Origin of the sequence: Halolamina pelagica (genome assembly GCF_900115675.1) — an archaeon.
Lineage (GTDB): Archaea > Halobacteriota > Halobacteria > Halobacteriales > Haloferacaceae > Halolamina > Halolamina pelagica.
This window is the reverse complement of the sequence record NZ_FOXI01000013.1, coordinates 1-57,671: the sequence shown is the minus strand read 5'-3', so window position 1 is coordinate 57,671 and position 57,671 is coordinate 1. Positions and strand designations below refer to the sequence as shown.

The following is a 57,671-nucleotide window of genomic DNA, read 5'->3' as shown; positions in this document are numbered from 1 at the left end:
AAGAAGAACGTCGCAAACATAGCAAAGCCGTAGGCGACACCGCTGATAGCCCCAAGGACATGCCATCCCCCCAGCCCAATGAAAATCCCCGCTGGAAGGGATCTCAGAATTCTCGACTGCCGAGAGGGTGCAACAATCCAGTTAAACAATTCTTCACTGTATGTTATAAAGGGGATAATCCCAACCAAAACAGCATACGAAGGCAGGAGACCCCATTGTCTTGAGGCATATACTAGTGACCCGCCAATCAATAGGGCTGGCAACAGAAGTTCGACCGTGGGGAATCGCGGCAATTCTGGCTCTGCAGTTGCTGTTGCAAGTACGCTCGAACCAAATAACCCGAATGCTGTAATCCAGGCTGCTATTTGGATACTTGGGGCATTCAATTCAGCAATTGGTAACCCGGGCAATTGCTGGTACAGTGGGTGTGAAAAAGTAACAAGAAGTAGCCCGGCCGCTGGTAGAAGCCATCCCCGAGGTCGGGCTACCGGTGGTGTGTCCACATCCTCATCGTACTCGAAAACTTCCGATTCTAGGGCTCGTTGCTGAATGATGCTGGGGGTTCGACGGGCCATCTGGTACCAGAACCAGAGGCCATAGATCGCAACAAGATACGGCGTGGACGCAAATACGACCCAGAAGACCGACCGCACGATCATCCCGATCGCCTGGGAAGTCGGAATCCCATTGGGGATTACAAAGGCACTGACCCCGGTTAGGAATGTATCAATCGGAAATGGGCCGACTCCAGGCTGTATGAGTATCGGCAGCGGCACCAGTATCGTACCCAAAAGCAGGGCTAACATGAATCCCCACCCTGCTCCAAGCGGGGTGTCGCTAATTACATCATAGAACGGAGAATCAAAAGCTGCAGCCTGTTCGAATCTGTCGGCAAGAGTGATTCGTTGCTTCCCCATTCGTGATGTCCGGAGTGCTTTTGACCCGATTACTGCAACTATTGCGAGGATCTCAAGTACTCCCGGGTAAATTCGCAAAGTTGCTGTGAAACTTCCCATGATAAGAAGTGCAGAGAAGTAGACCGCCGTCACAGCTATGACCATTACATAGGTGCCAAACCGACGGAAATCGCTCTGATTGTACACTTCTCGGCGCTCGTCCTCTGTTATCCCAAATTTCGATAGGACGTTGAGGTATGTGCTTCCAGGGTGGCTGAGGGGGCTATTTGACCTCAGTTTCGCAAATATAATCAAGGCGAAAAATGGCAGCACAACGGCGATATTATGCGTCGTGAGGGAGGATTGGAGGTACTTTGGAGCTGTCTGTCCAGGGATACTGCTGATAAGGACATACTGTGCAATGACTGTAGCGACGGCAGCGAATGCATGGTAGAAGCTCGGATATTGATCGAATAGCTCGAGATCAAATCGCTGGTAAACCTCTTTGATCGAGAAGAGATGGATGAAATACATCATAGCCACACCGCTCCAGTAGAAGACGTCGATTCCACTGAATATCGGGCCAAGGATACTGGAGATACCCGCGATGGGAGTTGCCTGAATGGCTTCGAGTATTTGCTTCCCGTATAGAGCGAAAAGGCTCAATATGACTACGACCCGCTCGGTGGAGGCAAGCTTGTATACCCATTCTGCAACCTGTTTGGCCTTCCAGAGCATCCTGGGCCAATTCATTCGTTCTCACCTGCGTCCGGCCGATTCATATCTCGGTACTGGAGCAGTTGAGGTTGATCACCAGACTCCGTGACAAATACACTGTTCTCCCCGAATTGCCCGCCAAAGACGGTCATCGGATACGATTGAAAACCCTGTACCTCTCCGCTCGAGTCAATAGCCATTTCGATCGAATAGTCAGGACCTTTCGACTCAGGTGTGGCGATGGTCTGGATTCGGTATCCCTCCTCAGACTCAATGATGGACATGAACGTTGTCGATTGGTCAGGCTCGGGGAGCGTACGCCACCACTGTGGGTCACCAGATTTGTCCAGCCGAGCGATGTACCCCTGTTCGGGATTCTGATCACTGATTTTCCCGACTACAACAACATCACCGTCGCTGTCGTCTACCAACCGAATATCGAAAATTTTCCTTCCAGGGATACGCCGATGATACAGGAGTTCATTTCCCCTTACGACCATTAACGCAGTCGGACTGCCAGAATCTGTGTGTCTCTGGACGTTAGCAGCTAGCGTTTGACCGCTATATCGGACGTTGAAGGGATTGACACCATTCCCATATGTGCGGCTCCATTGTGGTGTCCCATCTGCAGTGAGTTGAACTACAGCCAGCCCTTCGTTCCATTTTGAATCGGCCGGGACCCCTGCGAGTAGTAATTCATCATCTGCAGGACGAGTGAACAGTTGTTGATCCCAAAGTGGAGTTTCACGCCAATGGGTCTTCGTCATTGACTGAATCTGCGCATCTCGGGTCAAACGGATGAGTCGATGGCCCGTGTCTCCGATAGTCTGGAGTGCAATGACACTGTCCCCAACCAGGGTGAGGTCGGTAATAGACTCAATTCTCGACGATTCAGTGTTGAATTTGTGGACCACAGTATCTGCCTGTGTCCCCCGAAACGCAACGTAGCTGGTTCCGTTGGAGCCCTGTTCGATTTTCCCTCCGACAAAACAGCGTCCCTCATCGGTAGGGAGTACGCAGTGAGGGTCCCCCGGAAGGTTCCACTTGCCGAGTTCTGGCCATCTATCTGCGGTATCCGGAAGTTGTGGGTTATCGATGGGCGTCGGTGAGGGTTTGATATTCGAGTATTGCTTGTGAGCTCTGGGTCCCCACAATCCCATCGCAGCAACTCCCGTGCCGGCCACTCCGAGGAACTGTCGCCGGGTAACCATCTGAACATGCAATTAACACGGTATCAGTTATGTGTTTCTCTGGAATATTCCTATTCTGCTACTACTCCAGAGAGCTCCACCTCTCTGCTAATCGTGTCTCGAAACGTGTCGAGGAGTACACGCAGACTACAAGGAACGTCGCTGCACTCGAGCGAGCGTCCGACCTAGGAATGGGGAAACATCCCAGGCAGGATGTCGAGTATTCGTCGTCGATGACGAGAAGGATGGTCGAGCGCGCGTGTCGCTTCTGTATGAGCAGCCCGAGCAGTACGATGTCGAGTTCTATCGGGATCAATTGTGTCGAGCTGCTGAATCTGTGCTCGCACCGGCTGGGTTCCGCCGGGAGGACATAGAGGCCCAACTGGCCGAACGGGTGGATGGATCGATAACATCGTTTGACTCGAAGTAGTTGAATTTAGGCTCTACACATCAGTGCTGAGCTCGCCACCACAGTAAACGACTGGGAGGATATGGAGTGTCGGCTCTGTTTAGATTTTCAACTAGTGCTAGATTTGGAAGGGGAGCCGGAAGTACTGCGATCTATCATATGACCGCAAGTTGGGTCTCTAACATACTCTTATTGTTAACGACTGATAGTCCATCCTACGTGCAGGATATTGTCGGAGCAAATTGTGCGTGCGGGTCGAAAGCTACTGATAATCGAGTTACCGACAAAGCAAACGAGAGCTGTGACACCTGTGGAAACCAATTAGTGAACAAGACGTTCTATGGCGGCGTTACGATCTCGATCTGTCGGGTTTGTAACTGAGATAGTGTGAGCTACGATTTTATTTTTCGAACTTCGTACCGCAATTGGAACAGTACTCCTCCGATGAATGCCGGCGAGATCCGCACACATCACATTCCTCTCGAATCGATGTGCCACACTCTGGACAATACGGTTCGTCGGTGACACCACGCCCACAGACCGGACATTGCCTGAATAGTGCTGTCCCACAACTGTCGCAGAACTGTTCATCACTGGTGACGAACTTCCCGCAGACCGGACATTCATTGGTCTCATCAGAATCTGTTTCTCCAATCTCTTCCTGTTCAGGTTCGGGTTCGGGTTCAGATTCAGGTTCAGGTTCCGGGATAGTTTCCCCGGTGAACAATTGCTCATCCTGAGGGATATCAGGTGTCTGGATTCCGTTGACGTATTTAGCAAACCAGCCACTGAGACTCTGACCGACAACAGTCCGAACTATATTTTGGAGTTTTTGATCAGTAAGCGGGCCATCGATACGATTCATTCGCCGGAAAACGTCCTCAAACGTTCTCTCACCGTTCGTCTCACGTCGAATTTTCGAGTCGAGAGCAGCTGTGACCCGGCGTCCTTTACTGTAGTGTGCGTTCGGGGCAGACCATCGGCCTGGATCGCTCAGTACAGAGTCACTGTGGCGATCAATTGCCAGAAACCGACGAAAGGCAGAGAAAGAAATTCGGCCCTCCAGATACGTGACTAGTGCAGCGTAGTAATTCGCGGTTCCTTCGACGAGCCAGTCAGTCGAACTGTCTGGAGTCCACTCCTGTCGGGTGTGGATATACTCGTGTACCCACGTATTATTCGCATTTCCAACTCGACTTGAGTCAACAGCCCAGTAACCATTGACTCCACTCTGAAGCCCACCCCAGCCCCAGTTAATATTCGAGGGCGCTGCAATCACCACAACTGCATCGTTCTTTCCCCCGACGTCGAGGTTGTTTGCTGCATAGCTTAGTGACGCTTGCACTTCACTGAGCGATGGCCTGAGAGATGCCTGTCCTGGGATTGCAATTCGGAAGGTCTGCCCACCAGCTCGAAACTGCTCTTCAGTGTGCGGACCGAGATAGACAATACTTCCATCCGAACTCGCAACTCCTTCCTGACCAACGTCAAATTCCCGCTGCAGATCGATCTCCGGGCCTGTATATCGCCATGATGTGTTGATGGGTGGATATTTCAGTAGGGCCCATCCACCGGTGTCCACGAATTCGTAGCCACCCGAATTCGTTCTATCTACGTCGTATCGAAATTGAATCCATGGATCATTAGTTACGCCATCCCACTCACATTGGTGCCGTTGAGAGTGCGAAAACCCACTGGTTGTTTCTGGGGACAGATAATCCGGAAACGAGAGTGTGAGTGACTCTAGACTTCGGTGGAGATCATACTCGGCATATAGATGGACAGTTCCCTCGGAGTCATAGTCGAGTTCTGCAGAGAGTTTTTGAGTAAATGTTCGAGCCATTATATGCCGTGTCGTAGTTCGGGAGCACGTTTTGCCTAGGGTATAATAAACCTACAACCTCCCGGACCTTTGTGACTAGAACTCCTGATAATGGGACATCTCGATGAATTGGAAGGCCATTCTTTTTACAATTGCAGAATAGTCATCGTTTGATGACGTCGCACCCTGTGCTGGTAGTCGGGATTGGCAGAGCAGGGTGCGATATTCTCGCTGAGATGGATGAGTTCGTTTCTAGGGAGGGGGTAGCGGACCGTTTTCAGTTGTTTGCCATCGACTCTAGTAGTCGCGACCTGCAGACATTTGCCCCAGAGTCTGCGACTACGTATGAGCTGACGACCGACAGTGATGCACCCAATCGAGATTTTGGATCGGTTCATTATCTCCAAGGTGACCACAACTTCGTTCCTGATGCGGGTACTTCTCGTCAACGCCCACTCGGCCGTTATCTCGTTGACTCGGCAGCAGACTCTGCCCACCTCTCAGAAGCTCTAACAGAACAAATCACTACATTGGCCGAAAATTGTTCTGCAACTTCTGAGCCACTGCAGGTCTGGATAGTGAATAGTTTGGGGGGTGGGACCGGTTCTGGAGCGTTCCCTTTCATTTCCATGTTGCTCCAGCAGTGCCGCCAAGAGGTCGCAAAGACAGTCGAGATATTCGGAATCGGTTCATTACCGAGTTTAAATCGGATTGAGGAGCGGATAGAGGCCCCTGAAGGGGAACCTGCCCACTATGCAAACGCCTACACAGCGCTTGCAGAACTCCGGAGACTAATGGACCTTGACGGCGACACGACATATCCGATCGAAATTGGTATCGACGCTTCGCCGGCTACCATCCGATCTGAATCGCTTTCGGTCCAGGAAAATCCGTTTGATGGCTATTGGCTACTCGGGTTCAACGAAACAGATCAATTTGATGCCACTGACGTTTCTCGAACTAACTCTCTAGGGGCGCAATTGGTCTATTATCTTGGGTCAACGGACTCCGATGAATGGTTTCGGCAAGGGCATTTGTATTCCATAGCAGGAGTCTCTGTTGAAGCCCCTACTGAACAACTCAAGCAGTATCACACTCTCAATCAGGAACTTGCGGACCTCGACGATGAGCTGGGTACGCTTCGGAAGCAGCGTGAATCCCTAACTAAGTCGGTTGAGTACATCGATTTCCTCTTGCATGCAGGTACTCACGGTCCAGTTAATGGAGATGAACCAAACCAGTCCAGCCCCGCGGAAACTCTAGGAGGGCCTAGGGAAGAAATCAAGTCACAATGTGAGGACATCGTTTCAGGTATTTCCACCACTTCCAACCCCAACACCTCGAGAATGGAAATATTTGAAAAGCAGGTTCAGGATTTGATGGAACAGCATGAGGGCCAAATCCCCGAAAATGTACCCACCGAACTTGCCATCCGACTTCTCTGTGCATCCTCATTACGGGACCAAATTCGAGAGAAGATTGTAACCCACCCCCTCCGCGGCTATCTCCAGAAGCTTCAGAGGAAGTGGTCTATAGAGGATATCAGTGAACCACCGGAGCCAGAGCTCACGGTGGATGAAGAATCTGAAATGGGATCATTTGAGGAATGGCGAGCGAGGCTACTCGATGAGCTTCAGGGTCGAGTCGAGGACTTACATGTGAGGATGGATGATTCCCTTCTTCCTGGTTTTATCTCAGGGCCACGCCAGCAGCTTTCCAAGCTCGAAACTGACCTCGAACGGGCAGACCGCTTTCGTAGGGAATATGAGAACCTCCGTGATTTTGAATCCGTTCTAACAAACGAAATAAAGAACTCGCGGTACCAACTCAAAGAAGAGCGAAGCCGGCTTGAAGAGAAAGCTGAAGACAAGCAGGAGGAGTGGGAAACAACCCAACAGCGTTGGTCGAGTCTCTCACAACAACAGTCGCAGTTAGCGGCGTCGATGAGGGAAGAATTGACCCAAGAGGGACGCCTCTCTGTACCACTCCAGTTTGAAGAGAGGCCGATCGACAGCGAACTCCATAGTTCGAATTTCACTACGTTATGCTCAAAGGAGGTGCTCAGTGAACAGGATCTGCGACAATCTATCGAAACGGCGATGACGCTACTGGAGGAACCGGTGGAAGATCTTGCAGAGTCACATTTCGGGAAAACCTCCGGAAAATTGGGTGTTATCGCCTCAGATAGTGACCATAGCCTTATCGAGGAAATCCTGCTAGAGGCCGATGATAGCGTCGACTCGCTTCAGCGGGAGCTCTACTACCAATTCACAGGTGTTGATGATTTAGTCAATGGGAAGCAGCATTGTTCACTCTCGCTTTTAGGATTTTACTCACCGATTTCTCTGGACTATACGAGTGAGTTCGAAACAATCCACGACTGCTATACTGACCCAGAAGCAGATGTTTCGTCGCTCCTGGGATCAATTTCGGATTCGGATTTAGAGAAGCGGTTTGCGTATCCTGACTTGCTGCAGTAAGTAGTTACCGTGACATCCTCCTCGCCGTAAACGGCGAGGCTTCCCCTACAGGGGGAATACCAGTCAATCGTCGCTGGAAGAGGGTTCCGACTCTTGAAACGCCGTGAGCGTCATCTGCGAGGGTGTCTCGCTCTGTTCACGGTGAGTCGTGGCGGTGTCACTACCGCTCCCATCCCGAGGCGAGTCATCGCGTTCCACCTTGTCAAGCGGGACGCTCTCTCCCCACGGGTCAACCCGGCGTGCGATATTCGCGGAAGCGTTGATGTCGGCCTGAAACGTCGAAACGTGACAGTCGTCATGCGGACACCGGAACTCGGCCTGCGAGTCCCGCCGACCGATACGGTGACACGAATGGCACGTCTGACTCGTGTACGCCGGATTCACATACTCGACCGAGATGCCAACCTCCGTCGCCTTGTCCTCGATGCGCCCTTGAAGTCGGGCGAACGCCCACGAATGAAGCCGGCGGTTCATGTACTTCCCGTAGTCGAGACGCTCACGGATGTACGTCAAGTCCTCCATCACCAACACCGGGTTCTCAAACTGTTTGGCGTACTTAACGGCTTCCCGAGACGCCTTCTCCACGATATCGGCGAGCGCATTCTGGTAATGATCGAACCGTTCGCCAGTACGCCACTCCGATGCGTCACGTTCTTGGAGTCGTTTCAGGGTCGTGTGCATCTCCTTTCGAAGATGCTTTGCTCTGCTTCCGCTACACACAAACGGGTCAGTCGGAGAACCGTCCTTGAGGGCACAGCCCGTGATGAGGGCGGTTTCTCCGATGTCTAAGCCGATGTATGTGATGTCACCGTCCGTTGCTGGTTCTTCGACTGGGTACTCGACGGTGACGTGCAGTACCCAGTTCTTCCGGTGTTTCTGAAGTCGTATCTCGCCTGCCTTGGCGTCCTCCGATACGAGATCGTGCCAGAGGTCCTCCTGTTCGGGATTGATACGGAGCGGTATCCAGAAGTTCGTTCCCCGACCGGGACGTGGAACCCACCACGTAAACTCGTGCTCACGCTCGTCGGAGTGGTCGAACTTCGCAGCCTGATTCGTGAACCGTAACGGGTGTTCGTTGTCCAACTCCTGCGCGTTGTACGTCTTGCGGAGTTTCGGGACGTAGTTGCAGAGGGCAGCCTTCGCCTGATACGGAAGGTCGTAGGGCGTCACGATGTCGCTCACTGCGGACATGGTACTTGCCCCGGAGTCGAACGCCTCTTGCAGACCGTTACGGTAGGTTTCGAGCAAGTCGTTGAGTTTCGTCTGCTTGTGCGCAGTGGGTGGCACGAACGTCGCCTGCAACGTCTTTGTGACGGTTGTGGACATCACTACTGGTCCTCCACGTACTCCATCAGCACGTCGATGCTCACCTGTCCAGTGGTGGCGAGGAAGTACCCCGGTTGCCAGAACGCGCTGTCGAGTGCCTGCCGAGTCTCGGGGTACTCGTCCCGGATCTTACGGGACGAGACGCCTTTGAGCGAGTTGATGAATTTGGTGAGATTCGTGGTGGGCTTCGCTGTAAACAGGAGGTGAACGTGGTCGGAACCGCCGTTGACGTTTTGGATGCTTACGCCGAAGTCCTCGGAAATGTCGCTGGCAATCTCACCTATACGTTCGGCTATCTCGTCGGTGAGGATGTCTGTGCGGTACTTTGTGACGGTCACAAAGTGATATTGAAGCGCATAGACGGTGTGCGACCCTTTTTCCAGGTTGTACTTCATTTGGCCATATTAATTTCGATACACCCAATTCTACTAAAGGTTTGTCGTCGTAGGATATTCGGCCTGCAACCGACGGTACAACGTGCGGCAGGTGTCGGCTTCACGCCCGCCCTAAAGGGCAGGATTCTCGCCTTGGAGAAAGATAGTCAGCGGCGCTCTCAAAGCCAGGGGATTGCTAGTCACACCTCTTGACAGGGGAAGTGAAAGAAATATATTTAAAACTCATGTCCGACAGGTTGGCATATGCGTGACAATCCGTTTTCGGGGCGGCGATACACTATCTTGGCTATCGTGATTACTCTAACCGTCTTCACAGCGAGCGCCGGCATTGCCAGTGCAGCTGTGAGCGGCTCGTTTTCGAGTACTTACGACGGATGGGAGGCCAGCTCAGACTCCAACCCTAGTAGCCATGAAATCGAGGTCACAGGGTCAGTCGAGGTAACTGGAGACAGTGCAGTCAGCCCGCAAATCGTCATCAGCGGCGCTGATAATACAATCCTTGACCAGAGCTCCGTTCAGGTGTTTGTCGAGGGAGATCGGTCCATCAACTTTGATCGATCAACTCGAGAGTCCTCGGTGATCTATCAAACCGACGAAATACCTGCAGATACGACTCTCCGAGTCGAATTCGTGGCTTACTACGTTGGTTGATCTGACGCAGGTGACGTTACTGTTGGAGGGGTCGATGTCAATTACGAAACGCCGGGGGGGAGTTCTCAAGAAGCGTCATTCACCGCAGAGAACGCACTGGAAAACCGTCCGGAGAATGTAATCAACAACTTGGCTGGGCAAGTTGACCAAGGAAACACACTCTCAACTTCACAGGAGATTCTCTCCTATGTCGGTATTATAGCCGTCATCTTCGTTGTGCTGAAAATTACTATGTCGATTATTGGCGGTGACGATGATGACGATATCGACATCTGATTGTTGATATCAACGCTGAGGAATCATAAAATACCCACCAACACTTAAGTCGCATTCGGGCTACGATGTCGGTACATGACGGATCCGTTACCGACGTTTACTATTGGCGTCGGCCAGGCCGGAATCACGATGATGAACACCCTCGCCGAGACTGTCGAGCGGAATGGCAGCGAGGAGTTCTTCGATTACTTTGCCATCGATACTGATGGCGATACGCTTGGAAGCGTTCCGTCGGGAACAACCCGTGTGCGACTCAACGTTTCTGATGCCCACCTTGACGAGGATATGGCTACCTACCCGTACCTGACTGAGGGTACGGAAGTGGGTGGGAAGGGGGCAGAACGACAGCGTCCTGTCGGCCGATACAAACTGGACAGCCGGGGTCATGAGACGTTTGATGACTACTTCGAATCCCTCTGGTACGATATTCTCGAACACTACCAGGAAGTGGACTACTCGTTCACGCAGGATCGGGACTCGTACAACATCTTCTTGCTCCACTCCCTCGGGGGCGGCACTGGAAGCGGGACCTTCCCGCTTCTTTCGGCAATGCTGAATCGGATCGCCCAGCGCATTGAAGATCAGAACGACAACGTTGACGTGTATGTCGGTGGGGTTGGTGTTGCTCCGCAGGTCGATTTCGACCCCGAGGTGACGAATCCACCGGGCGAGGAGATGTACTATCCCAACACGTACTCCGCGCTGAGTGACCTGAGTAACTTGCTTGGTGCTGACGCTGAGGCACTCGATATTCCGATTTACTCGAAGAGTTTCAGCCAAGGTGGAAGCCTATCCAACGTCGACGAGCGTGTCGAAGAATCGTTCACGGGTAACTCAATCCCGATCGAACGGGTTCCCTACAACGATTACTGGCTGGTTGGTGTCGACGAGAATCTGATTACCAGCGGGACTGGGACTGACTTCGTTGAGGGCTACCGAGATCAGATCAACAGCCGAGTCGCAGAGAGTATCTACGCGCTTTCCGAGATGGAGCAGTCTGTCGAGAATTGGTCCAGTCGGGCCAAAGGCACGGCCCCGCTCGGGACTGTTGGACATGCGCAGCTGCAGGTCCCGCACCAGCAGGTACGCGATTTCTGTGAAATGAAAGACGAGCGTGATGAGAAACAAACGCTTGTTACTGAGACGATACCTGACCAACTGGAAGACCTGCGTACAGAGAAGGACGAACTCGAGGAAATCAAACAGGACCCGGCTGCGATTAACGAGCTTCTCGAGAACGTTTCCGATTGGGAGGAGAATTACCGGGGTCGATTTGAATCCCAGCTCGGTGCTGGGAACGCGCTTGTTCGAAACAGCTCTACTGATGACGTCACCCGTGTCCTTGACGCCATCGAGGCAGAAGCAACTCCGGAAGCACCTGAAGGAGAGGACGCCGAGGAATCGGACGAGCCGGAGGATCTCGAAGATATCCGTGCAGACCAGCGGGCAGAACGGTTGCTGGTCGCAACGGATATTCTGGAAGAGATGTTCCAGGTCCCCAATGCGGCGCCCGCTGTCGAAAACCACTGGGAGGAGACCGTTTCGAAGCAGTGGCGTACATATGATATGGCAGGCCGGACGAAGTACGGGGGTAGCGCCACATCAACCCTTGAAGGGAAGGTAGAGGCCCTCAAGACTTTCTATAGCGAGAAAATCGACGAGTTCCAGGAGGAACTCGAAAATGTGGATCTCGGAACTGTTGGACAACTTCAGGAGGCCTTCCCACCATGGCACCCGCTGACCGAAAGTGACCGAGAAGCAGCAGAAAAGAAACTCGAGCAGCTGCGTGACTCTCGGGATGATCTGCTTGAAGCAGATGGTCGGTACCAGCGGGTGCAGGCGATGAAGGAGGCTGTTCGGAGCCGTCGGGGGCGGGCGAAGAACCTGCTTGATGATAAAATCAGTTCAGTGAATTCGCTGATCACTGCACGCGAAAACGAAAAGGAAGAAGCGAAGAACCGAATTGAGGCACTCAACCGGTCGATTGAGCAAGAGAAGGATGAACTCTCTAGTGAAGGTACCGGAAAACGGCTTGGAATCTTCCCGATCCGCCGCGATAAGCTGGATGATGAAGATCTCACTCTTCAGCGGGTCGATGACGAACTCAACAGCCTCGATGACTATGTAACCCAGAAATTCATCGACGAACGGAAGGTTAGGAACGGGATTAACCAGTGGCTCAATAATGCCACGAGCTGGGAGGAACCGGTCTTTAATATGAACTACTCGGGGACTGACCGGGATGAAGCGAAGAATACCCGGCAGGAGATGTGGTTGCTGTACCATGAGGACAACGAGGAGTATGCAGTCGAGAGCGTCGACACGATGATCGGGGGTACTACCCGCCGGTCGGGACCTGACAATCTGATCGACTATAGCAACGACCCCTACTCCATCTCGTTTGTCTCCTTCCATAACCGTGGGCCGGTCGAAGCACTCACGCTCTACCAGCGGCTTCGTAATATGGCCGATAACGGCCAACTCGACCCCATGACGGGGAAATACCGGGACTATCGCCAGGCGTTTGGCTATCCTGAGTGGTACGACCGGGATATTCGACTCGCATTCCAGATCAAGTCCCGAATGGAAATTCCGGAACCGCCGGAACTCGATATCGATCGAGTCGAGAAGGCCGATCTGAGCGAGGGCGAGAAGAAGAATTTCATCAAGCAAACTGGACTGGACACATACATGTGGCGGGGAACGATGTGGGAAGACTACGAGTTCGGTGATGATGATATGGTCTTCGACGGATGGGACCGGACACTGGAGGGGATTACCTTCACCAGTCTGCAACAGGCAACTCCCGATCCAGAGTTGAAGAGTCGCTGGCTAGCGGGCCAGGCAGACTGGAGTGACATCCTGCAGAGCTACAAGGAGAATCTAGAGGAGCGAGAGCAGCTCCAGATCACGTTCGAATAGCGCATCTTCGGTTCGAGTATTTTATGCTGTTAATCTTCACTTCGCTCACGGTCCTCCTTCGTTCGATCACTAACTAAACGACGCGGGTCTAATTCCTCCAGCTGCCCCCACAACTCCACTAATCTCTCGCTCCGATTCATCAACGAGATCTACAAGAGCAACACGAATCCCCGTTTCAACCAGCTGCATACATTCTTAGCAGTGAAACTTGCCGTCCCAATAGGATATTATCCTTAATCCCTGCGCTGTTGCTGAATGCGTCGTACATCGTTTCGACAACCCTGAGCGTTTTTCCCTTCCCGCCTCAGGACACTGCACAGTACGCGATTCCAGACCTCAGTCATACCGTCTCTACCTCTTCGAACTGGCTGTACCACTCATCCAGGCTGTCGACGCCAGAGGGGAACAGTTTCGCATACTGGTCATCCTGCTGTTCGTATTTTTCGACCTCGTTCTCAGTTAGATCCTCAACAAACCGTTTCGAAACAGCCTTCTCCCTCATCTCCAACACGTATTCTCTGATTTCAGAACTGTCTGCATTGATTCGGTCAAGAAGAGCAACGACTGACTCACCGCGCACAGTCTTCATACAAGTCTTGCACTTGAACTCGATCTCAGATTTGAACACATTCTCCTTGACCCCGTTTCCTGTATCATACATTTCGTACATCTTTTCGTGGACTGGAGCGGTTTCACTTCTCCAGCACTCCGGACACTCAATGATGTGTCTCTCCAACTCATCGCGCATCTCTTCAAACAGTTCCACCTTCTGCTTATTCAACACTCCCTTAAGCAGAATCGCCTCGTCTTCATTTCGTACCTCCAGCTCAAACGGTTCATGACGCCGCTTCCGAAGCACCCGGGACTCCAAGTCTTTGACCAACTCCAATTCCTCTTCCAGGCTCATACCTGGCAGAAAGGTTTCTCCATATTTACAACTGCTGCGGCTGCAGCTTCTCCACGCTTTCACTTCCCCGGTATTCCTCCTCGAATATACTCCTGCTACGAATATACTCCTGCTAGGAATACTCGTTGGAACTATCCAGCTTGACGGCTTTGAACTAGTTCAAATCGATCTTCATCTTGCAACTGCTGTACTTACCGCTGTCCGATTCTCCAGCACTTCTCAGCCACTTCATTCTCGAAAGAACGGATAAATAGAATTGCGAGTGTAGAATTATTAAGTTTACCTCGGTATAGATGTGTGAGTAGTTCCGCTGCTCTATTGAAATCCTATTGAGAGATACCGTGGTACAGTACCCGTCCGCCGACGTAGACGATTACTATCGTAATACCGATTGATAGCAGAAAGATGCCTCCCCTAATCGCCTCCCGGCGGGACATTGCCACATCCACGTACGGGAATTGTCCAGACCACCTACCACATACCTGTGCGACTTGGATGATAGCAACGAATAGGATTCCACCCACAGCGACGAAGCCAGCAAGAAACGCTCCGAACCAGAGGGTAGTGAACGGATCACGATAATCTAACGCCAATCCTGCGACGATTGTCGTAAGCCACGGTGACATGAGCAATAGAGCACAACCAAGCGCGACAAGGCGTTGCGTCCGTGGTAGACGAAGTATTCGAGTCCGGTGAAGCACTGAATGATTCGAAAGGGCAAGTCCGAGGACCACCAATGCGAGTCCAAATTGGACGGTAGACCAGTCGTACAATCCCGCCGAGACGGCATTAACTGGGACCGACTCTATCTCCGGTGCTAACGGAGGGAGCCGCTGAGCGTAAACTAAGAAAAGATGATAGCCAACGAAAACAAGCGGCAGTTGAATTTCGTCCGGGTACCGTTCCACGAACGACTGGGTCATGTCTGTTCGTTAATGAGCAGCTCGAAAATAACTACTGGTCCTCCGGTAGGCGACTGGTCATCCTCCAAATCCTGAACTTCAGTTTTGTCACAATACAACGCCACAATAGCAACAACAGGACATAATTTTGGATTGTATTCCTGTCGAGCTTGACAATTACGTCATCTGTACTTACCGAAGGTACTCACCACATCGGGGGAGTTCTCATCATCCAACCGGGAGTGAAATAGCCGGAAAGTGGGGTGCCTACCGAACGACTGCTTCACGCCAGGTTGTACCTGACAAATTGGATTTCACCAGAGCCACCACTGCCCATCCGCCGTCGATGTGCAGGCTCTCCACAGTCAGCGAAAAGTTTTCCGTCCATGTGCAAAACTTGCACACAAGATGGGCGCAAGCGACGATCCGCGACGGGTTCACTTCCAGTCGCCGGAGTTTCTCGTCGACCGCCTGGACGCGTTCGCGGAACTCTTCGACACAGACCGGACGGATCTGCTTGTCGAGGCGATGCGCGAGTATATCGAGGATACTGCGGAGAGTGAGACGTTCCAAGAACTCGTCGCAACGAAGTACTACGACGACCTGCTCGAGTTCAAGACAGTGAAGCGGTTGGTCGGCGCCGAGACAGGCCAGCGACTCCGCCTCCTCAAAGCGGATCTGGAGGATGAGCCACTCGATCTTGATGCCCCCGACGATGTCGACGTCTACGATGGCGACGCGACAGCGGTCGAGCCCGCTGCCGACGAATAATGAGTGGCCGGCGACTGCGAACCGTCGTCGCCGACACCAGCGCCCTCGTCAGTCTCGCCGTGGCCAGTGCGGACGCAGCCGCCGACTCCGACATTCCGGGCCCGTTCCAGTATCTCCTCACCTCGTGTGACGTGTTCGTGCCGACAAAAGTGGTCACTGAACTCCGTGACATCACGCAGTATCAGGATAATCACGGCGTGGCTGCGAACAACGGCCTCGCAGCCCGTGGCCACTACACAGCCGAGCAGTGTTCAGAGAGCGTCGCCGGCGGCAAGGCCGAAAGAATCCAGCGTGACCGCTACGGGAGCGGCACAGTCACAACGTGTCTGTTGCCGGACCCCATGTCGACGGCCGCACCCGCGACGTCGTCGACGACAGCCCGGACCGAAATATCGCTCTCAAGGAGGTTCCATCAAGCCAAATCTCCGTCGCAGCACTCGCAACGTCCTGCCCGCGAAACCACGAGGACCATCTCGTCACGACGCCAGCGCCGTGTCCCCATTCTCCACTCCCTCAATACGGAAACTCGCCAACCCAAGTAACAAATGCACCAAACAGCTATGTTCCAACAGTTCCAACACTAGTCTATGTCGAGCGGCACCATCGATATCGACGAGTTCGAGGATGCCGACGCCGACGAATTCGAGGAGCGAAATGATACCGAGCGGATCGTGCTGTTCCTCGACGAGCACGATGATCGTGCGTGGAAGGCGGCGACAATCGCCGAGCGACTCAGCCTAGAGACGGACGCTGTTAGTGCGATTCTCTCGCGCCTGAAGGAACGCGGACTCGTGCGGCACAAGCGACCGTACTGGGCGATCACGGACGACGAGGAGCGACTCCAGTCTGCCTATCGACTCCACCGACACCACGAGGCGGCAGCCGACCAGTACGGTGAAGAACGCCTTGAGGAGCTCCAGACCGAGGAGATGGAGGACGTGCAGTGACGGACTTCGAGGACTGGAACGCGGCGATATCGTTTGGGCGAGTGATCCACTTTCGGAGAACGGTCGTCCGATACTCGTGCTTGAGGACCCGCAACTCTCGACCCACGGGACGCAACTCATCACGATCCTGCTCTCCTCGAAGACCTATCACGAAGACTCACTCACGCTCCGGGACGACGACTATGAGGGCGAGCCACTCGGGGAGCGAAGTCATGCGCTCCCGTGGTCGCTCGGGACCCGCAACAGTGCGGCTGACGTCGAACACTACTTGACCGCACTCGTCGACGACCGCACCAAGGATGTGGCGGGTCAGGTGACCGACTACATTTCGTCGTAAACAGTGTGATCGAACGGTTCGGAGGGTATCAACTACGTGAGCCTGGTCGCGACGAAGTACTACGACGACCACCTCGAGTTCGACCCGCTCAAGCAGTTGGTCAGTGCCGAAACGGCCCAGCGGCGCCATCTCCTCAAGCGGAGCTCGAAGAGGAGCCAATCATCACCAACTGAAGCGACGATGGAGACACCGATTACTGACGGTGGCGTCGATTCGTCAGTTCCAGGTTCGACACCAACAGGGTGTATGATGAAACTCCTCGGTGAGAACTGGTAGTCACAGCAGGCTGCGACTAGTTACTTGCCTGATAGAGCACCGACTGCTGCGGCGGTAGATACAACCGATCACACAGGGCGTGACTGCGTTATACCAGCGAGGATGACGCCGGGCGGGCCAGCCAGCGGTGCCAATCACAGCGGGTCTGATGGGTGACTACCCGTCGTAGGCTTGGAGCTTCGTGAGGACAACACGCAGCGTCTCTTGGCAGAACTCCTCGAAAGCCGACTTCGGGCTTTCGGCGTGGATGATTACGACGGCATTTCCAATACGGCTCAGGACAACTGTCTCCATCGAGTCGCCCGTCATCCCGGTTGCCATCGTTACTGACTCACCAGAAATCGAATGGCGAGTGATCTTCGACCCATTCGAGCGAAGTGCGTCAGTGCGATCTGTAACCCAAGCCGAAGCGGTGTCGGTGGACTCGTGGATAGTGATTGCGGCCCGAAGCGCAGTCGGCCCTGGTTCTGTTGCGCTATCAGTCCGTTCGAACGTCCGACTGCTCGTCTTTGGGAGGCCGGAGCCTTGTGTTTCGTCGATGCGGAGATAGCCATCGACCGGCAAGTCCGAGGAATACGGAAGAGACGACGACGGGCTGAACGACTCTGGGAATCTAGCTGACTCGGAGACACTCCCGCTGTTGTTGTCGGCCGTTTCACTTTGGGTCTGGCTGGGTTCCGATGCAGTGGGGTTCACACCGTCTGTCGCAGTTTCGACAGGGGGCTGGTCAGTGGGTGTCTGACCGCCCAAGACGGAGCTACAGCCGGCCAGCGACACCAGGAGGGCGAGTGCCAAGACGGCGAGAAGCTGCCTACGGGTCATCCTTTACCAGCCCCAGATCATCGCTCATGCGCGCGAACTCGGCATCGTCGTACAACTGTGCGCCTGCCGTCGGTGTCCGGCTGTCGGCAATGTTGATGTCGACGTCGTCAGCAAACCCGACGTACCCACCATCCTGTTGGGCCGTTGCCTGGCGAGCAAAGGCATCACTGTCCAGGTAATGGTGGCTATCACTGCCCGCATCGGCACCGCGCCCGAGGTTCCGAACGAGCTGGTTGGTCGGCTTGTTGCTGACCGACCCACGAGTCACCTCATAAGCTTTCGTCACTGTGGGGTTGCCAGCTTCGTCAACGGTGAAGACAACCACGTCGAGTTCACCGCCAGCCCGAAGCTCGACACCGGTAGCCACGTAGGTTTTGCCCGCTGTGAGTTGCCCGCCCTGGGTGGTTTTCCGGGCGATGTCTGCCCCCTCTGCCTTCCGAACCCGGTTGAACCAGATCGCTTCGAGCATCTCTCCATGCGTTTTCGGGACGGTATCGGTCGCCTTCTCATACTGATAGACAGCATGGGAGAACTCGTCAACCTTCTGGAGATTGCCACTCTCCCCATTGCGCCGGATGAACCGCGCGACATCCTCGCTGTCGTAGCCGGCGGCTTTCATCCGCCCGGCTGCAAAACGGAGCTTCCTGGCTCTGCTGTCACTCAGCCGCTTGGTGAAGTCACCGCTGAGCCCGAAGCTCTCTTTGAGCGTATTCTTAGCAGAGGTGTGCTGGTTGAGATAGTCCAGCAGTTCGTCCTTCTTGTTAATCGAGGACTTGCGGACCATCTCCTTGAGCCGGAACGCCTGACTGGACGGCAAGTCGGGAATGACACGCGCAAGCCGGCCGCCAATTGAGGAGATGTCCCCGGCGTACGGTGCCAGGCCAATGATCGAGAGGCCAACACCGACGGCATCCCCCTTCCCAGCAGAGGCCAGGCCATCACGGACGTCGAAGGCCGGGTTCACCGCGCCGAGCATCCAGCCAAGCATGTATTCGGCGTTCGTATGGCCGGAATCACCACTCGCATAGCAGAGTTCGCCACACCAAAAGCCCAGCATCAGTTCCTCCCCGTCGAATTCGTCATCGGGATGGGGATCGACATAGTCGATGGTGACGTCGATCCGGTTTTGGCCAGGTTCGATCTCGACGCCCTCCCGGTAAATCGTACGGCCGTCGTACTTGACCAACAAGGTATGGTAGCCTGGGGAGAGGGATGGCCCGGTCTGGAAGTTCCCATTGCTATCAGTGTCGGCAGGCTCGCCGCTGATAACGACGGTACCGTAATTCAGCCGTGTCCCGTCGATCTCAACGAAGCCGGACGCCGAGGCCTTCTCAGGATCCAGTTCAAGGACCCTGGCCTGGCCATCCGAAAGCTGGATGGAGCGACGAACCGTGTCTTTTCCGCCAGGGAAGTACATCGCATACTCGACGGTGTAACTGCCGGCAGCAAGCCCATCGAACGTGATCGAATCGCCATCGGTGATGTAATCCAGACCGATGCGGTCACCGTCTCTGAAGAGTGTGACTTCGGCAGAGAACTCACCCTGGGGGGCCAGTGAAATTGAGGCGTCACTGTTGCCGTCAACCTCGATTCCGCTCTCTTTCACCTGGCGGGCCAACACCTGGCTGCTGTCCTCGCTGGCTTTCACTGTGACTATGAGATCGTACTGGCCATCCGGATACTGATCGGTAATGCGGATCTCCGGCCGCAACTGCTCGTGGCCGAACTCACCGAGCTCGATGCTCCGAGTGTTCTCGCGGGGAGTGTATATCTCCCCATCCGGCCCCCGAAGCGTGTACTCGACTACAAGCTCTCGTCCGAGTTCTCCAGTCGAGACACCAATCACGGGGGAAACGTGGTCCTCTGGGCTCACTAGAGCCCCACCCAGATAGACGTAGTCAATCGTTACGTCGGCGGCATCACCACCAACCAGGTCGAAGGCTTTACGGTCGGTCATACTGGTGATCTCGTCACCGGCTTCAGATACCTCCACGACGATATCGTATTCACCGGCAAGCCCGTTGTCTCCGAACTGATGCTGGAAGTCCAGCTCACGATCTCGGCCAGGAGTGATTGTCACACCCCGCTTTTCGCCGACGTCCAGACGCGTCCCGTCCGGGCGTCTGAGGAACAGTGACACATCGAACGTCCGTTCGGAATTCCCTGTGTTCTCGACGGTCGCGGTCATGTCCACGGTTTCGTCAAAGAGGTACCTGTCCCGATCGAGGTCACCAATCGAGACGGCCGCTCGCTCGGATTTGGGCGGAACGACGTCAAAGGCCGCCTCTCGAGTGGTCCGCAGGAGTCGTGTCTCCGCGGTCTGCGGACTGTCAGCTGGCCAGACCGTGATACGAAGATCGTACTCCCCCGTCGGATAGCCGTCCCTGACCGGCAACATGACGTCGACAATGGTCGGGCCCTCACCGGGCACCAACACATCTGGCCCATCGCGGAGGTCGACCGCATATGTATCGCCGTTGGGACCGACGGCCTGAACTCCAAGCGCGACCTCGCGGGACTGCTCACCAGCCGTCTCCAGGGTCACCGAACCCGTTGCCTGCTGCCCTGCGACGAACGAGTCGCCATTCAAATCTACTGTAGCTACCTCGAGTGGGGGCCCTGTATTGTCCCCAGGCGTGCCGATGATGAACTCCCAGGAGTGACTTGTCAAATGCTCCCCGTCGCTGACGACGACTTGGATCCTGTATTCGCCCTCTTCATCCCACTTGAAATCCATCGTTGCGTCGTCATCCCAGGATGCGATGAGTTCGTCGCCGTCCCACCACTTCCAGGTGTACGTCAAGTCGCTATCGTCACCATCGGGATCGGTCGCGTGTACTTCGAAAGGCTCGGACCAGACACCTAGCTCGGTCCGCATAGTCCCCTCTGGGTCGATGGCCTCGATTACAGGTGCCTGGTTGGTGGCCTGCTCGAAGGTCGCGGTGAGGTCCCTGGCCTGATCCATCGTGACCTCGATGGACCGTTCGTCCCGCTTGTAGCTCGCCAGGTCACCGTCCCAGCCAGTGAACTTCGATTCCTCACCAGACCTGGCCGTCAGCTCGATTACGGTTCCGCTTTCGAATGCCGACTCGTAGTTCTCGACAGTCGTCCCGGGCGGGGCCAGTGCCACCTCGCCATCGCCACTGCCGTCGGTGTCGACTTCGAGGTCGTATGTCGTGGTGTCGGCCTCGATGATGAACTCCCAGGAGTGACTCACCGAGTCCTCACCATCACTAACGACAACCTCAATTCGGTAGTCGCCCTCTTCATCCCACTTAAAATCGTTATCGGCGCCGCTGTCCTTGAACGTCGCGACGAGTTCATCATCATCCCACCACTTCCAGGTGTAGGTGAGGTCGGAATCGTCCCCGTCAGGGTCCGTTACATCCACTTCGAACACTTCGGACCACTCACCAGCGGCCGTTGTGACGGTTCCACGGGGACTAACATCGATGATCTCTGGGGCCTCGTTTGCAGCCCGCTCGAAGGTTGCAGTGAGGTCCCTGGCCCGGTCCATCGTGACCTCGATGGACCGTTCGTTGCGTTTGTCACTCGCGAGATCACCCTCCCACCCGGCGAATTCGTAGCCAGTATCAGCGTCTGCCGTGAGTTCTATCTCTGTGCCTTCCTCGTAGTCCGCCTGGAAAGCATCGTCAGTGCGGCCTGGCGGGTCGATATCGACGTCACCGCCACCATCGCTCTCAACGTCAAGCTCGTAGGTGGTCGTGCCCGATTCGATGATGAACTCCCAGGAATAGCTGGTCGTATCCTCACCATCACTGACGATGACCTCGATCGTGTACTCGCCCGGCTCGTCCCATTTGAAGTCGTTACGTTCGTCATCCTCCCACGAGCCAAGGAGCTCGTCATCATCCCACCACTTCCAGGTGTAGGTGAGGTCGCTATCGTCTCCATCGGGGTCGTTCGCCTGCACTTCGAAGTACTCTGACCACTCGCCGACATCGGTCCTGACCGTGTGGTCCGGACTGGCCCATTCGATGATTGGGGCTTCGTTATCGGCTTGTTCGAACGTCGCGGTGATGTCCTTGGCCTGATCCATCGTGACTTCGATAGACTTGTCGTCACGTTGGTGGCTCTCGACGTCACCCTCCCAGCCAGTGAATTCGTAGTTCGCATCGGCGTCGGCGGTCAACTGGACGGTGTCACCTGACTCGTAGGTTTCACTGAACGAATCACCAATGGTGCCTGGCGGGTTCGCTTCGACGATTCCCTCACCGTCCGTGTTGAGGTCAAGTTCGAAGGAGTCCGTGGTGTCGGCCTCTTCGATGATGAACATCCACTGGTAGCTCGTACTCGCCTGGCCGTCACTTACGACAACTTCGATCGTATACGTGCCCGGCTGATCCCATTTGAAGTCGTTACGCTCGTCGTTTTCCCAGCTTCCGAGCAGTTCGTCGCCATCCCACCAATTCCAGGTGTAGGTCAGCTCGTCGCCGTCTGGATCAGTGGCATCGACATAGAATTCATCCGACCAGACACCTGATTCGGTTCGCATCGTGTCCTCCGGGTCCGTATCTTCGATTACGGGGGCTTCGTTGGCCTGCATCGAAGCCGCTGCATCAACCGTGTCTACGACAGCACCGAGGATGTCCGACCCTCCACTCTGGTCTTGGACAGCATCGCTGTCGGAAGCCACGTAGAGCGACGGTGCTGTATCGGTCGCTGGGGCCGCGCTGCCTGGCGTGACAAACGCGGTCATCGGCGCCAGGACCAACAAGACTGAGAGCACCACCGGTAACGCGATGTTTCCAAATGACCCGGGTCTACCCATGACGATTTATTATCAAATGTAACTATAATAGTCTTTGCCAGGTGTGCGACAGGATGATCGCTGGCTTCTCGTTCTAACTGAGAGCGTGCCATATTTTGGCTGATAGATGTATTCCCCATCGGAGGCGCCCGGGTGATCAAGTGGATGAACGACGACGAAAATGAGTGGGTCGGGACCGGAGAATCGCCTCGGGAGGCAGTCGTGGATCTTACTCCTGACAAAGATCAGCCCGGAATCGCCTGGGTCGAAGGGATCTATTCGGTACCTGATCGATCGACCTCTCCGGACGAGACCGTCAATGCCGACATAACGATCATCTACGAGTCGAGGTCGGCAAAGCAGTGGAACGTGAAGGTTACATTCGAAGATTCCCGATGGCGTGCCTACTTCGTCGGCGGGAAACGTATCTAGCTTTGAACCATCACCCTGTGGAATTATTTACGTGAAAATAGCCGTCGGAATAGCACGTGAATGCTGACGAGTCGAAGCTTTTGCGAGAAGGGGGAGTCGACGAGATCGACGACGTCGAGACGAGAGAGGAGAAAAACCGAGGGTAAAGGAAACACTCGCAGCGATTAGGGAGAGTAGTCCCCAAATCGCGTAGGCCGTTCTCACTTGACGAGGGGTCACTCCGGCTCATACGGGTCCGTCGCCGTGTCGAGCCGATACACGTCCCCGATGGTGTCGAAGTCGTCGTCGAACGCGTAGAGATACCCTAGTCCCTCACTCTGCATGTACGCAACGAGACAGGCATCGACAAAGGATAGCGACGCGTGCTGCCTGAACAGCGCCTTCCCTGTGACCATCGCATCGGACCGAAGGGAATCGATGTGGAATCGGGCATTTTCCTCGATCCTGTCGAGAAGATCGACGGCTGCATCGTGACCTGCATGCGTCGTCAGCCCGTTCAGCGTTTCTGCAAGCACGTAATCCAACACGACGGCCTCTGGAAGCGACCCGTCGTCGACGCCTCGTAGAATCGGCATTGCGTCTGCATGAGCGCTGTCACGTTGATACGCCGCCGCGAACAGCACACTGGTATCGAGAAGCGCTCGCGGCATCTACTCGGCGTCGACGCCCCAGTCGTCGTGGTCCGTCGTTACGTCAGTATCTTCCTCTCCACCATAGCCGTCGAACTCCGCGAATGTACCAGTCTCTTGCTGGACAACTTCCACCCGGACTGTCCCGTTCTCCAAGTGCCACCGTAAGTGGTCGCCGTCGTCGATATCGAGCTCCCGCCGTATCTGGGCCGGGATGTTCGCCTGATTTCCCGAAACCTTGCTTTCGGCGTCAATCCGCTTACTGCTCATACCTGAACCTGGGGCTCCCGCGTCAAAAGTCTAGTGTGCCAGCACACTACCTGGAGAGTGTCTACTCCCACCGAATCGCTGACGACGAGTGATTCTCACAGGCCAACGAGGTGGCGGGCAAAGTATCCAGATTATCGAACTCACCGAGCCCGTGGTTAAAGGGTAAATCTGCCGCCAGTTTCACCACACCCTAAACCGACACATGGAGCTCCCTAGACTAGGAAACTATTCCTTGACACAAGAACTATATCCGTAGCTTGCCAAATATGCGTATGTCCAAACCAGACGCCGCGGACGGCCCGCCGCCGTTTGAGGATGCGTTTGCCGGCGACGATGTCGAACAACGCATCTACGGCACCATCCTTCAGACGCGGGAGCCGACAACGGCCAGTTCGATCGCCGGCGCTGTCGAGTGTGACCCAAAGACCGCCCGAAAGTACCTCGACTGGTTTGAGCAGTTGGGGATCGTCACCCAGTACGATGGGCACCCGGCCACCTACGAACGGAACGACGCCTACTTCGAGTGGCGACGTATCAACCAACTCGCTGCCGAGCAGTCCGTTGCGGAACTGCAGGACCGCGTTCGTGAGCTGACATCACGAATCAGCGAGTACCAGGACCGGTACGACGCTACGTCACCGGCCGCAGTCGACGCCGTCGCCGCCGCGGAGGAGAGCGACGAGCGGACCATCGACGACGTATACAGCGACCTCTCGGACTGGGCGACTGCCCGTGAAGAGCGTGAGCGCTACGAACGTGCTCGTCAACAACGGATGGGTGCCGACAACGAACAGGCCTCCGGGTAGCTCGCTCGATGGTGCCACCGACAGGCGATGGCGGGAGCCCTGCCCCAATCGACCGCCCGATCCTCGAGTTCCACCAGACGCGTCTCCGAGCGACACAGCAAGTCGAACAGGCGACCATCACGGACGCCAGCGGCCATCTCGAACTCCATATCGTCCTTGATCTGGCGTACTACCCAGCGAGCGTTGACGACGCACAGCTGACCATCCGGTGGTACACGAACGATGACTTCAAGATCCACTATCGAGAGGTCCACCCAGACCACACATGGGGGTGCCGATGGGACCGGCACCCGAACCCGCACAACAACCGCGACCACTTCCATCCCCCGCCTGCCGCCCCGACGCCCGGCGACGACGCCTCCTGGCCGACCGACCATCGCGACGTGCTGACGCTCGTCCTCGATGAGATCGAAGATCGGATCGCAACCCTGTGGGGCGAGTAGACACAGCGTTTCAAGAAGGTATTTATTGGCATCCTCCAGAACGCTTTGCGTTCCGGTGTGGGAACGAGACGCTCTGCGTCTCGTGGCATGCAGCGCGCGACAGCGTGCACCGTGTCAGTCATTATTGAACTCATTACGGTTCGCGCCAGTAGTCCGTTTTCAAAATTAACCAACTCAATCACCGTATAGGGGATGTAATAGCCGTTACTGTTGGTTAACTTTTGCCAAATTCGCTTACTAGATCCGTCGACACTCAGTAGAAGTCAGACCGCCGGCGCGAGGAAAGGAGGCACTTCGTTGATTACCACTCATGGAGATACCCGACACAGTCGAAGTCGCCGCATCAATTCCGGACACACCCGGGGGTGGGGTAGATGCAACGGCCAACTCCAACAGCGTCAACCAAGCTTCTGCTGTTCATTCAGCCAGTTCTTCGTGAGGTCATCGAAGTCGACAGAATCGAACCGGGAGACGGCTTCGAGCACGTCGATGGCCGTTGACGGCTCGACCCGGAGTTCAAACGTGTACGCCTCGCCGCCGACGGAGCCGGAAGCAGATTTGCGCGCCCGGATGATGCTCAGCATATCGAGTTCGATCAAGTGATCACGCATTCGCCGCTGAGCCAGTTGATCGGCATCGATGTGGTCTGAGAGCGACTTGTAGACGTCGTAGACATCCCGAGTCCGGATCCCGGAGTGGCCTCCAAGCTCGAGGATCGTCACCGCAGCCAGCGCGAGATGCCCCTGCGTCGTGAGTTGTTCCATCCCCTCGATGATGAGTTCTCGTTCGGCCTCACCTTGGGCAGTTCGAACATGCTCTTCTTCGACACGGGCGTCACCTTCGGACTCAGCGATAGCAGCAGCTTTTCGGAGATACTTGATGGCCTGCCGAGCGCTCCCTTTGTCTTGTGCGGCATAGGCAGCACAAAGGGGGATCACGTCGTCAGACAGCACCGCTGAGTCGATACGTACGAGGGTACAGTCTGTCCGATCGACGTCGATGGCGTCGAAGCTTTCAGCGATCGAGCCGTCATCGTCGTCGAGGTTGACAACTATCTCGAACTCTTCACCGTCAGGTGTCTCGTACACGAGTGACGTATCACGGAATGCCTTGCTGGCACGCCGGGAAAGGATATCGCGAAGCTCATTGGCGTCATAGGGAGCGAAGAAGATCGAGTCGTCGTAGAGACTGTCCTTTGCGGCGGGGTCAAGGTTGTCACGCCACTGGAGATCGTTACTAATCCCGATGATCGACGGGTAGACGTCGTCGTTGACGTAGTCCTTGTCCCGAGCTCGGGGGAGGGAATAGAGGATTTTGTCGTCGGTTCCAAGATTGTCAATTTCGTCGAGGACGATGATGATCGTCCCCCCGATGTCGTTCATTGCATCCCAGAGGTGATCGAGCACCTTCTGCATCGGATGGCCGTTGGGGTTCTCGCCACCGAGTTCCTCACAAAGTCCACATGCGAGTGTGTAGCTCGAGGAGATCCCCTCACACGAGAAAAATACTGTCGTCAGATCCAAATCTTGAGCCGCAGCAAACGCCTCCAACTCTGCGAGTTCTGCCTTTGCGGCGGCGGTCTTCCCTTGTCCAGCCTTACCCGAGAGGAACGTGTTCTCGGCGCCAGCGCCACGAGCCGCAGGCTTCAACGAGCGTCGAAGCTTCAAGATCTCGTCTTCTCGTTCCGGAAGCGTTGTTGGTGTGTGGCCCTCTTTGAGGTAGTCCTCGCCGCCGACCGCAAAGATCTCGGAGGTTGTCGAGTACGGAGACGAGCTCATTGGGTATACCCCGTGGGCCCCTTCCACATAAACCCCCGTGTCCGTAATGTCCGTCTTGTCCGAATAACCCCCCATATTGTCCGGAATTGCAGTTACTTCCACGACGCACTAGAGGTCCACTGTCGGATTCCATCGTTGAAGCCGACCCACCCGGGCCCCCGGGGTTGTCCGCAATTATTCGAGAAACGGTAGGGTGGGGTTAACTCGTTCAGCTAGGGTCGATTCTGCCGTACTCGTTGATTCAGCTTTGATGGGTCGTCGATTGGATCGGTTGCCCGGTAACGTATATAATAACTTTTTCTATTAATAGTAGTAAGTAGTAAGTAGAGACTCTCAACATGCATTTCACACCTCAATACTTCCTGGTTTATATACCACCATCTGAAAACACGATCTCCTTTGACGTAGCTTCCCCGACAAATTGCGGACGTCCCCGGAGGTGGGGGTTGGATAGTTGCCTACTCGCCGATTGGGAAGTGAGCGTGATTCGGCCAAGCGATATTATGGGATATCTCGCTATTAGAGACTCTAAAGAGAGCAAAATCAGCATTTATTGGTTGGTTCTTCCCCGAGTACTACAAGCCAACATCGAGAATTCAGGTTCTCCCTGACACAGTCATTCTCGCAGAATTGCGGACAACCCCGGGGGCGGGGGCATTGATACTATTTGCTGTTGTCTTAACCAATGATCTGGTCAAGAAGCGGGTCCTCTATTGGTTAACTACAAATCACTCATTTCTAAATCGTTATTCTATGACACCTTAGTTTCGATATTGGGTCCTCAAGGCGATCGCATGGCTAAGTCTGGCTCCACGAATTACGGACACTCCCGGGGGTACCTTGTCACCTACCGAGTAGCTCTCGACAGAATGTATTCATTTCCAGATTCGTGTGTTATGGCATGTGATGGGCCTCCATACCGTGAAATTGCGGACATACCCGGGGGTGGGGAGTTCCTCTAACCGTTGTTAGTAAGCCCATCTTCTACTCGATATTCCGATCATCTGTGCCGGTGACATTGTTGGCTACCGATCCGGCGGCTTGCGTCTCGCTTATTCGCGGAGAGGCTGATGTGGCTCCGTTGAAATTCTATTAGTTCGATACTATCGGAGGTGAAACAGCCGCTAAGTGGGATTGCGTATTAGTCACATCTTTCGCTTCAACTTTCGCGTTGCGTATTTGACCACCACAATAGATATAACCGAATGGTGAAAGTTCAAGGTATGCAACGTACCACTCTCTATCATCTCTCAATGGGGACAGCAGGTCTATCTCTTGGACTAGTTGGAGCCAGATCGGTTTTTGTAGAAGGAATTACCCCCGGTGCGGGGTTAATGGTTCTCGGTGGCGGTGGAATACTTCTTTCAAGCCTCTTCGCGTTGTCAGGGCAAGGTTCGTCTGAGTTTGAACCGGGAAATTTTGTTTGGATTGCAGTCATCGCAGCGATTCTCAGTCTCTTGGGAATGATACTCCTATTCGTCCAATAGCTTTCTAAAGAATGGATATTTCCTACCATTCCGTATGATTCGTAGACGATCTGTATGATACTCGACGTATCCATCCCGGAACCACCCGATCTCTCGAACCGGGGCCGACCGAGCAGTTTCGACTGGGAAGAATCGGAAATCATCGGATCCGAGGACTTCTACCGCGAGGACCTCGAGAACCTCCTCCAGGAAGGCGCGTGGCGTGAGGGGTTCGAGGAGTGGGCGGAGTACACGGACCTCGACGAGGAGGAGGTCCGAGTCGTCGACGACCTCGACCTATTCCAAGCCTTCGACTTCTATCGTGATCCAACGGACGACCACCTCCGCTACGACGCTCCGACAGTGCCTGAGGACTGGCGCGAGCGCGAAGTGACCGAATCGCTCGATTCAAGTCGGTCTCGGCCATCAACCGCGAGTTACATGACCTCGGCCGGGTGGTCCACGAGACGCTCCAGAACTACCTCCAGCGGACCCGCGACGCCTCCAACCGGAATGAGGAACCCTTCGGCGATCGCGAAGAGTAGAGCGAGGTAACGGAGGAACGTGAGCGATAGTAGGGGTGGGGGGCGGAGGGAGGAGTGGCGGACGGTGGTGGATTGGCGGGCGTTGGTGGGAGTCAAGAAGCACCAGAAGGAGTTCCGTGATGAAATCCTACCGTAGCCTAAATCCACCGAATACCGCGAGCGAACTACATGTGTCGTGCTCCCGAGCATTGGCAACTCAGGAGACCTCTCGATCCAAGCGGTCTACACCCAGTGGTAGGAACCGAAGACCAGCAACAGCGCCAGGGCCGCGGGGATCGCGTTCGTCGGCGACGAGGTCGTTTTCCTAATCCTGAACGTCTTGGGGAGTGGCTTCGAGATCTGAGTCAGTCTGCATGGGAAGTTCGATACGCATCTCCGATAGGCAGCCCTACTGTTATCCGCCTGGGTCCCCTATCGTAGGATATGACAGATGATGAACAGAGCCGAGATGAGCAAGCCGATGACGAAAAACGTCGCCAGCGAGAGCGGATGCAAGAGGAGGCACGTACCCGCACCGATGAAGAAGAACCGATGCGCGTCGACTCTGGTGAGCGGCTTGGCGATCTTGATGAAGCGCTCGAATCGCACGAGTATCCTGCCACGACAACCGAATTAGTTGAGGCCTATGGCGATTATGAAGTTGAAACGCAGGGCGGCAAGAAACCCATGGAGGACGTACTCTCAGCAACTGATGACGAAATATATGACTCAGCTGAGGACGTTCACAGACGGATACTGACACTCATAGAGTGATAGCACAACGGCCCAACAACTCGTCTGCAAAATTGGTCCGTCTGTGGTGAAATAAACTTCTTCTGTGGTTTCCTCTCTGCTGAATCCACTCTTTGTCTCTCGTCCCGGATTTCTGATACCATATCGGTATGTTAGCGCTCTGGATCGGTAAACGAGCCATCTGCACTTATCGAACATCCCTATACCTGCTATCGGGTGAGGATTTCAACAGAGCCCTGAAAGTGTATTCAGTATTGGCAGATCGCGAAGAACTACACCGCCAGCAGATTCTGAATCGTCCGATACGTCGCCAGGAGGTCCGTGATCGTCCGTCCGGTTTCGCCGAGACCCCGATTCGTGTTCTCGATGATTGGCGTCGAGTGAGCGACATCGTTTCGCAGCGCAACGATATCGTCGAGTTCGCTGCCGGCTTTGTGGTCTGCGTCGAAGCCGTAGTGCTGCCAACATGCCTGCTTCGAGGTAATTACCGTCACCAATGTGGAGAACTGGGCGTAGTGAACGGGGTCCAATGCTACGTCGGCCTTCTTCGCCTCGGCTTCCCGATCTCGGATGTCGTCGACGACTTCCGGATCGATGGGTGCCGTTTCCAGCCAGTCAGAAGCGTGTGTGGTGATACAGTCACGGAACGAGTGCTCGAGCCGCGAGAGTTTCGAATAGAGGTGGCGATAGACCGGGTCCGTATTGAGGTCTGCACGGGTTACTACTCCCGTGACTTCGTTCCGGTCAGCGAGGTAGTAGAACCGCTGCTCGTAGAGTGCCGAGAGAAGGTTCTCGAAGGATGTGTCCCTGCTAATAATCTGATCAATACCGAGCGAGTGGGACACCTCTCCGAGTGTTTGATCCGGGGCACAGTCAGCCAGCAACTCATCGGTCACATAGCCGATTGGATTCCCACCATCGTCATAGACCGGCGCTGTATCGAAGTCCCGTTCTTCAAGCCATGCCGCTACAGTCTCAACAGTTTCGTCGGTCTCTCGCCCGTATGGATTCGGGGTGGCAATCGCACCGGCAGTACATGTAGACGAATCGTCCACATCCTCACTTCTCGCCGATTCGCCAATAACAGTGACCGTACATTTATTACTTTGGAGTATTTATTATCAGCTAATGATGCCCAGTAGAAATACTCATATCCGATACGATGCGGTTCCGTATGGGGAAGTGTCGGATCTCCGTACGTCGGGTCCGACTCCCGCATCTGCGATCGTTCGGCACGAAGCTGCGTTCGACGCCCTCCAGCGTGCGGACAGTGACGAGATCGTGGCCGCAGCTCCAACCGGAATGGCGACCGGCGTCCACTTGGCGTCGATGCCACTGACCGTCATCCGACTCGAAGCAGTACCGAATGCCGTGTTGTCGGGGATCGATCGGGAAGGCCGACCAATTAGTGAGTACAAACTACTCGTGTTCGGCCAGGTCCCGGACCGAGAGAGTTACTCGTTGCGGCAGTTCGCTTGACTCGGCACGTTCACGACGCGGACCGATTACCGACTACAGATCACCGGAATCAACGATCGAATTCGTGACCGTAATTTGCCAGCGTAAATGTGGACTACTCTGGCTTCGATAGAGGATATTCAAAGTCTTGTGGGGGTATCCAGATATTGTCACGGTCAGCTAAGACATTCTAGATAGCCATTGAAGAACGAACTTGTGAACTTTCTCACTATTCGGACGATCTAGTCTATCTGACTACTTAGATTGGTTAGGCTCTTTATTCTGTTTACTCAGTATTACTGGTCAGTAACACTGGCCAGTATAACTAGCCAGTGTGTCTATTACATCTGCGCAGTCTTTATTTCCCGTCCCACTGATTAGCTGGTATGCTCACGTATACCAGCTACTCTGAGGCTGGTGGTGTGGGGAAAACCACACTAACTGCTAACCTTGCGAAGGCTCACGTTGAACGGGGTCATGATGTTCTCGTCATCGACCTGGACCAACAGCGCGGTTGCCTGTCGCATCTCCTTGGCGTCGACGATAATCGGAGTGATCCAGACGCCGACACGATCGTCCACCACATGGTCGATCGCCCGCAGGGGGAGTTCGAGGACCTGATCCGGACAACCGAGGGTATCGATGTCATCCCGAGTCACGATTCGCTGGAACAGCTTGATGACTGGCTAACCAAGGCCGGCGATTACCAGGCGACCACTGAGGACGAGGACTGGGAGTACCCACGAAACGAACAACTGCGCCGGGTCCTGCGCGAGAACGATGTCCCCAGCCAATACGACGTCATCATCGTCGACCCGCCGGCGACTGCTGGGCCACATCTCTACAACGGCATCGACGCGACACGATCGCTGGTGATCCCGCTTGAGCTCACGGGGAAAGGAGACCAGTCCGTCGAAGGGCTAGAGGAACTCGTGGCAGGCCTCGAAGCTCAACTCGAGCTCGAGGTCGGCGTGCTTGCAGTCGTCCCGAACGGATTCAAGGGCACTAGTGACCAGGATACGTACCTCGATACCGTCGACGAACTCACCTACGACGTGCCGGTCGTGCTTCGGGAGCGTGGTTCTCTGTTCGAGGGCTGCTGGCGACAACAGTGTACGGCATTCACGTACGTCGACGAACACCGCTCACGAAAGCGTGATCACGAGATGGAGACATTAGAGAAGATCCGATCGCTCGCTGCACATCTCGAAGCTGAAGCTGGCCTCAAAGGAGGTGATGACAAATGAAGAAAGGCACCGGTGACGACCCGTTTGCCGACGAGGAACCTGAGGAATCCGAAGACGAGCAGTCTGCTGAAGAGCCTTCGGCAGTCTCTGAGCCCAGCATGTCTGACTCCGAACCTGCCTCTCCAACGCGTGAGACGGCCACCCTCCCTTACTACCAGCGCCGAAGTTCAGTCAAAGAGGACCGGGACGACGTACTGCAGTTTTTCGTCCGTGAAGACACAGCTCAGGGTGAGGACGATCTCGAACGGGCCGTCGCCGATGAACTCGATATCCGTCCCAAGGAACTTTACAAACTTGACCTCCGTGAGGCGGCTCTCTTAGTGGCAATGGAGCACCCTGATGAGGTTGCAGACAAACTCCGAGAGTGGGGTTACGAACACGTCTGACTGCGCTTGATCAGCGCCCGCTCGGGCGTGGATTACGGCGTCGTCGGTCGGTAGCTCTACCGATCGCTACAAGATGGAAGTAAGAAACGCTGACAATCCGCTTCCAGTGGGCGCTGATGGTGCCTCAATCGTCCGAAGAACCCTCCCTGATTATGTCCGACGGGTCAAGGTGATGGTCGTCGGACAGGAGATTGCCTTCGAGCGGTCTTTGAACGGCTAGCACCAGACGCCCTCAAAATGTATCACTCAGCGTCCGATTTGTAGAAATCCAGACTGCGAAGGTCTGCCCCCCGTTTGCACTGTAGTTGCGAACGACCCGAAACGTTCAAGGGTTGAGTTCTATCCTCTTCTTCTAGGAATATACTTCGTGGTCCTGTAATGATCACGAGGTTTCGAATCCGTGTTTGTCTGGGTGAATCTGAGGAAATGTGGATGTAGCTGCCGGACTTCAGTCACTCATTGTTGCCCGATAAAAGAGAATGATCCCGATCGAAAGGAGTACTAAGACGTACCCACTTGCAGCGAGAAAGTCGTTGAAGTTGCCCCCGGATGTGAACGCAGCATCCATGAGTGCGTTCGTCGCAAAGTGACCGGGGAGAACCGTCGTCCACGTCGGTGATTCTGTTGCGAGCGGGTTCTGGAACATGAGGATATCGACCATCGGTGCAAAGAGCATAACGTAGACTCCCGAGAGACGGTTAAGAACGATCCCAACGATGACGCCCAAGATACCGTAGGTCACTCCCACGAGGACCGCAGCAATTGAGAATGCAACGACGTTCTCAGGAGTGAATGCAAAGAGGGCGACGGCGAGGGAGGCACCGGTGACGATGACGCTTCCAGCAGTAAGCAATCCAACCCGTGCCGTAACGAGTTCTCTGGCTTGATACCCTGCGAGTCGTAACCGACGATCAGCCATTTGCGAAGTCTGCATAAGGAATAGACCGACAATTCCGGAGAGGATGGCCACCGTGACTGGCGTCATGAACGCTGCCGCGAACGCTCCCATCTCAACAGTCACCGTCGTCCCATCAATCGTGAGAGGGACGGTTGCATCTGGGACGAGCCAGACGAACACGCCAATAATGTATACGGGGAGGAACGCCAGTAGTGCAATCAAGACGGGTGTTCTGGCGAATTCACGCACACTCATCTCGACCGCAGTCGTGATACGTCGCTGCATCAGGCGTCACCTCCACTGACAGTGTACGCGTATGCGCTGACACTCAGCATCCCGAATATGGCGATGAACGCGAGTGCTGGAAGTACATGGTCTGTTGCGAGTGACCCCTCAACGACAGCGCGTGAGACGAGCTCGTGCGGGTGAGAAAGTGGTGCGAACTGAGTAATGTCGTCATCGATGTTGAACAGGCCGCTTGCGAACACGTTGTCCATGTCTGCGAGAATCACGAGGACGAGTGATCCTTCGAGTTCTCGCGGGAGGATTGTTCCGACGAGCATTCCTAAGAGTCCGTAAGTGATGCCCGCGAGAGCGAGACTGCTGAATACGATGAAAGGCGCGCCAATGGTACCTGGAAGTAACCAGGTGAGGGTGACTGTTGAGACCGCACTGATCGCAAGGCTGACGACGAGGATGGTTGTGAACCGTGAGACGACCAGCTCGCTCGGAGAAAACCCGGCAATGACGAGCCGGCGGTCGGCGTTCCGTGCACTAATCATTTGAAAGAGTCCGAGAACGCCGGCAAGAGCACCGGTAGCGAAGACAGCCCCAGTGATCCGCCCGACCGTCGTGAGTGACCCCGTGACGGCGAACATGCCGATTTCCGGGAACTGGCTGAGACTCACACCGTAAATCTGGATGGACAGCGTAGGCAGTATCAACAACAACGCGATGTTGAGCGGTTCTCGGAAGAATGACAGAGTGCTGGCGCGAATGCCCGCGGGGATTCGTCGGGTTGCATTCATCTATGTTCCCTCGGTGTTAGCGGCGCGTTGGCCGGTACCGGTTGCGTTGTCCCGGTCGAAGAACGCTGCCGTGCGCTCACAGGAGACGCCATCAGCTGTCGGTTCCGGGTTTACAGTGTCGTCTTCGCCGATCTCCTGTCGGTGGAGGTGGCCGTCGTGAAGTTCGTAAATGACGTCGAATCGATCGCGTTCGTTGATGATGTGCGAGATGATTGCGACCCCGACGCCACGCTCGCGTAGTTCTTCAGTCAGGTCCCAGAAGGCGAGGAACGTCTCCCAATCGAACCCGGTGTACGGCTCGTCGAGCAAGAGGAGGTCGGGCTGATGCATGAGTGCGACTGAGAGGTTCACTTTCTGCCGGTTCCCGCCGCTCAAGTTCCGGATTTGCCGGTCGTGGAACTTCTTGAAGTCAAGCACGTCGGTCAGCCAGTTACGTGCATCTTCAATCTCGGTGTCTGTCATTCCGTAGGCGCGACCGAATAGCTCGAATGTTTCGTCAACGGTCAGTCGGTCGTAGAGGCGTGGTTCTTGCGGGCACCACCCGACTGTGCCGCTACGGGTTACATCGCCAGCATCGTGCTCAAGAACGCCAGCGAGGATCTGCATGAGCGTTGACTTCCCGCTTCCGTTTTCTCCCATGATGCCGACGACCTCTGCACGATTCACTTCGAGCGTTGCGTTCTCTAGAACGTTGACGGAGTTTGTGAACGGAATTCGTGAGTCGTAGGTTTTCCCGACACCACTTGCACGTACCACTAGATCAGTGTCTTGCCGTTTCCCCTTTGATGGAGAGATATCGTTGTCCGGTACTGCCATCTTGACAAATAATTGGGCGGCATCCTTCATTGCGGTTTTCATACAAAAAACCCGTCATACTCATGCCGTAGAATTTGGATTCCGATGTATGTGGGTAGGTTCATTTTGATTATCGGGGTGGTTCGGCCATTCTTCCTATCGGCAGTAGCGGTCTTTTTCGCGGTTTCTCGCGGCGATTCGCGTTGAATTTCGATTTCTGATACGTTTCTCGGCTTGTTCCGGTAGTGATCGGGTGGTTTCCACCGCCAAAACTGGGCAGACCCTTGAACGCTTTCGGGGGCATTCGCAACCTAACCGCCGACAAATTCCATATAGCGCTATCTGATTTATTGGATCCCCACGTCGATTCGTTCGATTCTTACTAGTTGCAGTTGTGTCCACCGCACAGTTGCACAAGCGGAATTATCAAGTAGTTAGCTGGTAAACGCTACTGTAGAGAAATGGCCTCCTTAGATTACCCAAACCCCAGAGGAAACAGGCTGTACTCGGGTGGAAACAGTGCCTGAACAAATCCACTGGTCGCGGAAGTCACTCGAGGAACTGGAGCAGTTCTACTGGGACAAAATTGCGCGCGACCGGGAAGCGGATGGGTATGACTCGACGGCCGACAGGCCTAGCCACGAGTGGCTCGTTGAGAACGGCTACAGCGGGCTGGGGTACGCGCTTCGAGAGCACCACGACACGACACCGATGCAGTTTTTCGAGGACTACGTCGGCCTGGGCACGGACGAACCCCAAGGGTTCGAGTGGGAGATCGACCACTCCAGAACGGTCGAACTCCTCGAGAGTTATCTACAGAGCATCGAGACCCGCGGTGATACTGTGGCACCGTCGACGGCCGACACGCGTCGCTCACGGCTCGCGACGTGGGCGCGCACCTACGCCGAGGTGAACGACCGGGAGGACCTCGTTGGTGCCCTTACGGACGCTGATAGCCGAGCACTGGAGATCGACCGCTGCTGGGCCACGCTCGATATGCTTGACGGGGAACTCTCGTCGCCAGGCTCAAAGCTGGAGTACCTCCGCGTCGCCCGGGACTGGTACGGCTACCTTCTCGACAGAGGGCGTGCGGAGTTCAACCCTCTCGGGACGGCTGCTCGACGATTCAACTGGGAGCGTGACGAACCCGATAATCCAGCCCTTGACGCCTCACAGGTGCGGGCACTCCACCGAACGGCCGACTCGCTGGAAGATCGCCTCCTCATCGTCGGCCTTGCGGGCTGGGGGCTTCGACCGTCGGAACTTGCTGCACTCCACGTCTCCCAGCTCGACCTCGACGGCGACGACCCCTACATCGAGTTCAGCGACGGTGAGCGGAAAAACGGACCCGGATCGGTGGCGCTGTTGTTCGGCTTAGATACGCTTTCTAAGCGGATCGATTCCTTCGACGATGAATGGAACGGCCACCTATTCCCCTCGAATGCCGCGAAATCGGGGCATATCGCCACCTCGACTGTCTCCCGACGGTTTGATTCGCTTTGCCAGGAAGCCGGCGTAACGGTCCGGGGCGAGACGCCGACGCCGAAGTACGGGCGCCGATTCTGGTACTCGACGTACTCCGAGGTCGTCGCTGAACTGGCCGAGCGAACGGCAGCGATCGCTGCTGATCAGGGGAGTGATGACCCGGAGACAGTGCTTCGGAACTACACGAGCGAGGCGAAGCGTCGCGAACTCCGGCGCGAGGGAATGCGTGAACGGCTTGCTGCGGCATTCGAGGTAGAATGATAATACGACATCGAACGCGAATACCAAGAGGAAATGGCTGAGCGGTTCGACATGTCGATCGACACGTTCGGGACAGTCACGTTCCCCCTCGTCGGGGTCGCACTCGCGCTGTTTCTCCGCTACTACCTTCTCAAGGACGGGGACGACCTGCTGAACTGGCTTACTGATTCTTCGGCCCTGTCGTTCTTGACGCACTCAAAGCTACTCTCCGTGTTAGTTCTGAAAACTGGTCTCGCCTCGACGAGAAAGAAGCCGGTCGACCATTTTCCCATTCGCCTCCGGCGGCGACACGTCTGTCGAGGGACTGGGCATCTGCAAGGGGCGAAAATCTCGCTGTTTCCGGGCGGCACTAGACCCAGTCCAGCTTTTCACTGCTGTTCCAACTGGCTAGCGAGACGTTTTGAAACTGTAGTGAGATACACTGTGCCCCACATTGCGACGAGGATCGCACCGATCCCATTAAAAATCAAGTCGACAATCCTGTCGTCGAACCCGTGCTGAGCGAGACCTGGATCGATCTCAAGTCGTAGCGGGCTTTAGTACAGCCGCCAGAGTAGCGATCGGATTTTGTACCCCAGTGTCCCACTCTGGTAGCCACGCCAGCCGCTCATACCACCGGCGAGGGTGGTCGCCTCGTACCCCTCGTCGACGAGAATTCGGGTCGCCCGCTTCGCGACAACGCCCATCTTGCAGACGGTCACGATCTCCTGGTCTCTTGGGACTTCGTCGAGACGCTGTCGGAGCGCGTCCTCGTCGCCAGAGCGCAGGTCGTCGTACACCGGGAGGTTATGACTCCCGTCGATGTGCTGGGCCTGGTAGGCTTCACGTGGCCGAATATCGAGGACGAAGGGCTGCTCGCCCTCGGGCCGGGTGTCCAGGTCGTCCGGGCGGATTTTGCTCATTACGTCTGCTTGTGGATGGCGTCGGTAAAGCGTGCCGACAGATGGTTACAACAACCCTCGATTCAAGCGGGCTCGTACAGCCATCAGACACAGGATCTCCTAACCTCAACGGTGATCGGCGCCGGACGGGGCGCGGCGTGGCGTCGGGAAGCTTCTCGTGAAGCAACGAGGGTATCGGGGCCGCCGAGCAACTCGACAACACACCCAGCGTCGCCTAAGGGCACTACTCCCACATCAAAGCTCCCGAGCGGTCAGCCGACGTCGGTGTCGCGTTCGATGAAGAAGACGATCGATGAACCGCTCCACCGCCGTTTATGCTCTGCCTCTGTGTAGGCCATGTATGCACAACAGCCCGGTCGGGCGGGACCGACTCGAATCACTCCGTGACGCCCTCGTCGTGACCGGTGAGCGGGAGCGGTTGGACGTGATCGCGCCGGTTAGCGGCGCCCCTTTCACATCGATTCCCGCAGGGACAGAGGCAGATGTCGAGGTTGCCGTCGAGCGGGCCGAGGCGGCACAAGCGTCGTGGGCCGGCCGCCCGCTGACCGAGCGGGCGGCCGTTCTGGAGCGATATGCCGACCGGGTGCTCGATGCACAGGACGAGCTACTCGATGTCGCGCAGTTGGAAACGGGGAAGACCCGGCGGGACGCCTTCGAGGAAGTGCTTGACGTCGTCCAGACAGCCACCCATTACGCCGATGCTGGCCCGGAACTGCTCGAGAGCGAGCGTCGTAGTGGGGCCATCCCGGGGCTGACGAAGACCACGGTTCACCGTCGGCCGAAGGGAGTCGCCGGGTTCATCTCGCCATGGAACTATCCTGTCACGCTGTCGGTTTCTGACGCACTGCCGGCGCTGCTCGCGGGCAACGCCGTGGTGTTGAAACCCGCCCAGGAGACCACCCATACGGCGCTCCTGGCTCGCCAGTTGCTCGTCGACGCCGGCCTCCCGCCGGCGGCGTTTCAGGTCGTGTCCGGGACCGGTGAACGGGTGGGGGCCGAGCTCGTCGACCGCGTCGACTACGTCTGTTTCACCGGCTCGACCGAGGCGGGGCGGAGTGTCGCCAAACGCGCGGGGCGTGCGCTCATCGACTGCTCGCTCGAGCTCGGGGGGAAGAACCCGCTGCTGGTCCTTGATGACGCTAACCCGCGGAAGGCAGCCCGTGGAGCGATCCGTGCCTGCTTCCCGAACGCGGGCCAACTCTGTATCAGCACCGAGCGACTCTATATCCACGAGTCGGTCTACGAAGCGTTCCGAGACGCCTTCGTCACTGAGGCACGGGCTCTCGACCTTGGTACCGGGTTCGCGTACGGGCCAGATGTGGGATCGCTGCAGTCTGCCGCACAACTGGACAAGACCGAACGCCACGTGGCCGACGCCATCGAGAAGGGTGCCGACGTGCTCGTCGGGGGGCGGCCACGACCGGACGTGGGGCCCTACTTCTACGAACCGACGGTGTTGACGGACGTGACGCATGAGATGACCCTCTTCGATGAGGAAACGTTCGGACCAGTGGTGAGCCTCTACCCGGTCGGGAGCGTCGACGACGCCGTCGAACGGGCGAACGATTCCCGATACGGGCTGAACGCCTCCGTCTGGACGGGCGATCACGACCGCGGTGAGCGCGTCGCGGAACGAATCGACTGCGGCACGGTGAACGTCAACGAGGCCTACGCGGCTGCATGGGCGTCGGTAGATGCGCCGATGGGCGGGATGGGTGATTCGGGTATCGGTCGGCGACACGGCGAGGAGGGGCTGTTGAAGTACACGGAGGCCCAAACGGTGGCGGTCCAACGGGGGCTTCAAATCGGGCCGGGACCACTTCCGGACGGGGTCTGGGCACGGTTGATGACCGGTTTCTCGAAACTTCTCAAGCGGCTGCCGGGGTGGCTGCGGTGACCGCACCGGAGGTGTTCGTAACGGGGTTCCCCGGCTTCCTCGGTGCGTCCCTACTTGAGCGGCTCGTGACTCGAACTGAGACGGTCCACTGTCTCGTCCAACCGAAGTACCGGGCGGCCGCCGAGGCCCGCGCGGCGGAGCTTGCCGGCGACGACTGGCGAGCGGACGTCCGCCTCTACGACGGTGACATCACCGAGCAGGGGCTCGGACTCGACGCCGAGGACACAAGCGCACTTCACGCCGCTGTCGGGGAGGTGTTCCATCTCGCTGCTGTGTACGACCTGGGCGTGAGTCGAGCGGTCGGCGAAGCGGTCAACGTCGACGGGACCCGACACGTCCTCGATTTCGCCACCGCTTGTGACGTCGAGGGGTTCCAATACGTGAGCACCTGCTACGTGAGCGGCCGCTACGACGGCGTGTTTACCGAATCGGACCTTGACGTTGGCCAATCGTTCAACAACCACTACGAGGCGACGAAGTTCGAAGCCGAGCGCCTGGTGCAAGAGCGCATGGATGAGGGATTCCCGGCGACTGTGTACCGGCCGGCCATCGTCGTCGGGCACAGCGAAACCGGGGAAACCGAGAAATACGACGGGCCGTACTACGTGTTGCGCTGGCTGCAGCGCTGTCCGGGCGTCGCTCCGCTCCCGTGGTTCCCTGGAGCGGGCTCGACAGAGTTGAACGTCGTCCCATGGGACTTCGTGGTCGATGCGATCGACTACCTGAGCCAGCATGGCGAGCCCGGTGCAGTCTACCAGCTCTGTGACCCCAACCCGCCGACGATTGCCGAGCTCACGCGGCTGTTCGCCGACGCCACGAACACCCAGGTTCTCCCCGTCCCGGCCACCCCGGGCGTTGGGAAGCGCCTGCTCGGGACGCGAGCGGTCCGCTCAGTGACGGGCATCCCGCCGGAGACGCTCGACTACTTCACGCTCCCGACGCGGTACGTCAACCCTGCGACTCGCCGCGCACTCGCGGGGAGCGGCATCCGGTGTCCACCCTTCGCATCGTACGTGGACGTGCTCGTCGAGTACGCGCGAACACACGATGCGCGGTCCGACGCGATGACTTGACGAGAGTGGTCGGTGTCTTGCTGGCCGTGACGGGCTGGAGCACCATCCACTTCCCGGAGCGCGATCGCTGGTGGGAAGCATAGCCAGTCGGAGCAGCCTCCTTGTTCGCTGTGTGCCGGACCGACCCAGACCCCACTCTCTCCTTCGTGCTCGCTTCGCTGCGCGCACACCCACAACCTCGGAAACCAGTCTGAGATTCATGCCAGAAACCGGGGGAAGGGTGCGCGTCGAGCGAGTTTGTCCCACGAGGGTGCGGGCGTGTCCACCCTCGGAGTTACGCATGAAAGTCGATGGAGACTACACGTACGATATCTGCGGAAAATCGTTCGAAACGAACGTCGATATTGCGGGCCACATGGCTGGCCACAAGCGGTCAATCACACCAAACCACCTCATCGAGGAGCTCAGACGCATCGCGGGGCAGAAAGGCCGAAGAGCGCGGCGTCACGACAGGCGTCCATCCGACCGGGTTCGCAGCGGTCTGTCTCTACAAAGCGGGGAGTGGGTAACGCAAAGCGACGTCGCGGAGACAGGGAACGTCACGCCAATGACGGTCCGGACACACTACGAGACGTTAGAGGAGCAGGTAGCCTGACAAGGCTGCTGCACAAGCATTGTCGGTGTATAGTTTCCTCAGGAAATTATTTCTTCATAGCGCGCATAGCACCCAGTATGACCGAGACATGGGAGGACGTCAACGAGCAGGTCAAAGCGGACTGGAAAGAGGAGACCACGCCGTTCGAGCGAGTGTACGAGATGGTCGAACAAACCCACGACGGGCAGTCGGCAGCCGAGATCGCCGACCGCGCCCTCGTAAGCGAGCCGACGGCACGTCGACACTGCAGGGCGCTCGTGAACACGGGCTTTGCCGAGACGGAACAGGACGGCCAAACAACGCTGTACAAGCGCAACACCGACCGAATTTTGATGTCCCGGATCCGCGAACTGCGTGAGGAAGTCGATCGGCCGGAGTTGCTCGACAGCATCAAAGAGATGAAGGCCGAGATCCGGCGCTACGAGGACCGCTACGACGTGGTGTCACCGGAGGAACTCACCCAGCAACTCGACGCCGACGAGACTGAGGGCTGGGACGATCTCACCGCGTGGCGCACGACGCGGCAAAATCTCGCCGTTGCCCACGCAGCACTCGCCTACGACGAGGCCAGCCACCAGCTCGCGGTATGAACGGGGACGACCGAGCCGGCGAGTTCGGGCCGGTCTATCTCCCGGCGCTCCAGCGGATTCGTGATCTCTGGCTCGAACTCGAACCGCTCGTCGACGAAACAGCGTATGACGACGTCGTCGCCCCCACGGAACTACAGATCAGTCTCAGCGATGGGCTCGGCGACGCCGACAGCGCTCGGCTCGATATCCAGTGGAGCGAACTGGGGATGTATGCGTTCCACTACGTCGATAGCGACGACATCAACTGGCGCTTCGATCGCCACCCGAATACACACTCGCCCGAGATCCACTTCCATCCTCCGCCCGAGGCCGCGACGACGGCCGCTGAGCCGTCCTGTATCGACGTGACGGAGGTCTCACTCGTGACGCGTGCCGTTCATGCGATGTGCCGGGCAGCGTACGAGGATGACGACATGGAGCAGCTGAATAGTGTCTCAAACCCGCCGTAAGGGGGCATTAGCGTATCGTTCGGTCATCCAACGCGTCTCTCGGATGATCGCCGTTCGATCACCCTGGGGCTCTGCAAGCCGAACTGGCCGAATTCGATACCCGCTGCCATCCACGCAGTCTTCGCGGTCGGGTCTTGTGGTTCGACTCCACGAGATCAGCACCACCCAGATAGACTTCCACACTGGGCCACTTCCAACAGCTTCGTTTTGATGTGGTCGTCATCAAACGGAGAAATGGCCAAAGAATTATGGTACTCAGTAGCACATCTTCCTGTGACAGGCCATGTTGATCACTGCTGATTCACCGACTGCATCGGGTCTCCGGTGCGGTCGGCTCTAATTAGCGAGAAGCCGGCACAATCTCAGCGAGAAAGAAAGGGGTAATTAATGATTTGTATGACGGTGGGCGTTAGTCGTCGTCGAGGTCGGTACCCGCGTCATCTTCGGCGAAGATACGCCGAGAAATGATCGTTCCCTCTGGCACCGTGTCGGGTTCCTCACGGCGGACAAACCGTTTCTTCAGGACATCATAGCCGAACACGCTCGCGCCTACGATGATGAGGATGTCGCCAGGGAGGCGCGCCCAGAATAGCCACTGAACGATGTCGCGGTTGTAGAAGGCGAGCGAGCGGGCGGCGTCGTAGTTCTCCGTGAAGACGGTCTGTAACTGGAGGAAGCCAACGGGAATATCGCCGATAAAGACCATCCACGCGAGGCCAGCGTTCAACAACCAGAATGCCCGCCGGAGATTTGTCGGATTCCACTTCCCAGGTTTGGTGGTGAACTGGAGGGCGTAGACGGCCATGCCTAGTGCGAGGAAGCCGAACGCGCCGAACATCGCGCCGTGTGCGTGGCCGACCGTGAGGAAGGTGCCGTGCTCGTAGTAGTTGACGAGCGGGAGGTTGATGAAGAACCCGAGCACACCACCGCCGACGAAGTTCCAGAATGCGGAAGCGATGATGAACATGAATGCCAGCCGATAGGGGAAGTCCTTGCCTGCCCCCATCATCGCGCGGTACTCGCCGAGGGCTTCGTAAAGGATGAAGATCAGCGGGATGAACTCCAGCGTGGAGAAGACGCTGCCCATGGGGATCCAGTACTCGGGCATGCCGATCCACCAGTAGTGGTGGCTGACACCGATGACGCCGGCCCCCATCACGAACAACGCTTGGAACATGACGGCTTTCGCCGCGCTGCGCCGGGTAAGGAGGTTCATGGCGACGAGCGAGATGCCGATAATGGCGACGACGAAGAACTCGAAGGCGCCCTCGACCCACATATGGACGACCCACCAGCGCCAGAACTCCGTCACTGGCATCGTGGTCTTGGGCGTATACAACATGCTCGCGGAGAAGAGCAGCGCGATGGATCCACCCGCGTAGAGAATCATGTGGGCGAGCCCGTACCGCTCTTCCCGGTCGAGCAAGGGTTTGAAGCCGCGGGCGACGAGGGCTGCCCAGAGAATGAACCCGGCGAGCAGACCGACCTGCCAGAGCCGGCCGACCTCTAGGTATTCGAGGCCTTCATTGCCGAGAATCCACCAGAGCTCACCGTCAATGTAGCCCTGGGCGCCGAGCCAGATGCCCAGTAATCCGCCGCCGACGACGACGACCAGTGCGCCCAACAGGACGTGGATGTACCGTTTCTGGTTGTTCGGCTCGTGACCGGTGAGCAATGGTGGGAGGAAGAGGCCAACACCGAGCCAGAGGGTCGCAATCCAGAGTACTGCGAGATCGATGTGCCAGGCTTTCGTGATAGCGAAAGGCAGGTTCGCCACTGCATCGATGCCGAGGGCTTCTGCGATGCCGTAGAACCCCTCACGTTCGATGTAGTAGTGTGCCATCAACCCCCCGAGAAGCGTCTGGATGACGAAGAGCATAGCCGCTACCGGGACGAAGCGGATAGCGGCGAACTGACTCGGGAGGAGGTCAATCTCGTTCGGGTGGGGGACGTCGACGCCCTCAGTGTCGGGCTCGGTAAGGTCGACGGACATGTAGAGCCAGATACCTGCACCGGCCCCGCCGACGAGGAGCACCATCGCGACGACGCTCCACGTCATCGAAGACGTGGGCGGCGTGTTCCCGGCGCCGGGGTTGTACGGCCACTCGTTCGTCCACGAGACCGAACTCCCGGGACGGTCTATCGAGGCGAACATCGCGGTCCAGAGCGCGAAATCGGCGAACCGCTGCGCATCCTCACGGGTCTCGACGAACTGTGCAGGTATCCCGTGTTCCAGCGCGCCGTCGTAGTAGCGATCAACGTACGCTTCGCGCACCTCGCGGTACGCGTAGGCTTCCGCGGCGGTGAGTTCCATCGTCTCACCGAACGAACCCTCCCGCAGTTGGTTCTTGACGATCTCGTTCACTGCGGCTTGGTCGGGCGCGGGGAGAGAGTCGTACGCCGTGTCGTAGCGTTCGCGGGCGACGTACTCGCGCATGTTAGTTACCATACGTTCCTGCGCGTCCGCAGTGTAGTCGGACCCGAAGTACGCGCCATTCCCGAGTATCGATCCCGAATTCATCAGGCCGTTTTGCTGAAAGGCAGCCTTTCCCGCGACGATGTCTTCATTCGTGGCGAGGACGGCGCCGTCGGGACCGACGACGCGGTCCGGCCGTTCCGGAGATTGCTCGTACGCGTGGTACGCCCCCAGACCCATCACGATTAAATTGAAAACAAACGCCACCACGAGCAACTTTGCGAGGGTCTTTCGGCGTACCTCCATGTGTCTCACCCACACACTCTCGTGACATAAAATATGGTCCTATGGAAGAACGATACCGGAGCGTCACGGGTGTCACGCTAATCTGACCTATCTACGTGTGGGCTTGAACCGTCCGACTGCGATAAGCCACTTGTGTTCATTCTCATCGATGTGTTCGCGAAGTGGGCAATCGTCGGTTTCTTTCTCGGCAATAGCCAGCTTCACGTCTCCCAGCTGTGAGACGGGAAGCTTCTTCGTCCAGATGTGATAGGTGTCGTCCTCGATGTCGCGTTCAGTCGTGTCGATGCGCTCTGCCAGCGCATTGATGCGAATTACATCGCCGGCGTATGTCACCTTACGATTGCTTCGAAGGGGGCCGATCCAGTCCTTGCCGTAGGCTTCGATGTGGTCAGGAGGTCCAGAATCGTGGGCGACCCATGAGTCGAAGAGATAGGTGTCCGCAGGCACACCTACCTCTTCTTCGAGTTCCGTGACGATGTCTCTGGCCAGATCGTATTTGGTATCGTGGCCGTCGTGATGTTCGTAGAGACGGAAGGTGAGCGGATAGGCCGTTTTGTCGTCAGCGTAGAAAGCGTAGATGAGGCCTTGACCTCAGACAATGTCATCTTCGGCGTGATGATAGAAACGGCCGACTCCGGGGACTTCGTTCCCGGTTTTCTGGGTTATCGTGTCGTCAAGGATGATGTAGCCGTCTGTTAACCAGCGTGTTTCACCATGTTTCTGGAGTTCTTCGAGGAGTTCGTGGTTGAACTGCTGTTCGTCCCCGTCGTACTCGGTGAGGAACTTGTTGATGGCGCGTTTGCTGTTGGCTGGAAGGACTTCGCGTGCGATGCCCGCTACGGTCTTGTTGCTGGCCGCAACAAGACCGGTGGCGTAGGTTTTGGCGTGACGGCGTTGTGCCGGTGACATCGAGTCGAACTCGTCGAACACGCGCGTACTCGACAAGAAATTCGTAATCGGCATCATCCGTCCTTGCTACCGGCTACGTCATGCTCCTACTTCAACGTGCAAAGCTGAGTAAAGCAGAGAATCTCACCAGAGCCGGACACAATTCCCGGGGAGTCAAACGACCGTTGTCACCTAGAATACCAGCCGATCCCAGTCGGTTTGGCTGGTGGATCCAGCGGACTCGGAGGATAGGATTTGTCGGCCTGGTACTCGTGATACACAGGTGGTGCGAGGTCATTTGGTCCATTCGGATAGAACAGCGATGCTATTGCCTGTGAGTGCGCTCGGCCGGCGTCGAGCTCGAACATTCCGCCTCCATAGAGTTCGATGTCGTGTTGGGAGGCATATTCGAGAATACGACAGAGGGAATCGAGCGTCCCAGACCGACACGGTTTGATATTAAGGATAGTTGGTTCCCACGGGAGGTTTTTGATGCTTTCGACACTTGTTATCGGGGCATCCCAGGAGATCCGGTCAGAATATTCCTCGAGCACGGGTCGTGTCGCATCTGTGACGGCTGGATCCTCGATGAGCGCATTTGGAAAGGTCTCGAATAACCGCTGATAGAGGTCCGGATCAACGGGGGCACTGACGTCCGAATCGTACTGTGCTTTTAGGTCCAGGATTCGAATCGCACCTGTTTCCGACAGTGCCGAGAGTAACTCATCACTTGGTGTGTCAGGGACATCAATCTTGAACTCGACATTTGGATTCGTATCGAGGAAGCGGTCCACGGGACGTGTACGTGGAGGGTCACCAAGCCGTGGACTAACAACGAATGCCATGGGCTCGTACACTCGATCCAGCACCGTGGCCAATGTTCGTCCTGCTTGTTTGAGCGCTAGATCCAGGGCTGCACTCTCGATTGCCCAGCGCAAATGCTCAGGTGTCTCTCTGGGCACTGTCTGCTCTAAGCGAACCGGATCGGTATCGAGAGCGTCAGAGAACGTTTCGATAGTCCAATCGCCAGTCGGAAGGGGCAGTCCATCCTCGCGGAGTCGCTCGTGTGCCTCGATGGGTCGAGTGACATCCTCCCCGAACCCGGTTGCGTCATCTCCCCGAACTCGAATGATGGTCCGCTCGAAGGTCTGCCGTTCCGTCTCGATACGCTTCCCCTCGAACGAGACCGATTCCACGGTGACCGGTAACGACTTGAGCTCCCCATAGAGGTCGGAAAACACGCTATTTGGCGCACCCCCCCGATTCCCTCCAGTTTTGTGGTCATCCATACGTCTAGTTCGTGCTCTGAGCCGAAATACCCCCCAGACGACTACCCCCCTTAGAGATGGAGCGGATACACCTCCAAACCCCTTATACGACTGACAGACCAATTTTATAGGGGCAAGTCATCCCCACGATTACGGTGACGACCACCAGCATGCACACGGAGAGACCGAACCAATCACTGACCGGACCCTCGACAACTCCTGATCCGTCAATCTGGAGAAGCCACAGTACGAAGACGACCTCTCGCTACTCAAGCGGTACTTCGGCATCGCCATCGTCAGCATCGTCGTCCAGGGTCTGTTGATGCTGGTGGTGCTGTCTAGGGTCGGTCTGGGGGAGGGATACCCGACGGATCAGCGGGCGACACGCCGGCCGAGCGAGAAGACAAAAACCGCAGTGAGGAAGGCACCCGTGAGGCCCTCGGTGGCCGCGACGTACCGCCCCACGCTACCGACCGGGTGGACGTCACCGAGGCCCAACGTCGCGAACGTCACCATGCTGAAGTACAGTCCGTCGACGAGGGCCGCGACTCCATCGCTCGCGTACGTGACCGGACCAGTGCCGGCCGCCAGTCCACCGGTGGCGGGATAGATGAGGGCACTTGTCAGGATCACGAGCAGTGCCAGTAGCAGCGGTCGGTGCGGTCGTTCGCCGTAAACAGCGATGAAATCGAGAAAGCCGTTCGTCACCCACCGCGCTGCGGCCTCGAGCCGGTGCACGACTCCGAAGTCGGCCGACCGGGCGTGGGTGGCGTACCGCCGCCGGCGAAAGCGCAATTCACGGACAAAGAACTTCGAGGCGGTTTCTGCGTCGCCCATCGTCGACGCGCCCCGGCAGGCCTCGAGGTAGGTGTGTTCCAGACCCTCGATCGAGTTCGGTTCGACTGGATCGCCGACGTACGAGTGTAGTTTCCACCGGTTCGCGCGGAAGACCGGCCGGTACGCGGCGAACTCGAAGCCCTCGAACCGCGTCCGGTAGAGCCGGTAGCGGTCGAGCGTGTCGACGCTGCAGTCAAGGTCGATCGCACCGACCGTCGCGTCCGTGAGGTCGTACCTGGCGTCGGCACCGATGGGCTGGCCAAGTTGACCGCCGTCGACGGTCGCCTCGTTAAGCAGGCAAGTCAGCGCGCCGCCGGGAAACACCCGCAGCCGGTTGTATGTTCCCTCGGAGAGGTCCAGGCGAGCATCCGTCGCCAGGCCCACGCCGTCGAAAGTGAGACGATCACAGGTGGCGCGGCTGAACTCGATGGTGTCCCCGAACCGCGTTTGGAGGAACTGTGCCGTCCCGAGCGACGCCTCGGAGAAGTGCGTCCGCCCCGCGACATCGACGTCGTCGAAGGTTAGCCAACCCGGGATTCGGCACCCCGGAAAGGCCAGGCCACCGGTGAACTTGACGGCAGTGACCCGGAGGCTCCGCTCGAGCGTCGATCGGCCGAGTCTGAGGGCGGTTGCGGGCCCGTCTTGGCTGCCGATGGTCGAGTCCCGCACCGTCACATCCAGCTCGAACGCAGCATCGGCAGCATCCAGTTGGCCGATCCGGGCGTCCTCAAGGTCGAGCGGATGCCGCCAGACCGATCCGGAGAGGTCGAGCGTCCCTTCGACACTGAGGTCGCGGAACGCGATTCGGCGGGCATCGCCGCCGTCGACGACGAGTTCGCACAGATCGAGGTCGCGGACCGCCACACCGACGTACTCGCGGCGTCGCGGGTCGTCCGCCTCCAGATCAGCGACGAACGCCGCACGGAGGACCCCAGGGCCGACGCCCGCCGCGTCGCGCTCGGCTGGCTCGAGGTGGAACGGACACCGCTTCCGTCCGTCGGTCGCCGGCCGCGGACACGACCGTTCCACACCCTCGAACTCGGGTGTATAAACGCACTCGGCCATAGGACCTCCTCGTCCGGGCAGGCTGTGTAAGTGCTGGTTCGATCGCCGTCAACGCTTCGTCAGCGAGGATGCCGAGAATTATCGCCCGCATCGGTTCGTTGATAGCATCAGACACTCGCGCATCTCGGACGGCGATATCTGCGAGTTCGTGCTCGGCATCGGACGTATCTATGTGTGAACTGACGGCATGCACAGGCTTAGGAGGGGCGACAGTTGTATAAATCCTATTTGACGCCCTTCCTCTGGTTTAGTGAAAGCTCTAGACGACTCGTTTGTCCGCTCAAATACCCCATATCTATACTCAAACATATCATCTAAAAAATACTTAGGGGGATCCGGGTGCTACGTTAAACTGCAATGAGCGAAACGACGCAACTCCGCGTGATGGACTTCGACTGTCCGAGCTGTGCGAGCACCGTCGAACGCGCCCTCGGCAACGTCGAAGGTGTTGACGACGTTGAGGTGCACTACTCGACCGGTCGCGTCGAGATCGACTACGACGACGCGGTCGCCGATGTCGCCACGTTCGAACAGACCATCGAAAACCAGGGCTACACGCCCCAGCCTGCCTAAGGAGACCTGTCATGGATACAAAATCGGTCAAACAGTACTACCGACAACATCGCAAGGCCATCATCGTTGCTTTGAGTGGCCTGTTCTATGCTGGCGGCTGGAGCATCGGCTACGTCCCCGGCCCCGCCTTTGATACCGCAAGCACCGCGATCTTGATCCTCGCGGCCGTCGTCGGCGGCTACGACATCGCCAAGACCGCCTACCACGAGGTCAAAAGCCGAACACTCGGTGTCAAGACGCTCGTGACGCTCGCGGCGATCGGCGCGATCGGTATCGGGTCGTACTGGGAGGCCGCCGCGGTGGTCTTCCTGTTCGCGCTGGGGTCGTACCTCGAAGGGCGGACGATGCGCAAGACGCGCAACGCCCTCGAAGAACTGCTAGAGATGACGCCGGATACGGCCACCGTGCGCCGTGACGGCGAGCAAAAAGAGGTGCCCGCCCGCGAGGTCGAAGAGGGCGAGATCGTGATCGTCAAGCCCGGCGAGAAGATCCCCGTGGACGGCGACGTCGTCGACGGCGAGAGCGCCGTCAATCAGGCACCGGTGACCGGCGAGAGCGCGCCCGTCCACAAAGCCGACGGCGACGAGGTCTACGCCGGCACCATCAACCAGGAAGGAGCTATTGAGATCCGGACTACCGGCTCCGGGACGGATACCACGCTCCAGCGCATCATCCAGCGCGTCGAGGAGGCCCAGGAAGCGCAATCACCCACCGAGAGCCTCATCGACCGCTTCGCCAAATACTACACCCCCGCTATCATCGTGCTGTCTATCGGTGCGTACGCAGTCACGCAGAACGCAATTCTGTCGCTGACGCTGCTGGTCATCGGCTGTCCAGGCGCGCTGGTTATCGGGCCGCCGGTCAGCATCGTCTCGGCGATCGGGAACGCCGCGCGGAACGGCGTCCTGATGAAGGGTGGCGAGCACCTCGAACAGGCTGGCAAGATCGATCTTATCGCCTTCGACAAGACCGGCACTCTCACGAAAGGCGAGACGGCCGTTGCTGACGTCGAGGGGTTCGACACCGATGACGATGAGGTCCTAGACCTGGCGGCTATCGCCGAAATGAAGAGCGAACACCACCTCGGCGACGCCATCCTCAATGCGGCTCGGAACCGCCAGACGGCCGCGACCGACGGTGGCACGACGGTTGACCAGGCAGACGACGAATCACCTGCCACGGAGACGCAGTCGCTGCCCGAGCCGGACGACTTCGACGTGGTCGCCGGGAAGGGCGTCGTCGCTCACCACGACGGCCGCGAGATCGTCGTCGGGAACCGCGCGTTACTCGACGAGCGCGGAATCGACCTCCCGGACGACGTCGCTGAGTACGTCCGCGAGCGCGAGGAGCGCGGCGAGACCGCCATCCACGTCGTCCTCAACGGGACTGTAGTCGGTGCTATTGCGCTCCACGATGAGCTGCGCGAGGCTGCGCCGGGCGTTATCCAGGAGTTGCAGGATGCCGATATCGAGACGGTGATGCTGACCGGTGACAACGAGCGGGTCGCGGCCGCCGTCGCCGACGAGATCGGGATCGACGACTACCGCGCCGAGTTGCTGCCCGAGGACAAACAGGATGTCGTCACGGAGTACCAGGCCGATGGGCACGTCGTGGCGATGACCGGCGACGGCATCAACGATGCGCCGGCGCTGGCGACCGCTGACGTCGGCATCGCCATGGGTGCGGCTGGGACTGATACCGCCATCGAGACGGCGGACATTGCGCTGATGGCCGACGACCTCGAACGCATCCCCTACGCGGTGAAACTCAGTAAGGCCACGCGCTGGAACGTCCTCGAGAACGTCGGGCTAGCCCTTGTGGTGGTGACGGTGCTGCTAGGGGGCGTGCTGACGAGCTACGTCACGCTCGCGCTGGGGATGCTCGTCCACGAGGCCAGCGTCCTCGCCGTGATCGGCAACGGGATGCGGCTGCTGCGGTACTAACAGCACAGACACACAACCACTTTCGAAACTTCACAACTAATGTCACAGAACACGACGCCGACAGACACGAACCGTACTGACTCGAACTGGGCCGTCGAATACGACGTCGAACCGATCCGCATCCGCGATCCCGTCGCAGAAGCACTCGCCGTCCTCGAAGCGGGCGAGCCGTTTGTCGTCACCTACGAGGACCTCGTGAAGACGGCAGGGCACTCCTGCCCGACTGCCTCGGGCGCCTACCGGATCGCACAGCAGGGTCTCGACGCGCTGTACCCGGACGAACTCCCCGTCCGGAGCGACGTCGAAGTGCTTGCCCCGGGATCACGTGATGACGCCACGTACGGCGTGATGGGGCGCCTCATCTCGTACGTGACCGGCGCAGCCCAGGAAGACGGGTTCGCCGGGCTCGCCGACGGCTACGGTGACCGCCGAAACCTGCTCACGTACGACGTATTTGAGCCCAACAGCGCAGCACCGACGTTCCGCTTCCGCCGAACAGATACGGGTGAGACTGTCGAGGTAACCTACCACGTCAGCGAGGTTCCCGATGGTGGACCAGCGCTCGGCAATCTCCAGCATATTATCGAGGGAACAGCCAATGAGGGCGACCGAAAGGTGTTCGCAGAGGCGTGGCATGGCCGCGTCCAAGCCGTCCTCGGGGATGATAACTTGTTTACAGTCACCTGGATCTCTAAGTAGCGTGTGATTATTATCCGTGGGTAGTGTTCAGATAAGCTGGTTCTATGCGAAGGCGAACGCTTGAAGCCAATTTTCGACGGTATCTGCTTCAAAAATCTCAAAGAGGAACTCGAGTCATGACGTGGCGAAAGGCAACTCAGGAGGAAATCTATGCCTACTAGGTCGAGGAGTTTCCCCGTTATATCGATGACTTGCCGGACTTCATCTGGGCGACGGGCCCGAAACATTACGCCGTCGCGTTCCGAGAGATCCCGATCGACTCCGTCGTGACCGCCGACCGCCGGCGTGTCGCCCACCTGTCCTACTCGCTGCACGCCGACGTCTGTAGCATCGTCCAACCTATCGAGAGCTGGCGGTCGACGTTCGATCGGCGACGCCCGGGGTGATCACGGAATAGGTCGGAGTACCCCCACCGACGACGAGGACCAGCCCGAGGACCTCGTGAACGACGTCGAGCGGTTCGGGACGGCGGCGTTCAAAGAGCAGGTTCGTGCCGATGCCACCGAGGAGCCGTTCGTCGACGAACCGGGGACGCTCGCCGTGCTCGCGATGCTGAGTGCGATCTGTGTGAAAGCACACCCAAAGTTCGAACACGCATCGCCCCGGAACATCCAGGTGCTCTACGACATCCGAGAGCTGTACGTCAACAATCTCGCCTCCCTCATCCGCGCCCACGGCGATGGGTCACTCCAACAGGACATCGCCGATGTGCTGTACAGCAAGGAGCCCGGTGAAGATGGCCCGCATCCGGGTCGGGTCTGTACGGGCATCACAGAGATGCCAGAATTCGGGGATGGCCTCTACCTCGAAATCCCGATGGCGGCGGCGTCGCGAAAATGCCTTGTTCGGGAGGACGAAGCGGTGACGGGGAGTGACGGCGGGGAGATACTGACACGAATGAAAGACAACAAGCTGTACGTCCCGGTGGGTGATTTCGACAGCAAGTATCGGGACTATGCTGAGCGGGCGTTCAAGAAGCTCCTGTGGGTACAAGAAGACGGGCTCTCCGACGATCAGCTGACGTGGTTGACCACGAACGAGTCGGCGATTACGGAGCGGATCGACCGTTATCTCGAATCGGGCCATCACGAGCGAATCTGGCGGAACTGGGACCGTGGGGAGCGGACGATCCGCGTCCTCCGACGGGCCCTGAGTGACGCCCCCGACGACGTCGCGCAAAAGGGCGATTTCCACACAGCGAAGGAGCTCTACCGAGCGGTCGCGGCGTATGAGGCCGAGGACGAGTGGGAATCCTCCGTGACGGATTGGATCTCGAGTCCAAGCAGTCTGGCGAAGACGCTGGCCGACCACGAGTCGCACTCGGCAGTCACGATCGACCGCGACGGGCGCGTCAATACGTACCGAATCGGGCGAGCCGGAACCGGCGCCGAACAGATCGAGGTCCGGGAGATCGAGGACCTCTTCGAACTCCCCTGTATGGCGAATATGGAGGAGCGACTGCACGAGAAGAAGCCGGTTAGGAAGGACCTCTATAACTTCGCGCGGATGGTGATGTGGCTCCCACAGTATCAGGACAGCAGCCTCGACGAGATCGTCGCGGACCTCAAGGACGTCTTCTCGCGGTGGCCGTGGTACGACGAGCAGGAGACCGAATACCAGATTCGGTACGAGTTCTCGAACACAATCGACGGCGACACGCCGTTGCCGATGAACTGCGATAACGACGATCTCCAGCGCTACTGCATCGGCCAAGACCAGTGTCCTTACTCGATCTGGGGTAGTCTCCCCTTCCCGGATGAGATGTACGAGCAGGTCGAGGAGGAATCAGCTGGGCCCGCTGAGCAATTCTGAATCATAGACAACCCCGAATCTGTGGAATCCTTAGAAAGTGATTGGTTTGGCGACTCTGCTGATAAGAGAGAGCGGATCGACCGTCGCGTTGAATCGCTAGGTACAGAGGATGTAGTCCGCAGAGTGGCGTGTCGGCACGAGATATATCGAGAACCCCCTATACGTACTCATTGTCATTCAACACTCCGTAGAGTCTCATTGATTAAGAATCGAGGTCCAATTGAATAGCGTGGTCGAACGATAGTCTAGTTGGGTGACACCCAATGCAAGCATTCGTCATGGAGGAGCTCGGCGAAGTAGGATTTCTCGAAAAAGACAAACCCGAGATGGGGCCGGCCGATGCGATTATTCGCCCAACAAAAGGCCTCGTCTGTACCTCGGATGTCCATACTGTGCATGGGGCAGTTGGCGAACGGGAAAATTTGACCCTTGGGCATGAGGTTGTCGGTGTGATTGAGAGTGTTGGTGAGACCGTTGAGGATTTCGAGCCCGGCGACCGAGTCGCTGTCGGCGCTATCACACCTGACTGGGGATCTACTGCGGCACAGGATGGCCACCCCTCACAATCGAATCAAGCTCTCGGAGGGTGGAAGTACGCCAACGTCAAGGACGGCACGTTTGCGGAGTACGTCCATGTCAATGATGCGGACGCGAATCTTGCCCACATTCCGGAGAGTGTGAGCGATGAAGAAGCAGTCTATGTGACTGATATGATGAGTACGGGATTCATGGGAGCAGAAAATGCCGATATTCCAATTGGGGGAACTGTTGCGATCTTCGCGCAGGGCCCAGTCGGACTCATGGCGACGAAGGGGGCAGTGCTTCAGGGCGCAGGACGAATCATTGCTGTCGAGACCGTGCCGAACCGCCAGGAGCTGGCACGCGAATACGGGGCCGACGAGATCGTTGACTTCGAGGACGGTGACCCAGTCGAGCAAATTATGGGTCTCACTGACGATGAAGGGGTCGATGCAGCTATCGAAGCACTCGGCCGCAGTGAGACCTTCGAACAATGCGTGAAAGTAACGAAACCTGGTGGGACAATCTCAAACTGTGGCTATCACGGCGAAGGTGAATACGTGAACATTCCTCGGGAGGAATGGGGTGTCGGCATGGCGGAGAAGGATATCAAGACAGGGCTCTGCCCAGGAGGACGACTCCGCCTCCAACGGTTGCTCCGTTTGCTTGAAGCCGACAGAGTTGACCCCACGAAGATGACAACTCATGAATTCCCATTAGAGGAAATCGACGAGGCTTTCCACCTCATGGAAACCAAAGAAGACGATATTATCAAACCACTCATTGACTTCGACAACTGAATGTGTGCGCCAGCTGGCGACAACCAATTTTCTCCAGTTCTTTGATTTGGTAAGTCTTTACCCAATTTGGCCGATTTGGTACGCCGCCCCCGGATTGGAAGTCGGTGACCGATACGCACACCTAGTTAACGGTCAATTCTCTATCGAAGGTGCGAAACAAACATCGGCAGCATTCTGCATTTATCCCCTATATTCAGCAAACCGGTTGTATGAGTTGGGAGGATTTCAGCAGACCCACTCCCCTCAGAATATCGAGAATTATACTGCGGACTAGAATCAGGTTCTTCTGAACCCCCGTCGAGCAATTTTCAGCGGCTAACACGGACGGAATCGAGGGAATAGGGAGTATTCCACGATTCGAGGTACCGAGCCGAAGAACCTCGAGAGATATACAACAGGTGAAGCAGGGGTTTCCGGGTATCTAGATACGTCCAAAATCGCCTTCGTTACCCCGCCGTCGGGCAATTTTTGAGGTTAAAGTATCATCTCGGAACTTGTCGAGGTACTTTCTACATCCTCAAATCGGCCCGACGAGGTTCTCCTGCGATTTGAGGGCGTTATTTCGCCTTGCATATCGCGGGTTTCGTCCAAAGAAAGAGGCGATATGCAGTGTGCGAAGGCCGCCGGCTCTCTCAGGCCGAGGGGCCGTCACAAGGGTAGCGTAACTACGGACGTATCAGATGTAGCGCATAGGTTGACCGGATACGTTTCGGTGGTGTCTGTTGCCCCCGCGAGGGGGTGGCGGGGCGCATCACGTGCCCCCGATAGACGATGGCTTCGGAACGACGCAGCAAGACACGAGCAGCGCATCAGGCAGGAACTACCCCTGATGGTGAGGCGCCGTGAGCAGCCCTCGAGGTAACGGTTCCGACCGACCGGGATCACGCGTCGGTCGTCGCCCTCGTGGAGTGTGCGCTCGTCGAGCTCACGCACGAGGCCGTGGCGCCGTTTTCGTCTCCCGGCAGGTCGGGCGGTCGACGCGGACGCAGTACGTCGCCGGCGACGACGTCGGCGAGCAGTGCCAGACGCGGCACGTCGACGACCGGCTGTGCTGGCACGAGACCATCGTCCCTCGACGAACCGATCGCGACGAGCTCATCACCCAGCTCACACGGTCGCCCTCGACACCGGCGGAGCGGTCAGGTGAAGAAGCAGCCAGCGAGCCAGACACCTTCGTCGTGAAGCCAGTTCGAGAGCTCCGAACGCCGTAGAGGTCGACTTAACCAACATTCTCGACCGGTGTCGGCAGAGTGTTGGTTAACACCTCGGCACCATCGATGTCGACGTCCGATTTGCGTCTACAGCTGTCGAGTTTGTCACCCCCGAGAGGGGTGCGGGGTGCGCTGCATCGGCGTCGCCTCGCGTAGGTGAGACTGATGACGACAAACGACATCTACGGTCGTGGTTTCGACGAGGATGTCCAGTGCGGTCCAACTGATCCCTGCCCTGAATGTGGCGGCACCGTCCGGACGAACGCGGCTGAAACCGTCTGTGACGACTGTGGCCTCATCATCGACGACCAAGCGATCGATCACGGGCCAGAGTGGCACATCGACGACGGCG

45 protein-coding genes and 5 pseudogenes (1 of these 50 running past the window's edge) are annotated in these 57,671 nt (G+C 57.1%); 30 read left to right on the top strand and 20 right to left on the bottom strand.

Features of this window, described 5'->3' with window-relative positions; translation table 11 throughout:
- The 3 genes from BMZ83_RS16475 to BMZ83_RS16465 form a co-directional block, all read right to left on the bottom strand.
- Positions 1-1,634, bottom strand: the 5' portion of a protein-coding gene (locus BMZ83_RS16475) for a hypothetical protein (RefSeq protein ID WP_143076973.1). The gene continues 76 nt to the left of window position 1, outside the view; only the first 1,634 of its 1,710 coding nucleotides appear in the window; its start codon is at positions 1,632-1,634; its stop codon lies beyond the left edge, outside the window.
- A gap of 11 nt (positions 1,635-1,645) precedes the next feature.
- Complete coding sequence (locus tag BMZ83_RS16470; protein WP_143076972.1) at positions 1,646-2,824, bottom strand: twin-arginine translocation signal domain-containing protein; 1,179 nt, start codon at positions 2,822-2,824, stop codon at positions 1,646-1,648.
- A 788-nt stretch (positions 2,825-3,612) separates the two neighbouring features.
- Positions 3,613-4,794, bottom strand: coding sequence for a double zinc ribbon domain-containing protein (locus tag BMZ83_RS16465; protein ID WP_166623292.1), 1,182 nt, complete (start codon positions 4,792-4,794; stop codon positions 3,613-3,615).
- Positions 4,795-5,207: 413 nt separating this feature from the next.
- Between BMZ83_RS16465 and BMZ83_RS13370 the strand changes: the two genes are divergently transcribed.
- On the top strand, positions 5,208-7,514 hold the full coding sequence (locus BMZ83_RS13370; protein ID WP_074879545.1) for a tubulin-like doman-containing protein: 2,307 nt from the start codon (positions 5,208-5,210) through the stop codon (positions 7,512-7,514).
- Positions 7,515-7,577: 63 nt separating this feature from the next.
- Here BMZ83_RS13370 and BMZ83_RS13365 read toward each other — a convergent pair whose 3' ends face one another.
- Both BMZ83_RS13365 and tnpA read right to left on the bottom strand, forming a co-directional pair.
- Complete coding sequence (locus BMZ83_RS13365) at positions 7,578-8,840, bottom strand: RNA-guided endonuclease InsQ/TnpB family protein (RefSeq protein WP_074879541.1); 1,263 nt, start codon at positions 8,838-8,840, stop codon at positions 7,578-7,580.
- 2 nt (positions 8,841-8,842) lie between these two features.
- A complete protein-coding gene (gene tnpA / locus BMZ83_RS13360; RefSeq protein ID WP_074879538.1) occupies positions 8,843-9,235 on the bottom strand; it encodes an IS200/IS605 family transposase in 393 nt (130 codons plus the stop codon).
- A gap of 243 nt (positions 9,236-9,478) precedes the next feature.
- On the opposite strand from tnpA, the gene BMZ83_RS16460 reads away from it, so the two are divergent.
- Both BMZ83_RS16460 and BMZ83_RS13355 read left to right on the top strand, forming a co-directional pair.
- Positions 9,479-9,886 (top strand): hypothetical protein, encoded by a 408-nt coding sequence (locus BMZ83_RS16460; protein WP_143076970.1) that lies wholly within the window; start codon positions 9,479-9,481, stop codon positions 9,884-9,886.
- A gap of 351 nt (positions 9,887-10,237) precedes the next feature.
- Complete coding sequence (locus BMZ83_RS13355; protein ID WP_074879536.1) at positions 10,238-13,084, top strand: tubulin-like doman-containing protein; 2,847 nt, start codon at positions 10,238-10,240, stop codon at positions 13,082-13,084.
- Positions 13,085-13,424: 340 nt separating this feature from the next.
- Here the strand turns inward: BMZ83_RS13355 and BMZ83_RS13350 are convergent, their stop codons facing one another.
- Complete coding sequence (locus BMZ83_RS13350) at positions 13,425-13,991, bottom strand: hypothetical protein (protein WP_074879533.1); 567 nt, start codon at positions 13,989-13,991, stop codon at positions 13,425-13,427.
- Between the two features lie 1,310 nt (positions 13,992-15,301).
- Here BMZ83_RS13350 and BMZ83_RS13345 point away from each other — a divergent pair.
- From BMZ83_RS13345 to BMZ83_RS16455, 5 genes are read left to right on the top strand one after another with little or no spacing between them, the layout of a single operon-like run.
- On the top strand, positions 15,302-15,664 hold the full coding sequence (locus BMZ83_RS13345; RefSeq protein ID WP_074879529.1) for a hypothetical protein: 363 nt from the start codon (positions 15,302-15,304) through the stop codon (positions 15,662-15,664).
- Positions 15,664-16,206, top strand: coding sequence for a hypothetical protein (locus BMZ83_RS17255; protein ID WP_241729590.1), 543 nt, complete (start codon positions 15,664-15,666; stop codon positions 16,204-16,206). Before BMZ83_RS13345 ends, BMZ83_RS17255 begins: the two co-directional genes overlap by 1 nt.
- A gap of 45 nt (positions 16,207-16,251) precedes the next feature.
- Entirely contained in the window at positions 16,252-16,611 is a 360-nt protein-coding gene (locus BMZ83_RS13335; protein ID WP_074879528.1) for a MarR family transcriptional regulator, read from the top strand.
- Positions 16,612-16,624: 13 nt separating this feature from the next.
- On the top strand, positions 16,625-16,948 hold the full coding sequence (locus BMZ83_RS13330) for a PemK-like protein (protein ID WP_074879586.1): 324 nt from the start codon (positions 16,625-16,627) through the stop codon (positions 16,946-16,948).
- Between the two features lie 36 nt (positions 16,949-16,984).
- Entirely contained in the window at positions 16,985-17,224 is a 240-nt protein-coding gene (locus BMZ83_RS16455) for a hypothetical protein (RefSeq protein ID WP_143076969.1), read from the top strand.
- A 156-nt stretch (positions 17,225-17,380) separates the two neighbouring features.
- Here BMZ83_RS16455 and BMZ83_RS16955 read toward each other — a convergent pair whose 3' ends face one another.
- Positions 17,381-17,545 (bottom strand): hypothetical protein, encoded by a 165-nt coding sequence (locus tag BMZ83_RS16955; RefSeq protein WP_166623291.1) that lies wholly within the window; start codon positions 17,543-17,545, stop codon positions 17,381-17,383.
- A 490-nt stretch (positions 17,546-18,035) separates the two neighbouring features.
- Complete coding sequence (locus tag BMZ83_RS13325; RefSeq protein ID WP_074879525.1) at positions 18,036-22,838, bottom strand: InlB B-repeat-containing protein; 4,803 nt, start codon at positions 22,836-22,838, stop codon at positions 18,036-18,038.
- A gap of 144 nt (positions 22,839-22,982) precedes the next feature.
- Between BMZ83_RS13325 and BMZ83_RS13320 the strand changes: the two genes are divergently transcribed.
- Entirely contained in the window at positions 22,983-23,249 is a 267-nt protein-coding gene (locus BMZ83_RS13320) for a hypothetical protein (protein ID WP_143076968.1), read from the top strand.
- A gap of 215 nt (positions 23,250-23,464) precedes the next feature.
- Here BMZ83_RS13320 and BMZ83_RS13315 read toward each other — a convergent pair whose 3' ends face one another.
- Positions 23,465-23,899 (bottom strand): PIN domain-containing protein, encoded by a 435-nt coding sequence (locus BMZ83_RS13315; RefSeq protein WP_074879519.1) that lies wholly within the window; start codon positions 23,897-23,899, stop codon positions 23,465-23,467.
- Positions 23,900-24,148, bottom strand: a complete 249-nt coding sequence (locus tag BMZ83_RS13310) for an AbrB/MazE/SpoVT family DNA-binding domain-containing protein (protein ID WP_074879516.1) — start codon at positions 24,146-24,148, stop codon at positions 23,900-23,902.
- Positions 24,149-24,420: 272 nt separating this feature from the next.
- On the opposite strand from BMZ83_RS13310, the gene BMZ83_RS13305 reads away from it, so the two are divergent.
- Both BMZ83_RS13305 and BMZ83_RS13300 read left to right on the top strand, forming a co-directional pair.
- A complete protein-coding gene (locus tag BMZ83_RS13305; RefSeq protein WP_074879512.1) occupies positions 24,421-24,954 on the top strand; it encodes a DUF7342 family protein in 534 nt (177 codons plus the stop codon).
- Between the two features lie 8 nt (positions 24,955-24,962).
- Entirely contained in the window at positions 24,963-25,397 is a 435-nt protein-coding gene (locus BMZ83_RS13300; protein WP_079990195.1) for a hypothetical protein, read from the top strand.
- 398 nt (positions 25,398-25,795) lie between these two features.
- Here BMZ83_RS13300 and BMZ83_RS13295 read toward each other — a convergent pair whose 3' ends face one another.
- Positions 25,796-27,175 (bottom strand): Cdc6/Cdc18 family protein, encoded by a 1,380-nt coding sequence (locus BMZ83_RS13295; protein WP_074879509.1) that lies wholly within the window; start codon positions 27,173-27,175, stop codon positions 25,796-25,798.
- A gap of 1,223 nt (positions 27,176-28,398) precedes the next feature.
- On the opposite strand from BMZ83_RS13295, the gene BMZ83_RS16450 reads away from it, so the two are divergent.
- From BMZ83_RS16450 to BMZ83_RS13285, 3 genes are all read left to right on the top strand, one after another.
- Entirely contained in the window at positions 28,399-28,662 is a 264-nt protein-coding gene (locus BMZ83_RS16450; RefSeq protein WP_143076967.1) for a hypothetical protein, read from the top strand.
- 54 nt (positions 28,663-28,716) lie between these two features.
- A complete protein-coding gene (locus BMZ83_RS13290) occupies positions 28,717-29,196 on the top strand; it encodes a hypothetical protein (protein WP_241729589.1) in 480 nt (159 codons plus the stop codon).
- Positions 29,197-29,609: 413 nt separating this feature from the next.
- The gene (locus tag BMZ83_RS13285) at positions 29,610-29,939 is read left to right on the top strand and encodes a DUF5789 family protein (RefSeq protein ID WP_074879506.1); all 330 of its coding nucleotides are present in this window, start codon (positions 29,610-29,612) and stop codon (positions 29,937-29,939) included.
- Positions 29,940-30,190: 251 nt separating this feature from the next.
- On the opposite strand, the gene BMZ83_RS13280 is transcribed toward BMZ83_RS13285, so the two are convergent.
- Positions 30,191-30,973, bottom strand: coding sequence for a CBS domain-containing protein (locus BMZ83_RS13280; protein ID WP_074879503.1), 783 nt, complete (start codon positions 30,971-30,973; stop codon positions 30,191-30,193).
- A gap of 789 nt (positions 30,974-31,762) precedes the next feature.
- Here BMZ83_RS13280 and BMZ83_RS13270 point away from each other — a divergent pair.
- Together BMZ83_RS13270 and BMZ83_RS13265 are read left to right on the top strand one after the other, a co-directional pair.
- Positions 31,763-32,623: a ParA family protein gene (locus BMZ83_RS13270; RefSeq protein ID WP_074879496.1), complete on the top strand. Its 861-nt coding sequence runs from the start codon at positions 31,763-31,765 to the stop codon at positions 32,621-32,623.
- A complete protein-coding gene (locus BMZ83_RS13265; protein WP_074879493.1) occupies positions 32,620-33,009 on the top strand; it encodes a hypothetical protein in 390 nt (129 codons plus the stop codon). The genes BMZ83_RS13270 and BMZ83_RS13265 overlap by 4 nt, the downstream gene beginning before the upstream one ends.
- Positions 33,010-33,457: 448 nt before the next feature.
- Here BMZ83_RS13265 and BMZ83_RS13260 read toward each other — a convergent pair whose 3' ends face one another.
- Genes BMZ83_RS13260 through BMZ83_RS13250 form a run of 3 tightly spaced genes read right to left on the bottom strand, consistent with a single transcriptional unit; the run spans position 33,458 to position 35,781 of the window.
- Positions 33,458-34,192: a hypothetical protein gene (locus BMZ83_RS13260; protein ID WP_074879491.1), complete on the bottom strand. Its 735-nt coding sequence runs from the start codon at positions 34,190-34,192 to the stop codon at positions 33,458-33,460.
- Positions 34,192-34,935, bottom strand: coding sequence for an ABC transporter permease (locus BMZ83_RS13255; RefSeq protein ID WP_079990194.1), 744 nt, complete (start codon positions 34,933-34,935; stop codon positions 34,192-34,194). Before BMZ83_RS13255 ends, BMZ83_RS13260 begins: the two co-directional genes overlap by 1 nt.
- On the bottom strand, positions 34,936-35,781 hold the full coding sequence (locus tag BMZ83_RS13250; protein WP_241729588.1) for an ATP-binding cassette domain-containing protein: 846 nt from the start codon (positions 35,779-35,781) through the stop codon (positions 34,936-34,938).
- Positions 35,782-36,249: 468 nt separating this feature from the next.
- On the opposite strand from BMZ83_RS13250, the gene BMZ83_RS13245 reads away from it, so the two are divergent.
- On the top strand, positions 36,250-37,476 hold the full coding sequence (locus BMZ83_RS13245; RefSeq protein ID WP_245748701.1) for a tyrosine-type recombinase/integrase: 1,227 nt from the start codon (positions 36,250-36,252) through the stop codon (positions 37,474-37,476).
- A 536-nt stretch (positions 37,477-38,012) separates the two neighbouring features.
- Here BMZ83_RS13245 and BMZ83_RS13235 read toward each other — a convergent pair.
- Positions 38,013-38,378, bottom strand: a complete 366-nt coding sequence (locus tag BMZ83_RS13235; RefSeq protein ID WP_074879483.1) for a rhodanese-like domain-containing protein — start codon at positions 38,376-38,378, stop codon at positions 38,013-38,015.
- A 340-nt stretch (positions 38,379-38,718) separates the two neighbouring features.
- On the opposite strand from BMZ83_RS13235, the gene BMZ83_RS13230 reads away from it, so the two are divergent.
- From BMZ83_RS13230 to BMZ83_RS13210, 5 genes and pseudogenes are all read left to right on the top strand, one after another.
- Positions 38,719-40,275, top strand: coding sequence for a succinic semialdehyde dehydrogenase (locus BMZ83_RS13230; protein WP_074879479.1), 1,557 nt, complete (start codon positions 38,719-38,721; stop codon positions 40,273-40,275).
- Positions 40,272-41,348, top strand: coding sequence for an SDR family oxidoreductase (locus BMZ83_RS13225; protein WP_074879574.1), 1,077 nt, complete (start codon positions 40,272-40,274; stop codon positions 41,346-41,348). The genes BMZ83_RS13230 and BMZ83_RS13225 overlap by 4 nt, the downstream gene beginning before the upstream one ends.
- A gap of 425 nt (positions 41,349-41,773) precedes the next feature.
- Positions 41,774-41,943: pseudogene (locus tag BMZ83_RS13220) on the top strand (transcription initiation factor IIB family protein); the annotation flags it as partial.
- 77 nt (positions 41,944-42,020) lie between these two features.
- Positions 42,021-42,533: a winged helix-turn-helix domain-containing protein gene (locus tag BMZ83_RS13215; RefSeq protein WP_074879476.1), complete on the top strand. Its 513-nt coding sequence runs from the start codon at positions 42,021-42,023 to the stop codon at positions 42,531-42,533.
- On the top strand, positions 42,530-42,982 hold the full coding sequence (locus BMZ83_RS13210; RefSeq protein WP_074879472.1) for a hypothetical protein: 453 nt from the start codon (positions 42,530-42,532) through the stop codon (positions 42,980-42,982). Before BMZ83_RS13215 ends, BMZ83_RS13210 begins: the two co-directional genes overlap by 4 nt.
- Before the next feature lie 409 nt (positions 42,983-43,391).
- Here the strand turns inward: BMZ83_RS13210 and BMZ83_RS13205 are convergent, their stop codons facing one another.
- The 4 genes and pseudogenes from BMZ83_RS13205 to BMZ83_RS13190 all read right to left on the bottom strand — a co-directional run bounded on the left by BMZ83_RS13205 (position 43,392) and on the right by BMZ83_RS13190 (position 49,762).
- On the bottom strand, positions 43,392-45,704 hold the full coding sequence (locus BMZ83_RS13205; RefSeq protein WP_074879470.1) for a nitric-oxide reductase large subunit: 2,313 nt from the start codon (positions 45,702-45,704) through the stop codon (positions 43,392-43,394).
- 168 nt (positions 45,705-45,872) lie between these two features.
- Positions 45,873-46,670: pseudogene (locus BMZ83_RS13200) on the bottom strand (transposase); the annotation flags it as partial.
- Positions 46,671-46,780: 110 nt separating this feature from the next.
- Entirely contained in the window at positions 46,781-47,881 is a 1,101-nt protein-coding gene (locus tag BMZ83_RS13195; protein ID WP_074879467.1) for a hypothetical protein, read from the bottom strand.
- A 351-nt stretch (positions 47,882-48,232) separates the two neighbouring features.
- Complete coding sequence (locus BMZ83_RS13190) at positions 48,233-49,762, bottom strand: potassium channel family protein (protein WP_079990193.1); 1,530 nt, start codon at positions 49,760-49,762, stop codon at positions 48,233-48,235.
- A gap of 357 nt (positions 49,763-50,119) precedes the next feature.
- On the opposite strand from BMZ83_RS13190, the gene BMZ83_RS13180 reads away from it, so the two are divergent.
- The 8 genes and pseudogenes from BMZ83_RS13180 to BMZ83_RS13150 all read left to right on the top strand — a co-directional run.
- Positions 50,120-50,335, top strand: a complete 216-nt coding sequence (locus tag BMZ83_RS13180) for a heavy-metal-associated domain-containing protein (RefSeq protein ID WP_074879462.1) — start codon at positions 50,120-50,122, stop codon at positions 50,333-50,335.
- An 11-nt stretch (positions 50,336-50,346) separates the two neighbouring features.
- Positions 50,347-52,278, top strand: a complete 1,932-nt coding sequence (locus BMZ83_RS13175) for a heavy metal translocating P-type ATPase (protein ID WP_074879459.1) — start codon at positions 50,347-50,349, stop codon at positions 52,276-52,278.
- 39 nt (positions 52,279-52,317) lie between these two features.
- On the top strand, positions 52,318-52,977 hold the full coding sequence (locus BMZ83_RS13170; protein ID WP_074879456.1) for a hypothetical protein: 660 nt from the start codon (positions 52,318-52,320) through the stop codon (positions 52,975-52,977).
- A gap of 245 nt (positions 52,978-53,222) precedes the next feature.
- Positions 53,223-53,374 (top strand): annotated as a pseudogene (locus BMZ83_RS16435) (DNA primase); the annotation flags it as partial.
- A 17-nt stretch (positions 53,375-53,391) separates the two neighbouring features.
- Positions 53,392-54,789: pseudogene (locus tag BMZ83_RS13165) on the top strand (primase-associated protein); the annotation flags it as partial.
- Positions 54,790-55,052: 263 nt separating this feature from the next.
- A complete protein-coding gene (locus BMZ83_RS13160; RefSeq protein WP_074879453.1) occupies positions 55,053-56,108 on the top strand; it encodes an NAD(P)-dependent alcohol dehydrogenase in 1,056 nt (351 codons plus the stop codon).
- Positions 56,109-56,879: 771 nt separating this feature from the next.
- A pseudogene (locus tag BMZ83_RS17250) lies at positions 56,880-57,319 on the top strand (hypothetical protein).
- 165 nt (positions 57,320-57,484) lie between these two features.
- On the top strand, positions 57,485-57,671 hold a 187-nt coding region (locus BMZ83_RS13150), incomplete at its 3' end, for a TFIIB-type zinc ribbon-containing protein (RefSeq protein ID WP_281243264.1).

Coding starts and splice junctions, on each gene's coding strand:
- BMZ83_RS16470 (WP_143076972.1), bottom strand. CDS start 2,824: ATGGTTACCCGGCGACAGTTCCTCGGAGTGGCCGGCACGGGAGTTGCT.
- BMZ83_RS13370 (WP_074879545.1), top strand. CDS start 5,208: ATGACGTCGCACCCTGTGCTGGTAGTCGGGATTGGCAGAGCAGGGTGC.
- BMZ83_RS13365 (WP_074879541.1), bottom strand. CDS start 8,840: ATGTCCACAACCGTCACAAAGACGTTGCAGGCGACGTTCGTGCCACCC.
- tnpA (WP_074879538.1), bottom strand. CDS start 9,235: ATGAAGTACAACCTGGAAAAAGGGTCGCACACCGTCTATGCGCTTCAA.
- BMZ83_RS16460 (WP_143076970.1), top strand. CDS start 9,479: ATGCGTGACAATCCGTTTTCGGGGCGGCGATACACTATCTTGGCTATC.
- BMZ83_RS13355 (WP_074879536.1), top strand. CDS start 10,238: ATGACGGATCCGTTACCGACGTTTACTATTGGCGTCGGCCAGGCCGGA.
- BMZ83_RS13350 (WP_074879533.1), bottom strand. CDS start 13,991: ATGAGCCTGGAAGAGGAATTGGAGTTGGTCAAAGACTTGGAGTCCCGG.
- BMZ83_RS13345 (WP_074879529.1), top strand. CDS start 15,302: ATGGGCGCAAGCGACGATCCGCGACGGGTTCACTTCCAGTCGCCGGAG.
- BMZ83_RS17255 (WP_241729590.1), top strand. CDS start 15,664: ATGAGTGGCCGGCGACTGCGAACCGTCGTCGCCGACACCAGCGCCCTC.
- BMZ83_RS13335 (WP_074879528.1), top strand. CDS start 16,252: ATGTCGAGCGGCACCATCGATATCGACGAGTTCGAGGATGCCGACGCC.
- BMZ83_RS16955 (WP_166623291.1), bottom strand. CDS start 17,545: ATGGCAACCGGGATGACGGGCGACTCGATGGAGACAGTTGTCCTGAGC.
- BMZ83_RS13325 (WP_074879525.1), bottom strand. CDS start 22,838: ATGGGTAGACCCGGGTCATTTGGAAACATCGCGTTACCGGTGGTGCTC.
- BMZ83_RS13320 (WP_143076968.1), top strand. CDS start 22,983: ATGAACGACGACGAAAATGAGTGGGTCGGGACCGGAGAATCGCCTCGG.
- BMZ83_RS13315 (WP_074879519.1), bottom strand. CDS start 23,899: ATGCCGCGAGCGCTTCTCGATACCAGTGTGCTGTTCGCGGCGGCGTAT.
- BMZ83_RS13310 (WP_074879516.1), bottom strand. CDS start 24,148: ATGAGCAGTAAGCGGATTGACGCCGAAAGCAAGGTTTCGGGAAATCAG.
- BMZ83_RS13305 (WP_074879512.1), top strand. CDS start 24,421: ATGTCCAAACCAGACGCCGCGGACGGCCCGCCGCCGTTTGAGGATGCG.
- BMZ83_RS13300 (WP_079990195.1), top strand. CDS start 24,963: ATGGTGCCACCGACAGGCGATGGCGGGAGCCCTGCCCCAATCGACCGC.
- BMZ83_RS13295 (WP_074879509.1), bottom strand. CDS start 27,175: ATGAGCTCGTCTCCGTACTCGACAACCTCCGAGATCTTTGCGGTCGGC.
- BMZ83_RS16450 (WP_143076967.1), top strand. CDS start 28,399: ATGCAACGTACCACTCTCTATCATCTCTCAATGGGGACAGCAGGTCTA.
- BMZ83_RS13290 (WP_241729589.1), top strand. CDS start 28,717: ATGATACTCGACGTATCCATCCCGGAACCACCCGATCTCTCGAACCGG.
- BMZ83_RS13285 (WP_074879506.1), top strand. CDS start 29,610: ATGACAGATGATGAACAGAGCCGAGATGAGCAAGCCGATGACGAAAAA.
- BMZ83_RS13270 (WP_074879496.1), top strand. CDS start 31,763: ATGCTCACGTATACCAGCTACTCTGAGGCTGGTGGTGTGGGGAAAACC.
- BMZ83_RS13265 (WP_074879493.1), top strand. CDS start 32,620: ATGAAGAAAGGCACCGGTGACGACCCGTTTGCCGACGAGGAACCTGAG.
- BMZ83_RS13260 (WP_074879491.1), bottom strand. CDS start 34,192: ATGCAGCGACGTATCACGACTGCGGTCGAGATGAGTGTGCGTGAATTC.
- BMZ83_RS13255 (WP_079990194.1), bottom strand. CDS start 34,935: ATGAATGCAACCCGACGAATCCCCGCGGGCATTCGCGCCAGCACTCTG.
- BMZ83_RS13250 (WP_241729588.1), bottom strand. CDS start 35,781: ATGAAGGATGCCGCCCAATTATTTGTCAAGATGGCAGTACCGGACAAC.
- BMZ83_RS13235 (WP_074879483.1), bottom strand. CDS start 38,378: ATGAGCAAAATCCGCCCGGACGACCTGGACACCCGGCCCGAGGGCGAG.
- BMZ83_RS13230 (WP_074879479.1), top strand. CDS start 38,719: ATGCACAACAGCCCGGTCGGGCGGGACCGACTCGAATCACTCCGTGAC.
- BMZ83_RS13215 (WP_074879476.1), top strand. CDS start 42,021: ATGACCGAGACATGGGAGGACGTCAACGAGCAGGTCAAAGCGGACTGG.
- BMZ83_RS13210 (WP_074879472.1), top strand. CDS start 42,530: ATGAACGGGGACGACCGAGCCGGCGAGTTCGGGCCGGTCTATCTCCCG.
- BMZ83_RS13205 (WP_074879470.1), bottom strand. CDS start 45,704: ATGGAGGTACGCCGAAAGACCCTCGCAAAGTTGCTCGTGGTGGCGTTT.
- BMZ83_RS13195 (WP_074879467.1), bottom strand. CDS start 47,881: ATGGATGACCACAAAACTGGAGGGAATCGGGGGGGTGCGCCAAATAGC.
- BMZ83_RS13190 (WP_079990193.1), bottom strand. CDS start 49,762: ATGGCCGAGTGCGTTTATACACCCGAGTTCGAGGGTGTGGAACGGTCG.
- BMZ83_RS13180 (WP_074879462.1), top strand. CDS start 50,120: ATGAGCGAAACGACGCAACTCCGCGTGATGGACTTCGACTGTCCGAGC.
- BMZ83_RS13175 (WP_074879459.1), top strand. CDS start 50,347: ATGGATACAAAATCGGTCAAACAGTACTACCGACAACATCGCAAGGCC.
- BMZ83_RS13170 (WP_074879456.1), top strand. CDS start 52,318: ATGTCACAGAACACGACGCCGACAGACACGAACCGTACTGACTCGAAC.
- BMZ83_RS13160 (WP_074879453.1), top strand. CDS start 55,053: ATGCAAGCATTCGTCATGGAGGAGCTCGGCGAAGTAGGATTTCTCGAA.